45 protein-coding genes and 4 pseudogenes (1 of these 49 cut by a window edge) are annotated in these 57,529 nt (G+C 70.5%); 24 read left to right on the top strand and 25 right to left on the bottom strand.

Features of this window, described 5'->3' with window-relative positions; genetic code table 11:
• From ACFYOY_RS12440 to ACFYOY_RS12430, 3 genes and pseudogenes are all read left to right on the top strand, one after another.
• A protein-coding gene (locus tag ACFYOY_RS12440) for a lamin tail domain-containing protein (RefSeq protein WP_351884400.1) crosses the window boundary here: on the top strand, positions 1-451 show its 3' portion. Its footprint begins 5 nt before the window's first position; the window shows 451 of its 456 coding nt (coding positions 6-456); its start codon lies off the left edge, out of view; the stop codon is at positions 449-451.
• Positions 452-949: 498 nt separating this feature from the next.
• Positions 950-1,069, top strand: a pseudogene (locus tag ACFYOY_RS12435) (ATP-binding protein); the annotation flags it as partial.
• Between the two features lie 413 nt (positions 1,070-1,482).
• Positions 1,483-2,475 (top strand): aldo/keto reductase, encoded by a 993-nt coding sequence (locus ACFYOY_RS12430; RefSeq protein ID WP_388586431.1) that lies wholly within the window; start codon positions 1,483-1,485, stop codon positions 2,473-2,475.
• A gap of 34 nt (positions 2,476-2,509) precedes the next feature.
• Here ACFYOY_RS12430 and ACFYOY_RS12425 read toward each other — a convergent pair.
• Positions 2,510-2,638 (bottom strand): annotated as a pseudogene (locus tag ACFYOY_RS12425) (GrpB family protein); the annotation flags it as partial.
• Between the two features lie 264 nt (positions 2,639-2,902).
• A complete protein-coding gene (locus tag ACFYOY_RS12420) occupies positions 2,903-3,388 on the bottom strand; it encodes a hypothetical protein (protein ID WP_351884746.1) in 486 nt (161 codons plus the stop codon).
• A gap of 216 nt (positions 3,389-3,604) precedes the next feature.
• Here ACFYOY_RS12420 and ACFYOY_RS12415 point away from each other — a divergent pair, with 216 nt between their 5' ends.
• Positions 3,605-6,019, top strand: coding sequence for a glycosyl hydrolase family 65 protein (locus ACFYOY_RS12415; protein WP_351884749.1), 2,415 nt, complete (start codon positions 3,605-3,607; stop codon positions 6,017-6,019).
• Positions 6,020-6,061: 42 nt separating this feature from the next.
• Here ACFYOY_RS12415 and ACFYOY_RS12410 read toward each other — a convergent pair whose 3' ends face one another.
• The gene (locus ACFYOY_RS12410) at positions 6,062-7,333 is read right to left on the bottom strand and encodes an SLC13 family permease (RefSeq protein ID WP_351884406.1); all 1,272 of its coding nucleotides are present in this window, start codon (positions 7,331-7,333) and stop codon (positions 6,062-6,064) included.
• 233 nt (positions 7,334-7,566) lie between these two features.
• Here ACFYOY_RS12410 and ACFYOY_RS12405 point away from each other — a divergent pair, with 233 nt between their 5' ends.
• Entirely contained in the window at positions 7,567-8,277 is a 711-nt protein-coding gene (locus tag ACFYOY_RS12405) for a FadR/GntR family transcriptional regulator (protein WP_351884409.1), read from the top strand.
• A gap of 131 nt (positions 8,278-8,408) precedes the next feature.
• Complete coding sequence (locus ACFYOY_RS12400; protein WP_351884412.1) at positions 8,409-9,602, top strand: S1 family peptidase; 1,194 nt, start codon at positions 8,409-8,411, stop codon at positions 9,600-9,602.
• Between the two features lie 68 nt (positions 9,603-9,670).
• On the opposite strand, the gene ACFYOY_RS12395 is transcribed toward ACFYOY_RS12400, so the two are convergent.
• Entirely contained in the window at positions 9,671-10,675 is a 1,005-nt protein-coding gene (locus ACFYOY_RS12395) for a multicopper oxidase domain-containing protein (RefSeq protein WP_351884415.1), read from the bottom strand.
• A gap of 224 nt (positions 10,676-10,899) precedes the next feature.
• Here ACFYOY_RS12395 and ACFYOY_RS12390 point away from each other — a divergent pair, with 224 nt between their 5' ends.
• Together ACFYOY_RS12390 and ACFYOY_RS12385 are read left to right on the top strand one after the other, a co-directional pair.
• Complete coding sequence (locus ACFYOY_RS12390) at positions 10,900-13,377, top strand: ThuA domain-containing protein (RefSeq protein WP_351884417.1); 2,478 nt, start codon at positions 10,900-10,902, stop codon at positions 13,375-13,377.
• 62 nt (positions 13,378-13,439) lie between these two features.
• Positions 13,440-15,593 carry an OmpL47-type beta-barrel domain-containing protein gene (locus ACFYOY_RS12385; RefSeq protein ID WP_351884752.1) on the top strand — a complete coding sequence of 718 codons (2,154 nt, stop codon included), beginning with the start codon at positions 13,440-13,442 and terminating at the stop codon, positions 15,591-15,593.
• A 145-nt stretch (positions 15,594-15,738) separates the two neighbouring features.
• Here the strand turns inward: ACFYOY_RS12385 and recQ are convergent, their stop codons facing one another.
• On the bottom strand, positions 15,739-17,610 hold the full coding sequence (recQ, locus tag ACFYOY_RS12380) for a DNA helicase RecQ (RefSeq protein WP_388586426.1): 1,872 nt from the start codon (positions 17,608-17,610) through the stop codon (positions 15,739-15,741).
• Positions 17,611-17,769: 159 nt separating this feature from the next.
• On the opposite strand from recQ, the gene ACFYOY_RS12375 reads away from it, so the two are divergent.
• Positions 17,770-18,330 (top strand): snapalysin family zinc-dependent metalloprotease, encoded by a 561-nt coding sequence (locus ACFYOY_RS12375; protein ID WP_351884422.1) that lies wholly within the window; start codon positions 17,770-17,772, stop codon positions 18,328-18,330.
• Between the two features lie 58 nt (positions 18,331-18,388).
• On the opposite strand, the gene ACFYOY_RS12370 is transcribed toward ACFYOY_RS12375, so the two are convergent.
• A complete protein-coding gene (locus tag ACFYOY_RS12370) occupies positions 18,389-19,186 on the bottom strand; it encodes a DeoR/GlpR family DNA-binding transcription regulator (protein WP_351884425.1) in 798 nt (265 codons plus the stop codon).
• Between the two features lie 167 nt (positions 19,187-19,353).
• On the opposite strand from ACFYOY_RS12370, the gene ACFYOY_RS12365 reads away from it, so the two are divergent.
• From ACFYOY_RS12365 to ACFYOY_RS12355, 3 genes are all read left to right on the top strand, one after another.
• Positions 19,354-20,787 (top strand): Nramp family divalent metal transporter, encoded by a 1,434-nt coding sequence (locus ACFYOY_RS12365; RefSeq protein WP_351884427.1) that lies wholly within the window; start codon positions 19,354-19,356, stop codon positions 20,785-20,787.
• Positions 20,784-21,773: a phosphoglycerate dehydrogenase gene (locus tag ACFYOY_RS12360; RefSeq protein WP_388586421.1), complete on the top strand. Its 990-nt coding sequence runs from the start codon at positions 20,784-20,786 to the stop codon at positions 21,771-21,773. The genes ACFYOY_RS12365 and ACFYOY_RS12360 overlap by 4 nt, the downstream gene beginning before the upstream one ends.
• Before the next feature lie 79 nt (positions 21,774-21,852).
• Complete coding sequence (locus ACFYOY_RS12355) at positions 21,853-22,620, top strand: aldolase/citrate lyase family protein (RefSeq protein ID WP_351884433.1); 768 nt, start codon at positions 21,853-21,855, stop codon at positions 22,618-22,620.
• A gap of 87 nt (positions 22,621-22,707) precedes the next feature.
• On the opposite strand, the gene ACFYOY_RS12350 is transcribed toward ACFYOY_RS12355, so the two are convergent.
• From ACFYOY_RS12350 to ACFYOY_RS12315, 8 genes are all read right to left on the bottom strand, one after another.
• Complete coding sequence (locus ACFYOY_RS12350) at positions 22,708-24,078, bottom strand: NAD(P)/FAD-dependent oxidoreductase (protein ID WP_388586418.1); 1,371 nt, start codon at positions 24,076-24,078, stop codon at positions 22,708-22,710.
• A 78-nt stretch (positions 24,079-24,156) separates the two neighbouring features.
• Positions 24,157-25,146: a zinc-dependent alcohol dehydrogenase family protein gene (locus ACFYOY_RS12345; RefSeq protein WP_351884439.1), complete on the bottom strand. Its 990-nt coding sequence runs from the start codon at positions 25,144-25,146 to the stop codon at positions 24,157-24,159.
• Positions 25,143-26,021: a carbohydrate ABC transporter permease gene (locus ACFYOY_RS12340; protein ID WP_078639161.1), complete on the bottom strand. Its 879-nt coding sequence runs from the start codon at positions 26,019-26,021 to the stop codon at positions 25,143-25,145. Before ACFYOY_RS12340 ends, ACFYOY_RS12345 begins: the two co-directional genes overlap by 4 nt.
• A complete protein-coding gene (locus ACFYOY_RS12335; RefSeq protein ID WP_388586414.1) occupies positions 26,018-26,983 on the bottom strand; it encodes a carbohydrate ABC transporter permease in 966 nt (321 codons plus the stop codon). Before ACFYOY_RS12335 ends, ACFYOY_RS12340 begins: the two co-directional genes overlap by 4 nt.
• Positions 26,980-28,329: a sugar ABC transporter substrate-binding protein gene (locus ACFYOY_RS12330; protein WP_351884445.1), complete on the bottom strand. Its 1,350-nt coding sequence runs from the start codon at positions 28,327-28,329 to the stop codon at positions 26,980-26,982. Before ACFYOY_RS12330 ends, ACFYOY_RS12335 begins: the two co-directional genes overlap by 4 nt.
• 53 nt (positions 28,330-28,382) lie before the next feature.
• Positions 28,383-29,144, bottom strand: coding sequence for a DeoR/GlpR family DNA-binding transcription regulator (locus ACFYOY_RS12325; protein ID WP_351884448.1), 762 nt, complete (start codon positions 29,142-29,144; stop codon positions 28,383-28,385).
• A 277-nt stretch (positions 29,145-29,421) separates the two neighbouring features.
• The gene (locus tag ACFYOY_RS12320; RefSeq protein WP_388586410.1) at positions 29,422-30,774 is read right to left on the bottom strand and encodes a 6-phospho-beta-glucosidase; all 1,353 of its coding nucleotides are present in this window, start codon (positions 30,772-30,774) and stop codon (positions 29,422-29,424) included.
• Positions 30,771-31,532 (bottom strand): DeoR/GlpR family DNA-binding transcription regulator, encoded by a 762-nt coding sequence (locus ACFYOY_RS12315; protein ID WP_351884453.1) that lies wholly within the window; start codon positions 31,530-31,532, stop codon positions 30,771-30,773. Before ACFYOY_RS12315 ends, ACFYOY_RS12320 begins: the two co-directional genes overlap by 4 nt.
• A 297-nt stretch (positions 31,533-31,829) precedes the next feature.
• Between ACFYOY_RS12315 and ACFYOY_RS12310 the strand changes: the two genes are divergently transcribed.
• Genes ACFYOY_RS12310 through ACFYOY_RS12295 form a run of 4 tightly spaced genes read left to right on the top strand, consistent with a single transcriptional unit; the run spans position 31,830 to position 36,145 of the window.
• Complete coding sequence (locus ACFYOY_RS12310) at positions 31,830-32,957, top strand: PfkB family carbohydrate kinase (RefSeq protein WP_351884456.1); 1,128 nt, start codon at positions 31,830-31,832, stop codon at positions 32,955-32,957.
• Positions 32,958-32,988: 31 nt separating this feature from the next.
• The gene (locus tag ACFYOY_RS12305) at positions 32,989-34,419 is read left to right on the top strand and encodes an extracellular solute-binding protein (RefSeq protein ID WP_351884459.1); all 1,431 of its coding nucleotides are present in this window, start codon (positions 32,989-32,991) and stop codon (positions 34,417-34,419) included.
• On the top strand, positions 34,416-35,324 hold the full coding sequence (locus ACFYOY_RS12300) for a carbohydrate ABC transporter permease (RefSeq protein WP_388586406.1): 909 nt from the start codon (positions 34,416-34,418) through the stop codon (positions 35,322-35,324). The genes ACFYOY_RS12305 and ACFYOY_RS12300 overlap by 4 nt, the downstream gene beginning before the upstream one ends.
• Positions 35,321-36,145: a carbohydrate ABC transporter permease gene (locus ACFYOY_RS12295; RefSeq protein WP_237512058.1), complete on the top strand. Its 825-nt coding sequence runs from the start codon at positions 35,321-35,323 to the stop codon at positions 36,143-36,145. Before ACFYOY_RS12300 ends, ACFYOY_RS12295 begins: the two co-directional genes overlap by 4 nt.
• Before the next feature lie 51 nt (positions 36,146-36,196).
• Here the strand turns inward: ACFYOY_RS12295 and ACFYOY_RS12290 are convergent, their stop codons facing one another.
• On the bottom strand, positions 36,197-36,955 hold the full coding sequence (locus tag ACFYOY_RS12290) for a DUF72 domain-containing protein (RefSeq protein WP_059146203.1): 759 nt from the start codon (positions 36,953-36,955) through the stop codon (positions 36,197-36,199).
• Entirely contained in the window at positions 36,952-37,191 is a 240-nt protein-coding gene (locus ACFYOY_RS12285; protein WP_059146070.1) for a hypothetical protein, read from the bottom strand. The genes ACFYOY_RS12290 and ACFYOY_RS12285 overlap by 4 nt, the downstream gene beginning before the upstream one ends.
• A gap of 144 nt (positions 37,192-37,335) precedes the next feature.
• Here ACFYOY_RS12285 and ACFYOY_RS12280 point away from each other — a divergent pair.
• Positions 37,336-37,980, top strand: a pseudogene (locus tag ACFYOY_RS12280) (phosphoribosyltransferase); the annotation flags it as partial.
• A gap of 35 nt (positions 37,981-38,015) precedes the next feature.
• Positions 38,016-38,285: a DUF1876 domain-containing protein gene (locus tag ACFYOY_RS12275; protein WP_059146202.1), complete on the top strand. Its 270-nt coding sequence runs from the start codon at positions 38,016-38,018 to the stop codon at positions 38,283-38,285.
• Between the two features lie 117 nt (positions 38,286-38,402).
• Here ACFYOY_RS12275 and ACFYOY_RS12270 read toward each other — a convergent pair whose 3' ends face one another.
• Together ACFYOY_RS12270 and ACFYOY_RS12265 are read right to left on the bottom strand one after the other, a co-directional pair.
• Positions 38,403-38,822 carry a LysM peptidoglycan-binding domain-containing protein gene (locus ACFYOY_RS12270; RefSeq protein ID WP_351884469.1) on the bottom strand — a complete coding sequence of 140 codons (420 nt, stop codon included), beginning with the start codon at positions 38,820-38,822 and terminating at the stop codon, positions 38,403-38,405.
• Between the two features lie 271 nt (positions 38,823-39,093).
• Positions 39,094-39,309: a hypothetical protein gene (locus ACFYOY_RS12265; RefSeq protein ID WP_388587234.1), complete on the bottom strand. Its 216-nt coding sequence runs from the start codon at positions 39,307-39,309 to the stop codon at positions 39,094-39,096.
• 139 nt (positions 39,310-39,448) lie between these two features.
• On the opposite strand from ACFYOY_RS12265, the pseudogene ACFYOY_RS12260 reads away from it, so the two are divergent.
• The 3 genes and pseudogenes from ACFYOY_RS12260 to ACFYOY_RS12250 all read left to right on the top strand — a co-directional run.
• Positions 39,449-39,838 (top strand): annotated as a pseudogene (locus ACFYOY_RS12260) (DUF4232 domain-containing protein); the annotation flags it as partial.
• A 163-nt stretch (positions 39,839-40,001) separates the two neighbouring features.
• A complete protein-coding gene (locus ACFYOY_RS12255) occupies positions 40,002-40,172 on the top strand; it encodes a hypothetical protein (protein ID WP_165449213.1) in 171 nt (56 codons plus the stop codon).
• Between the two features lie 103 nt (positions 40,173-40,275).
• Positions 40,276-42,006 carry an HEXXH motif domain-containing protein gene (locus tag ACFYOY_RS12250; RefSeq protein ID WP_388586401.1) on the top strand — a complete coding sequence of 577 codons (1,731 nt, stop codon included), beginning with the start codon at positions 40,276-40,278 and terminating at the stop codon, positions 42,004-42,006.
• 47 nt (positions 42,007-42,053) lie between these two features.
• On the opposite strand, the gene fxsT is transcribed toward ACFYOY_RS12250, so the two are convergent.
• The 6 genes from fxsT to ACFYOY_RS12220 all read right to left on the bottom strand — a co-directional run bounded on the left by fxsT (position 42,054) and on the right by ACFYOY_RS12220 (position 53,194).
• Positions 42,054-46,412 (bottom strand): FxSxx-COOH system tetratricopeptide repeat protein, encoded by a 4,359-nt coding sequence (fxsT, locus tag ACFYOY_RS12245; RefSeq protein WP_388586398.1) that lies wholly within the window; start codon positions 46,410-46,412, stop codon positions 42,054-42,056.
• Complete coding sequence (locus ACFYOY_RS12240) at positions 46,409-47,590, bottom strand: MoxR family ATPase (RefSeq protein ID WP_351884481.1); 1,182 nt, start codon at positions 47,588-47,590, stop codon at positions 46,409-46,411. Before ACFYOY_RS12240 ends, fxsT begins: the two co-directional genes overlap by 4 nt.
• Entirely contained in the window at positions 47,587-49,077 is a 1,491-nt protein-coding gene (locus ACFYOY_RS12235) for a hypothetical protein (protein ID WP_351884484.1), read from the bottom strand. Before ACFYOY_RS12235 ends, ACFYOY_RS12240 begins: the two co-directional genes overlap by 4 nt.
• A gap of 392 nt (positions 49,078-49,469) precedes the next feature.
• Positions 49,470-50,693 (bottom strand): hypothetical protein, encoded by a 1,224-nt coding sequence (locus ACFYOY_RS12230; RefSeq protein ID WP_388586395.1) that lies wholly within the window; start codon positions 50,691-50,693, stop codon positions 49,470-49,472.
• A 66-nt stretch (positions 50,694-50,759) separates the two neighbouring features.
• The gene (locus tag ACFYOY_RS12225; protein WP_351884490.1) at positions 50,760-51,317 is read right to left on the bottom strand and encodes a hypothetical protein; all 558 of its coding nucleotides are present in this window, start codon (positions 51,315-51,317) and stop codon (positions 50,760-50,762) included.
• 86 nt (positions 51,318-51,403) lie between these two features.
• The gene (locus ACFYOY_RS12220; RefSeq protein WP_351884493.1) at positions 51,404-53,194 is read right to left on the bottom strand and encodes a helix-turn-helix domain-containing protein; all 1,791 of its coding nucleotides are present in this window, start codon (positions 53,192-53,194) and stop codon (positions 51,404-51,406) included.
• A gap of 204 nt (positions 53,195-53,398) precedes the next feature.
• On the opposite strand from ACFYOY_RS12220, the gene ACFYOY_RS12215 reads away from it, so the two are divergent.
• Positions 53,399-55,147, top strand: a complete 1,749-nt coding sequence (locus ACFYOY_RS12215; RefSeq protein ID WP_351884496.1) for an FAD-dependent monooxygenase — start codon at positions 53,399-53,401, stop codon at positions 55,145-55,147.
• A 90-nt stretch (positions 55,148-55,237) separates the two neighbouring features.
• Positions 55,238-56,152: a YceI family protein gene (locus ACFYOY_RS12210; protein ID WP_351884755.1), complete on the top strand. Its 915-nt coding sequence runs from the start codon at positions 55,238-55,240 to the stop codon at positions 56,150-56,152.
• A gap of 58 nt (positions 56,153-56,210) precedes the next feature.
• Here the strand turns inward: ACFYOY_RS12210 and ACFYOY_RS12205 are convergent, their stop codons facing one another.
• Positions 56,211-56,747 carry a DUF3761 domain-containing protein gene (locus ACFYOY_RS12205; protein ID WP_351884499.1) on the bottom strand — a complete coding sequence of 179 codons (537 nt, stop codon included), beginning with the start codon at positions 56,745-56,747 and terminating at the stop codon, positions 56,211-56,213.
• Positions 56,748-56,907: 160 nt separating this feature from the next.
• Here ACFYOY_RS12205 and ACFYOY_RS12200 point away from each other — a divergent pair, with 160 nt between their 5' ends.
• Positions 56,908-57,396, top strand: coding sequence for a glutathione peroxidase (locus ACFYOY_RS12200; protein ID WP_351884502.1), 489 nt, complete (start codon positions 56,908-56,910; stop codon positions 57,394-57,396).
• Positions 57,397-57,529: the final 133 nt, after the last annotated feature.

The raw sequence follows: 57,529 nt of genomic DNA, 5'->3' as shown, positions 1-57,529 counted from the left end.
CGCATACACCGCCCGCATCGGCGCGGCGCTCGCCGCCGGCTGCGCGATCGCCCTGCTGTACCCGGCGACACCCGCCGGTGCCGCGGGCTCCGTACACCTTTCCAAGATCTACTACGACTCTCCCGGGACGGACAACCGGAGCACCTCCAGCCTCAACGGTGAGTACGTGCAGATCAAGAACTCCACCTCGCGCGGGGTCAGCCTCAAGGGCTGGGTGCTCGTCGACGCGAGCAACCACAAGTACACCTTCCCGACCTACACCCTCGGCGCGGGCAAGACCGTGACCGTCCGGACCGGCATCGGCTCCGACACCTCGGCCACCAAGTACCAGGACCGGCGGGCCTACGTCTGGAACAACGATGCCGACAAGGCCACCCTCCGCAAGACCGGCGGCTCCACGGTCGACACCTGCTCGTACAACAGCAGCCGGGTCGACTACAAGATCTGCTGAGCGCCCGCCGCGCGGGGGCGCGGTTTTGTCGTCCGAATCCGGCACCACTTGTCGCTCGGGGCTGAGAACGCCTGGTTTCGCCGGAGGGCGATGTCTGTGAGTTCTGGCAACGCCTGGGGGCTTGCGGTGGGAGCATTGACGTGCTCTGCAGGATGAGGCTGCGATGGCGCCACCGAAGTCCAAGGTCGACTTGTACGCGGCGATCCGCCGTGACGCTCGGGCAGGGATGTCGTACCGGGCCTTGATGCGTGAGTACGGAGTCGGATTCCGCACGGCCAAGGCCGCGTTGGAGTCGGTCTGGCCGCAGCCGCGGAAGAAGCCGCGGCCGCGCGGGACCCGCCTGGATGCCTACAAGCCGTTGATCGACGAGATGCTCCGGGCGGATCTGGATGCTCCGCGCGAGCAGCGTCACCGCAGTCCCACCGGCCGGGGGCCGAGGCGGAGGTGGACTTCGGCGACGTGAAGGTACGCCTGGCCGGTGAGCAGGTCACCTGCTGCAACGGGAACGTCGACGCTGCGGTCATCCACACTCTGGCGACCTGTGAGTGGGTCAAGAAGGGCTTGCCGCTCTGCCTGATCGGCGACTCGGGCACCGGCAAGTCCCACCTGTTGATCGCGCGGCCCGAGGGCAGGACGCCGCCGCGAACTGATCCCTTCTGGCGCACCGCCGTGACCGGACCTTCTCCCAGGCTTGGGTGTGCAGTCAGACAACTCACCTGGTTTACAGGGGTGTGACCGAGATGCGCGTCGAAGGAGAAAGGGGATGGCCTTAACCCGGCGCCCACCCGACGCGACAGCCGGGCCCTCGCCCTGCCCAGACACCGAAAACCCGCACAACAAGCCGAAGAGGGACTGTCAGCAGGCTGACGGCCCCTCACGAAAGATCGAGGTTAGGCAAGGGGGGTTCTCTCAGTACCTGTATCACGAGGGTCTCCCTGCCGGCCGCGAGCCCTGCTTAACCTGTGGTCGGTTCCCGGCTGAACGCAGGGAAAGCAATGGGCCAGATGGTCTTTTCTGAAGGAGTATCTCTAGTGCAAAAGCGCAAACTTGGACAGCAACTCGAAGTCTCGGCCCTGGGGCTCGGCTGCATGGGCATGAGCTTCTTCTACGGTGCGCCCCCGAACCCAGCCGAGATGACGAAGCTGCTGCGGGCGGCAGTTGACCGCGGCGTGACTTTCTTTGACACCGCCGAAGTCTATGGCCCTTTTATCAATGAGGAGCTAGTCGGTCAGGCGCTGGCGCCGGTGCGCGACCAGGTGGTGATAGCCACCAAGTTCGGTATCAAGCACGGCGAACACGGGCCGACCCCGATATCGGGGGTCGATAGCCGACCCGAGCAGATCCGCCGAGTAACTGAGGCCTCGCTCACGCGTCTTAAAACCGAGTGCATTGACCTGCTCTATCAACACCGCGTCGATCCCGACGTGCCCATTGAAGACGTGGCCGGCACGGTAAAAGAGCTGATTTCCGAAGGTAAGGTCAAGCACTTCGGTTTGTCGGAGGCCGGCGCGACGACGATTAGCCGCGCCCACGCTGTGCAGCCTGTGGCGGCGCTGCAAAGTGAATACTCGCTCTGGATGCGAGAGCACGAGGCCGATATTATTCCGACCTTGGAGAAGCTGGGCATTGGTCTGGTGCCCTACAGTCCGCTCGGGAAGGGCTATCTGACCGGCAAAATCGATTCCAGCACGTCGCTGGCCGACGGCGATCTGCGCCGCTCCCTGCCGCGCTTTACGCCTGAAGCACGACAGGCTAATCAGGCACTGGTCGAGTTGCTCCAGCAGATTGCCGACGACAAGGGAGCTACGCCGGCTCAGATCGCCCTCGCCTGGGTGCTGGCGCAGAAGCCGTGGTTCGTGCCGATCCCCGGCACCACCAAGCTGCACCGCCTAGAAGAGAACCTAGGTGCACTCGACGTCGAGCTGACGCCCGGTGACCTGCAGCGTATCGAGGAGACCGCGGCCCAAATTCATATCCAGGGCGGGCGCGTTCCCGAGCAGTTGAAGTCACTGTTCGGCCGCTAACCCGCTCGAATTCTGCACCGCCCTCCGGGATCGAGGTCGAACCGGCATGGTCGACGCGCACTGCCTTGACGCCAAGCACTGCGACGATCAGCGTGCGCTCACCGGCGAATCTCTGCGGCCAAGCCGGGTCGGAGGCTACGACCTTGATTTCGCGCTTCTCCACTCCACCGATCAGCTCCACGGTTGCGATCGAATCGATCGGGCATCCGGAAGGGTTTAGACACAGACCCGCGACCTGAATAGAGGGTAATAACCTTCTTCAACGAAAGATGCGGCCACGGAACCGTTCAGCTGGCCGCCGTGTTCTTCTGGTTTCGGGTGTGAGCGAGGCGGTAGGAGTGGGTGCTGTACCGATGTTCCCCGAGGCCGGACGTAAGCACTCAAGATCATCCCGTTGCCCCTTTGACGCGTATCTCGGTCACACCCCCTACAGGTCGGCCACGACAAGCCGGTAGCCGACATCGAGTTCTTCGCGATCGAGCAGGTCGTCATGGCGTTGGTGCCACCGGCCGGAGGACAGGTCCTCGGACAGCCGGGCCAAGCCCGGCTGGAGGACTTCGTCCCGGGCCTGGGCGAACAACGAGATACCGGCCCGGACCTGCGGATCGAGGTACGCCTCGGGTCGGCGCCAGAAGGCAGCGAGAAATCCGTCGGTGCAGTCGTACGGGATAGGGATCGACTCCGCGGATGCCTCCAGAGCCCGCGCGGATCCGGCCGGACGCTGAGCGATCATCACCGAGCTGGGTTCAACAGCCACCACCGTGTGTGACGGTTGGTAGGAGCCGGTGCCGGCTCCCACGTTGATCACAGTGCCGGCACCACCGAGGGCTTGATAGATCCTGTCGGCGATTCGGGGGTCCGGTCGCCGGGTGTCAGCGTAGGTCGCACCGATGCTGTTGTAAGTCGCCCACACCGCACAGTATGCGCTTCCTGCCGGCACCGGGAAGCGCTCGCAGCGTTGTCGGTTCTCATCGACATTTTCGAGCTGTTTGATCGCCAACTGCTACCCGAAACCGTCGACAAACGTTGCTCGCTTCCACTGACAAAACCAGGGGCGCGGCGCAGCCGGTGAAGTCCCGCGGCCCGGACGACAATGGGGGTGTCGAGGGAGGAGAGCCGGTGAGTGGCCGTGGCGGACTGGGTATGGGAGTACGAGGGCTATGAGCCCGGCGAGGAGCGGCTGCGCGAGTCGCTGTGCACGCTCGGCAACGGCTATCTCGCCACCCGGGGCGCGGCCTCCGAGGCGGCCGCCGATGAGACGCACTACCCGGGCACCTATGTGGCGGGCTGCTACAACCGGCTGACGTCGGTGATCGGCGGACGGCAGGTCCAGAACGAGGACCTGGTCAACCTGCCGAACTGGCTCCCGCTGCGCTACCGCGTCCACGACCCGGAGCGGCCCGCCGGCACCGGCGGCTGGCTCACACCCGACGGGGCCGAGCTGACCGGCTACCTGCAGACCCTCGACCTCCGGCACGGCACCCTCCTGCGGCGGCTGCGGTACACCGACCGGCACGGCCGGGTGCTCCACGTCGAGCAGGAGCGGCTCGTCCACATGGGCGATCCGCACCTGGCGGCGATGCGCATCACCTTCCGGGCCGAGGGCTGGTCCGGCACCGTCGACCTGGAGTCGGGGCTCGACGGTGCCGTGGCCAACACCGGTGTGGCCCGCTACGCCGCGCTGTCCGGCCGCCATCTCATCGACCGGCGCACCGGCGCCGCGGGCCCCGACACCGTATGGCTGAGCTGCCGCACCACCACCTCCGAGGTGCGCGTGGCCATGGCCGCGCGCACCCGGACCGTCCGTGGCGCGCCCACCGGCAGCGGGCAGCGGCTCACCGAGAGCGCGGTGATGCGCACCCTGACCGTGCCGGTCGCGCCGGACGCCCCGGTCATCGTCGAGAAGACCGTGGCGGTGTACACCTCCAAGGACCCCGCGATGAGCGATCCGACCCAGGCCGCCCTCGACGCAGTGGCCCAAGCGCCGGAGTTCGGCAAGCTGCTCGCCTCCCACCACACCGCATGGGAACACCTGTGGCGCGAGGCGGCGTTGGAGGTCCCCGGCGAGGCGGGCCACATCCTGCGGCTGCACCTGTTCCACATCCTGCAGACGCTCTCGCCGCACACCGCGGAACTGGACGTGGGCGTCCCGGCCCGCGGCCTCCACGGTGAGGCGTACCGCGGCCATGTCTTCTGGGACGAGCTGTTCGTGCTGTCGTATCTGAACCTGCACTTCCCCGAGGTGTCCCGGGCCCTGCTGCACTACCGCCACCGGCGGCTGCCCCAGGCGTGCCGCGCCGCCGCGGACACCGGTCGGGCGGGGGCGATGTACCCGTGGCAGAGCGGCGGCGACGGGCGTGAGGAGACCCAGACGCTGCATCTGAACCCGCGCTCCGGCCGCTGGCTGCCGGACCACTCCCGGCTGCAGCACCATGTGGGCTCGGCGGTGGCGTACAACGTGTGGCAGTACTGCCAGGCCAGCGGCGACACCGACTTCCTGTACACCAAGGGCGCCGAGATGCTGGTGCAGATCGCCCGCTTCTGGGCGGACACCGCCGTTCTGGATCCGGACCACGGGCGGTACCGCATCCGCGGGGTGGTCGGGCCCGATGAGTACCACGACGGCTATCCCGGCACCGACCGCCCCGGGATCGACGACAACGCGTACACCAACGTCACCGCCGCCTGGGTGCTCGACCGGGCCCTGGAACTGGCCCGCACCCTGCCCGAGCCGCGCCGCCGCGAGCTGTTCGAGCGGGTGGGCCTGGACCGCGCGGAGCCGGAGCGCTGGGAGGACGTCTCACGGCGGCTGCTGGTCCCCTTCCACCGGGGCGTCATCAGCCAGTTCGAGGGCTACGGGGAGCTGGCCGAACTCGACTGGGACGGCTACCGCGCCCGCTACGGCGACATCCGCCGGCTGGACCGGATTTTGGAGTCCGAGGGCGACTCGGTCAACCGCTATCAGGTCTCCAAGCAGGCCGACGCGCTGATGCTCGGCTACCTCTTCGCCCCCGCCGAGCTGTCGGGTGTCTTCCGGCGGCTCGGATACGCCCTGGACGACGACGTCTGGCGGGCCACCGTGGCGTACTACCTGCCCCGGACCAGCCACGGCTCGACCCTCAGCGAGTTGGTGCACGGCTGGGTGCTGGTGCGGGCGCGCCGGGCCGAGGCGTGGCGGCACTGCCAGGAGGCGCTGCTCGGCGACGTGGCGGACGTCCAGGGCGGCACCACCGGCGAGGGCATCCACCTCGGCGCCATGGGCGGCACCCTCGATCTGGTGCAGCGCGGCCTGACCGGGCTGGAGACCCGCGAGGACGCGCTGTGGCTGGACCCGGTGCCGCTCCCCGAACTGTCCGGGCTGTCGGAGTACCGATTCTCGGTGCGCTATCGCGGCCACTGGGGCGTCGCCCTGCGGGTGCGGGGCGGGAGGCTGTGGATCAGCGTGCCGGACTCGGAGGAGTCCCCGATCGAGGTGCGGCTCGCCGACCGCTCGCTGACCGTCGCCCCGGGGGAATCCCGCTGGGTTCCGCTGCCGCCCGGCTGAACCGGCGGGCTGAACCCCGGATGGGATTCCCCGTCGGCCCGCTCAGCCGAGGCCGGGGACCACCAACGCCAGCCAGACGACCGGGGGCACCGCGACCACCATGATCCCGCCGTAGACCATCAGCTGCCGGAAGAACCGGTCCCGGTCCACATCCGGCGCATTGGCCAGCACCAGCGCCCCGTTGGTCGAGAAGGGGCTGACATCGACGACGGTCGCCGACACGGCGAGGGCCGCGATCATCCCCACCGCGCCGATGTCGCCCTGGGCGAGGAAGGGAACGGCGAGCGGGATCAGCGCGCCCATGATGCCCACCGAGGAGGCGAAGGCGGAGACGATCGCGCCGATGTAGCAGAGAAGCAGGGCGGCGAGCAGCGGAATCCCGATGTCGCTGACCGCCTTGCCCGCGTAGTCGATGGTGCCCATCTCGTCCAGCACCCCGACATAGGTGAGCACACCGCAGATCAGCAGCACGGTGGGCCAGGTGACCTCGTTCACGGCCTTCTTGCCGTGGTCCGGCCAGAAGACGCTCAGGGCCACGGCGAGCGTGATCGAGGTGAGCCCGGCGTCCAGATCGAAGGCGAGCACCGCGACCACCAGCACCACCAGCGCGCTCAGCGTGGCGATACGGGCCGGGGTGAGATGGCCCTCCGCGTCGGCCGGTGCCTCCCCGGCCCCGTCCGCCCGCTCCTCCCCGGCGGCGACGGCGGTCCTGGGGAGCTTCAGCCCGCCGCAGACGACGAAGACGACGGCGGCGATGATCAGGTTGACCACCAGGCTCGCGAGGAACAGCGTGACCTCGTTGCCGGGCAGCTTCTCCCGGTCCACGATGCCGTTGACGATCGAGCCGTAGATGCTGATGGGGGAGAAGCCGCCGCCCTGGGCGCCGTGCACCACCATGGCACCCATCAGCAGCGGGCTGATGCGGTACCGCGCGGCGAAGGAGAGCGCGAGAGGGGCGACGATCGCGACCGCCGCCGGGCTCACCGCCCCGATCGCGGTCAGCACCCCGCTGATCGCGAACATCACCCAGGGGATCAGCGCGACCCGTCCGCCCACCAGCCGGATCGAGGCGTGCACCAGCCAGTCGGTGGTGCCATTGGCGCGGGCGAGGGCGAACAGATAGGTCACCCCCACCAGGACCACGAACAGATCGCCCGGGAACCCGGCGAAGATATGGTCCGCGCTGAAGTCGGCGACCAGCTCGCCCACGCCGAAGGCGGCGGCGAAGGACAGGGCGCCCATGTTGATCGAACGAGTGGTGGCGATGACGAAGACCACCACCAGCACGAGTATCGAGATCAATTCGTCGGACATCGAGCGCTCCCGTCACGGGGACCCGGTCGGCGGACCGGGGACGGTCGGGCCAAGTGGCCTGCTGGCTGACTCACGTTGGGGGCCGGGTGGTTCAGCAGTCAAGACATCGGTGGCACATTGGCTCAGCCAATTGACCAGTGCTCCACCGGTCCGGCAGGACCACCGCACCATCCCTCCACCCGGTGCTACGCTGCGAATCGGGGCCATCACAAACCGCGATGGGGGGAGCCCGTATGGCCGGGGACGCGCTGCGCCCGATGCACCGTCAACGCCTGTACGAGCAGGTGCTGGAGAGGCTGCGCGCCTACGTCGAGGAGGCCGGGCTGCGCGCGGGCGACCGGCTGCCGACCGAGCGCGAGCTGGCCCAGCGCCTCGGCATCAGCCGCGCCTCCGTCAAACAGGCCATCGTCGTCCTCGAGGTGCAGGGGCTCGTCGAGGTGCGCCAGGGCGGCGGTATGTGCCTGCTGCGCGACAGCCTCGACACCGAGCCCGTCGAGCGGCTGGTGGAGCGCCGCCGGAGGCTGCCCGATGTGCTCGACGCCCGCGAGGCGTTGGAGACCAAGCTGGCCGAACTCGCCGCCGAGCGCCGCACCGACGACGACCTCATGGCCCTCCAGCAGGCCCTGATCTGGATGGAGGACGAGATCGAGTCGGGGCGCTACGGCATCGAGGGCGACCGCCGCTTCCACGCCGCCGTCACCGCGGCCGCGCACAGCCCGCTGCTCGGCGAGTTCATGCGCTCGATCGCCGACCAGATCGCCGAGAGCCGTGAGGAGTCGCTGCGCCAGCCCGGCCGCCCCCGGCGTTCGCTCGGCCAGCACCAGAGCATCCTGGACGCCATCGCCGAGCGCCGCCCCAAGGCCGCCGCCGCGGCCATGCGCCGCCATGTCCGTACCGTCGCCCAGGTGCGGCTGCTCAACTGGGACCCGGACGACGCCCCGTGAACCCGCCGCGGCATCCGTTTCCGAGTGTGACCGTTCACGGTCTTGGTCTGGACTTTCCCCCCTGGCTCGCTAGGCTCGGCGCGATCGACACGTGAAAGCGCTCTCACCTGCCGAACCGAAGGGAAACTTCCATGAGACGGAAGCCCGTTGTCCGTGCCGGACTGTCCGCACTCCTCGTCCTCGGTGCCCTCTCGGGCGCCGGCGGGGCCTTCTCGACCGCCGCCGCGGCATCCGGCGCCGACGCTCCCGCGGCGAAGCCCGCCGCCGCGTCGGCGCCGTCCGCCACCCTCGTCCGCGCGCTCGGCCGGGACCTCGGCCTGACCGCGGACCAGGCGCGCGAGCGGCTGACCCAGGAGGCCGCCGCCATGAAGTTGGAGCCCAAGGCCGAGCGCGCCGCGGGTGCCTCCTACGGCGGCTCCTGGTTCGACACGAGCAGCGGAAAGCTGGTCGTCGGCGTCACCAGCGCCGAGCGGGCCGCGTCCGTACGGGCCACGGGCGCCAGCACCCGGATCGTGAAGCACAGCGCCGACGCGCTCGACGCGGCCAAGGCACGCCTCGATGACAAGGCCCGGAAGAAGGCCGCCCCGGCCGGGGTGAGCAGCTGGAGCGCCGACCCCCGCGCGGGCGGCGTCGTGGTCCAGGTCCGCGAGGGCAGCGAGGGCGACGCCGCCGTCCGCGCCTTCCTCCGCGAGGCCAAGCGCTCGTCCTCGGTCCCGGTCACCGTCGAGAAGGCCCCCGCCCAGGCGCCGACGACCTTCGCCGCCGGTACGGTCGGCGGCGACCCGTACTACACCGGCAACGTCCGCTGCTCCATAGGCTTCTCGGTCCAGGGCGGTTTCGTCACCGCCGGACACTGCGGCCAGGCCGGGGGCTCCGTCAGCGGCTGGGACGGCTCGTACATCGGCAACTTCCAGGGCTCCTCCTTCCCCGGCAACGACTACGCCTACGTCAGCGTCGGCAGCGGCTGGTGGACCGTGCCGGTGGTGCTCGGCTGGGGCACCGTTCCCGACCAGCTGGTCCGCGGCTCCGCCGAGGCTCCGATCGGCGCCTCCATCTGCCGTTCCGGCTCCACCACCCACTGGCACTGCGGCACGGTGCTGGCCAAGAACGAGACCGTGAACTACAGCCAGGGCGCCGTGTACCAGATGACCAAGACCAGTGTGTGCGCCGAGGGCGGTGACTCCGGAGGCTCGTTCATCAGCGGCGACCAGGCCCAGGGCGTGACCTCGGGCGGCTGGGGCAACTGCTCCAGCGGCGGCGAGACCTGGTATCAGCCGATCAACGAGATCCTCTCGGTGTACGGCCTGCGGCTGCACACCGCCTGACGCGGCGATACGGCGACAAGACGACGGGGCGGGCCCGGCGGCCCGCCCCGTCGCAATCGTTTCGGCGCCTATCCGTGCTGGTGCGCGGACAGCCGGTGCGGGTCGTGGCCGGGGATGGTGCCATCGGCCTTGGCGACCAGGAACAGCCCGGCCATGCCCATGTCGGAGTGGCTCTGGACATGGCAGTGATACATCCAGGCACCGGCGCCGACGTTCTCCCCGGCGATCACCTGGAAGCCGAAGGAGTCGGCGGGCCCGGTGATCTTGTTGTCGATGATCCGGCTCACATCGTCCGGGCCTGCCAGGAGCCCGGTGCGGTTGTCCGCCCAGCGGTGCCCGTGCATATGGAAGGTGTGGTAGTACTCGCCGTGCGTGATCATGATGATCTCGACGCGGTCGCCCACCGTCGCCCGGAACTCGGGGGCTTCATGCCCCGCCTTGTTATTGATCGTCATGTCGTTGAAGACGATGGTGAACTGCTTGTCCGGCAGGATGTCGCCCGCCCGCCGCACCACCACGGGGCCGTACAGCCCCTTCCGGAGGCCGCCGGTGCCGTGCGGGGTGCCCACCGCGTGGTCGTGGTAGTGCCAGTAGCCCGCGCTGCCCGGCCGCCAGGTGCCGTCGGCGCGCTTGCCCGGGGCGTGGGTGCGCCAGGTGTAGGTGCGGGTGCCGCCCGGCTCCACGGCGCTGCGGTTGAGCTGGGTGCCGTCGCTGGCGACGTCGTAGTCCAGGCCGTGCACATGGAGGCTGGCCGTGACGTCCATGGTGTTCTCGAACTCGATGTGCAGGGTGTCGCCCTCGGTCAGCTCGATCAGCGGACCGGGGATGGTGGCCTTGCCCTTCTCGAGCCCATAGCCCATCTGACCGTCCGGCAGCTTCTCTGCGTAGAGCTTGAGATGGCGGACCGCCCCGCCCGCGGCCGCCGTCCGGACCGCGCCGGACGGGGCCTTCGGCGCCTTCGCGGCGGCGGAGGTGGTGAGGGCCAGCGGTCCGACGGCCGCGGCGGCCGCGCCGCCGGTGAAGAGCCGTCTGCTGAGACCGCGTCTGGAGGTGATGCCGGGTGCGTCGCTCATCGTTCTCCCAAATCGCTGTGGATCCCCTGCCGTTGACGATGCGCAGATGCCCCGGGGTGCTTTCACGGTAGCCGGGGGCGGCCCGTTCATCCACACTCAGGACAAAGTTCGTTGAGTTGCGGTCATAGCTATTGGCGGGTTGCGAAAAGCCGTCTAGCTTCCTTCAGCGGTGGTTTCCGTGATGTGAGAGGGATGGGTGACCCATGCGGGACAAACCGTACCAAATGCCCTCAAAATGGAGAGGGCTGACAGTCGGTCGGCTGCGGAAGAGACGCGCGGGGGTGGCGGCGCTGCTCTTCGGCGCGCTCACCGCGACCCTGCTGGGCGGGAGCCCCGCCAGCGCCCGGCCCGAGGATCGTGCGCCACTCACGCTGCCGTCCCCGCCCGGCGGGGACAACGTCCGGGTGCTGGTGTTCCACGGCTCGGCGGGGGACGAGCCGGCCACGGTGAACGCGGGCATCGAGGCCATCGAGAAGATCGGCAACCAGGGCCCCGCGGCGACCCGGTTCACCGTCGACGCCACCGCCGACGCCTCGGTCTTCACCAAGGCCAAGCTCGGCAAGTACAACGCCGTGGTCTTCCTGACCGGCTCCGGCGATGTGCTCGACCCCGAGCAGGAAGCGGGGCTCGAGGCGTACATGAAGGCAGGCGGTGGCTTCCTCGGCATCCATGACGCGGCCCGCAACGAGCCGTACTCCGACTGGTACAGCGGGCTGATCGGCGCCCGCCCGGCGGCCACGAGCCCGGGCAACGCGCAGCGGGCCGTGGTGGAGGTCGGCGACCGCGTCCACCCGGCCACCAAGGAGCTGCCGCTGGAGTGGAAGCGCACGGACACCTGGCTCAACTGGAAGGACAACCCCTCCGGCACGGTGCACACCGTGGCCCGGGTCCGCGAGTCCAGCTACCAGCCGGGCACCGGCGCAAACGGCTGGGACCACCCGATCTCCTGGTGCCGTGACTACGACGGCGGCCGCTCCTTCTACACCGGAATGGGCGGTACCGTCGCCACCTTCCAGGAGACCGACTTCCGCGCCCATCTGCGGGGCGCGCTGCTGTGGACCACCCGTCTCTCGCGCGGCGACTGCAAGGCCACCATCAACGCGAACTACAAGGCCGAGCGGGTCACCAAGCCCAATCAGCCGGGTCAGTCGGACCAGATCGGCGAGCCGCACGGCCTCGTCGTCGCCAAGGACGGCCGGGTGCTGTACATCGGCCGCGGCGGCGGTGACAACAGCGCGCCCGTGGTCACCGACTGGAACGACCCGGAGATCGGCAAGGGCCAGGGCCAGATCCATGTCTACGACCCGGCCACCGGAAAGGTGACGCTCGCGGGCGCCCTGACCGTCTTCGGCAACAAGGGCGGCGGCGATGAGCTGATCAAGGTCGAGGAGGGGCTGCTCGGCATCGAGCTGGACCCGGACTTCCTCACCAACGGCTGGGTCTATCTCCACTACACCCCGCACTCCCGGATCAACCGGGACACCCAGATGGCCGAGCGCCGCGTCTCCCGGTTCACCCTGGACCTGAAGACCAACAAGCTGGACCTGGGCTCGGAGAAGGTCCTGCTCTCCTGGCCGGTTCAGATCCACAGCTGCTGCCATGCGGGCGGCGGGATGTCCTGGGACTCCAAGGGCAATCTCTACATCGCCACCGGGGACAACAACTCCTCGCAGTTCAGCGACGGCTACTCCGGCAACAACCCGCAGCCGAACTACAAGGGCGTCTCCTTCTCCGACGCCCGCCGCACCGCGGGCAACACCAACAACCTCAACGGCAAGATCCTGCGGATCCACCCCGAGGACGACGGCACCTACACCCTCCCCGAGGGCAATCTCTTCACCGGTGAGGAGCCCGACGAGGGCGGGGGCAAGACCCGTGGCGAGATCTATGTGATGGGGGTGCGCAACCCGGCCCGGATCTTCGTGGACCAGAAGACCGACATCCTCTACGCGGGATGGGTCGGCCCCGACGCGGGCGAGCCCAGCACCACCTGGGGCCCGGCCAAGTACGACACCTTCGCCGCCATCACCAAGGCGGGCAACCACGGCTGGCCGTTCTGCATGGGCAACAAGCAGCCCTACCGGGACCGCAATCTGCCCGATCCCAGCAAGCCCCTGGGCTGGTACGACTGCGACCACCCCAAGAACGAGTCGCCCAACAACAACGGTCTGGTGAACCTGCCGCCCATCACCGGGAACACCATCTGGTACTCGCCCCAGGGCGGCGCCCCCGACTATCCGCGGGACGCGGGCGGCATCCCCAGCTACAAGGTGTCGGAGGCCAAGTACCTGCTGCCGTGGCTCAAGGGCGGCGGCCAGGCCACCATGAACGGCCCGGTCTACCGCTACGACGCCGACAGCAAATCGACCACCAAGTGGCCCGCCTACTGGGACGGCAAGTGGTTCGTCGGCGACTTCTACGACGCCGACCAGCCGCGCCACGCGGTGGTGACCGACCCGAAGACCGTCGGCAAGGGCGGGCTGCCGGTGCACGCCGAAACCCTCAAGAAGATCATCCCGGTGGGCGCCGATGGCATCCGCAACCTCATGGACTGGAAGTTCGCCCCGGACGGCTCGCTCTACGTCCTCGACTACGGGCGCGGCTTCTTCACCTCCGACTCCAAGTCGGCGCTGTGGCACATCACCTACACCGGCGGCGAGCCCACTCCGCTCGCCCAGGATCTGGTCAGGAAGGCGGAGTGACCGTGAAACGAAGGCGCCCCAAACCCAGCAGACCCTGGCTGCCCCTCCTCGCCGCGCTGCTCATGATCCTCGGGCTGAGCTCGGCGACGGCCACGGCGGCCCACGGGCAGGACGACACCCGGCAGGCCGCACAGCAGACACTCACCTGGACCGCGGGTGACGACATCACCAAGTACGCCTCGGCGCCCACCACCGCGGTCGCCGGGAAGACCACCATCGTCTTCGAGAACAGCACCGCCACCGGCAACACCATGGGGATGCCGCACACCCTGACGTTCGACGTCTCCGACCCCGAGTACAACAACGACGTCCCGCTGAACATCCTCGCCAACCCCTCGGACGACAGCGGCGGCAAGCACACCGCCGAGGTCACCCTCAGCCCCGGCCGCTACCGCTACCACTGCACCATCCCCGGCCACGGCCAGATGCAGGGCATCCTGGTGGTCACCGACGGCGGCGGTGGCGAGGACTCCACCGCGCCCGACGCCTCGGCGAAGGTCGAGGGCGAGAAGAACGCGGACGGCGCCTACATCGGGATGGCCACCGTCACGGTGTCCGCCACCGACGAGGGCTCGGGCGTGGACCGGATCGAGTTCGCGGAGGGAGACGGGGCGTTCCAGCCGTACACCGCCCCGGTGATGGTCCACCAGGTCGGCCAGCACACCATCCGCTACCGGGCCGTGGACAAGGCCGGGAACGTATCGGAGGTGAAGTCGGTGGACTTCACCGTGGTGGCGCCGCCGACGGACGACACCACGGCGCCCGAGACCTCCGCCACCGTCTCCGGTGAGAAGGACCCCTCCGGTGCGTACATCGGCATGGCCACCGTGACCATCACCGCCTCCGACACCGGCTCCGGGGTCAACCGGATCGACTACGCCCTGGGCCAGGGGGAGTTCCAGCCCTACACCGGTCCGGTCATGGTCCATGACGCGGGCTCCCACACGGTGCGCTACCGGGCGGCGGACAAGGCCGGGAACGTATCGGAGGTGAAGTCGGTGGACTTCACCGTGGTGGCCCCGCCGGCCGAGGACACCACACCCCCGGCGGTCTCCGCGGCGGTCGACGGAACGAAGAACTCCGACGGTGCCTATGTGGGCAGCGCCAAGGTCACGCTCACCGCGACCGACGACGACTCCGGAGTGGAGAAGGTCGAGTACTCCCTGGACAGTGGTCCGTATCTCGCCTACACCACCCCCGTGGCGGTGGACCGGGTGGGCCGCCACACCGTCGCGTACCGCGCCACCGACAAGGCGGGCAACACCTCCGAGGCGCGGCAACTGGCGTTCACCGTGGCCGAGGGCGGCGGGGTGCCCGCACCCGCGTGCCCGGAGTGGGACGAGCGTCTTACGGTGATCGTCGGCACGGTGGACACCGGCGTCCCCAACCGCATCACCCGTAGCCGCTGCACCATCAATGAGCTGATCGAGGACGAGAAGGACTGGTCCTCCCACGCCCTCTTCCTCAAGCACGTCACCTCCGTCACCGACAAGCTGCTCACCGACGGCGTCATCGACCAGCGCGAGTACCGGGCGATCAACAAGGCGGCCAAGCAGTCCGGGATCGGCAAGCCCGGTCAGGACGAGGGCTACCGCCCGCTGTTCGACGGCACCAAGAAGTCCTACGACAAGTGGCAGCACGTGGGCGGCGGGGCCTTCGGTCTCAATGACGACGGCAGCATCACCAGCAGCACGTCGGTCGAGGGCATGGGCATGCTGTGGTTCCCGCAGCGGACATACGACGACTTCTCGCTGAAGCTCCAGTTCCGCGATGACGCACCCGGGACGGGCAATGCCAACGGCGGTGTCTTCGTGCGCTTCCCCTATGTGCACGACCACCCCGAGGAGTCCCGTCCGGAGTGGGTCGCCATCAAGTACGGGCACGAGGTGCAGATCCTCGACCGCCCCGACGGCGACATGTACAAGACCGGATCGATCTACGGTTTCGACCGGGTCGGGCTCAGCGGCGCCGGGGTCACCCCCAAGGGCAGCTGGAACGACTACGAGATCCGGGTGGTCGGTCAGCACTACTCGATCTATCGCAACGGTGTGCTGCTCAATGAGTTCGAGAACACCGGCGGCCAGGAGTTCACCCCGCCGCGCGGGGACGACCCCGGCACGGACGGCCGTCGGTACTCCTCCGGGTACATCGGTCTCCAGGTCCACAGCACCGATGATGTGATCTCGTACCGCGACATCCGTATCAAGGAGCTGTAGGACAGCCCGCGTACGGAGTGAGGAACGGCGCGAGGAGATGAGTGGCCGCCGGAGCACCCCAGCCCCCGGCGGCCACCGTCTTGTGGCACGGATCGACGTTACCTCAGGTAACACCCCTCGGTAACCCATTTGGATTGACGTATCGTCAGGAAGCCAGGGCGTCCAGAATCCCCTGTCCGTACTTCACCAGCTTGTTCTCGCCGACCCCGCTCACCGTGCCGAGCTCTTCGAGCGTGGTGGGGGAGAGGGTCGCGATCTCGCGCAAGGTGGCGTCGTGGAAGACCACATACGCGGGGACGCCCTGCTCCTTCGCGGTCGCCGCACGCCAGGCGCGCAGCCGCTCGAAGACCGGCACGGCCTCCTCCGGCAGGTCCACCGGGGCCTTCTTGGACTTCCCCGAAGCCCCCGTCTTCGCCTTGACGGCGCGCGGCGCCTTCTCCGGCTCGCGCCGCAGCCTGACCTCGCGCCGCTGGCCCAGCACCTCCGAGCTCGTGTCGGAGAGCACCAGCGTGCCGTAATCCCCCTCGACGCCGATCAGCCCCTGTGCCAGCAACTGCCGTACCACGCCGCGCCATTCGGCCTCGCGCAGCTCCGTGCCGATGCCGAACACCGAGAGGGCGTCATGGTCGAACTGGATGACCTTGGCCGTCTTCTTGCCGAGCAGGATGTCGATGATCTGCCCCGCGCCGAACTTCTGGTTGCGCTCCCGCTTGAGCCGCACCACCGTGGACAGCAGCTTCTGCGCGGGGATGGTGCCGTCCCAGGACTCCGGTGGCGTGAGGCAGGTGTCGCAGTTGCCGCAGGGGGTGGATTCCTGGCCGAAGTAGGCCAGCAGCCCCACCCGGCGGCACTCCACCGTCTCGCACAGCGCCAGCATCGCGTCGAGATGGGCGCCGAGGCGGCGTCGGTGGGTGTCGTCGCCCTCGGAGGTGTCGATCATCTTCCGCTGCTGGACGACGTCCTGGAGCCCGTACGCCAGCCATGCGGTGGAGGGCTGCCCGTCCCGCCCGGCGCGACCGGTCTCCTGGTAGTAGCCCTCGACGGACTTGGGCAGGTCCAGATGGGCCACGAACCGCACATCGGGCTTGTCGATGCCCATGCCGAACGCGATCGTGGCCACCACGACCAGACCGTCCTCCCGCAGGAAGCGCGCCTGGTGCTCGGCGCGCATCCGCGCGTCCAGCCCCGCGTGGTAGGGCACCGCGTCGATGCCCTGGGCGACCAGGAACTCGGCCGTCTTCTCCACCGAGGAGCGGGACAGGCAGTAGACGATCCCCGCGTCGCCCGCGTGCTCGGTGCGCAGCAGCTCCAGCAGTTGCTTTTTGGGCTCGTTCTTGGGAGCGATCCGGTACTGGATGTTCGGACGGTCGAAGCTGGCCACGAAGTGCAGCGCGTCCTGCAGCTTCAGCCGGGACGCGATCTCCGAGTGGGTGGCCTCGGTGGCGGTCGCGGTCAGCGCGATCCGGGGCACGGTGGGCCAGCGCTCATGCAGCTCGGACAGGGCCAGATAGTCGGGCCGGAAGTCGTGGCCCCACTGGGCCACACAGTGCGCCTCGTCGATGGCGAACAGCGAGATCGTGCCCCGGTCCAGCAGCCGCAGCGTGGACTCGACCCGCAGCCGCTCCGGCGCGAGATACAGCAGGTCCAGCTCGCCCGCGAGGAACTCGGCCTCGACCATCCGCCGCTCGTCAAGATCCTGGGTGGAGTTGAGGAACCCGGCCCGCACCCCGAGGTTCCGCAGGGCGTCGACCTGGTCCTGCATCAGCGCGATCAGGGGGGAGACGACGACGCCGACACCCTTCCGCACGAGCGCCGGGATCTGGTAGCACAGCGATTTGCCACCGCCGGTCGGCATGAGGACGAGCGCGTCACCACCGGCCACGACATGGTCGATGATCTCCTGCTGACCTCCCCGGAACGAGTCGTAACCGAAGACGCGGTGCAGCACGCCGAGCGCCTCGCTCGCATCGGTGCCGAGCGCGGCGCTCGTATCGGGGCCGGTGTCGGGAAGAGCCATCCGCCGATTCTAGGGGGCCCGCCGGAACCCGCGGTGACCACCTGTGGACAACCGGCCGGATGAGGCAAGGTGTGTGGGCACAGTGGCCGATGAGATGGGCGGCGTGCCATGCTCATGCCCACTTGCTCTGTCCGTCCTTCCCCCACAAGGAGGCCGATCGTGAGATCCAGCAAGTTCGTCCGTGCCTTACCCGCCGCGGTGACGGCGGTGCTCGCCCTGACGGCCGGACAGGCCGTGGCCGCTCCCTCCTCCGCCGCCCCGGCGGAGCACACGGCCGCCGCGCGGGTCGTGACGTACGACGCCAGCGGGGCGGCCGAGTTCAAGGACGCCGTCTCCAAGGGTGCGGCGATCTGGAACGAGAGCGTGGCCAACGTGGAGCTGAAGCCGGCCGCGTCCGGGCAGCAGGCCAACGTCCGCATCATCGCGGACAACGGCTGGCCCCGGACCCTCTCCACCGGGCTGGGCCGCGGCACGATCTACTTCGGCCGCCAGGCCGTCGACGAGGGCTACAACACGGTGCGGATCTCCTCGCATGAGCTCGGCCATATCCTCGGCCTGCCGGACATGAAGCCCGGGCCGTGTTCAAGCCTGATGTCCGGCTCCACCGCCGGGATCTCCTGCACCAACCCCTACCCGAACACCGCCGAGAAGGCCGAGGTCGAGGACAGCTTCGGCCTGGTGGGCGCGACGACGGCCGCGCCGCGGATGTACCGGGACTGACCCGAGCGGGCCGGGAGCCAGGCTCCCGGCCCCTCACTCGGACCGGAGCGGTCCGTCGTCAGACGGTGATCACCTCGATGTCGGGCAGTGCCCGGAAGGGACCGAGCTGGTCATCGGTGGCCCCGCTGTCGGTGACCAGCGTCCACGGCCGGTCCAGCGGCGCCCAGGCGCTGAACGGTGACTCGCCCAGCTTGCTGCTGTCGGCGAGGACGTACAGCTCCTTGCCGCGGTCGGCCATCATCTCCTTGAGCGAGGTCTGCTGGAGGCTCGCCTCGCAGATGCCCCGCCGCGCGTCCAGCCCGTCGGCGCCGAGGAAGACCTTGTCCGCGGTCAGCCGGGACAGGGTCAGCTCGGCGAGCGGCCCGACGAAGCCCTGGCTGACATGGCGCAGGGTCCCGGCGAGGGTGATCAGCTCGACGCCGTCCGCCTCGGCCAGCTCGCGCAGCGCGGTGAGCCCGCTGGTGATCACGGTCAGATCGGTGCGGGCGCGCAGATGGTGGGCGAGCCGTCCGGTCGTGGTGCCGGCGTCGAGGATGACGGTGTCGCCCGGCCCGATCCGGGCGGCAGCCCAGCGCCCGATGCGGTCCTTCTCGGCGACCGCGAGCCCGCTGCGCTGCCCGAGGGTGGGCTCTGCGGTGTGACCGGCGCTCATCGCGCCGCCGTAGGTGCGGGCGATGACGCCCTGTTCGGTGAGGAGCGCGAGATCCCGGCGGATGGTGGAGGGGGTCACCTCCAGCGAGCGGGCCAGCTCCTCCACGACGACCGTGCCATCGGTCTGGATCATTCGGGCGATCAGCTCCCGGCGGTCCCCGGCGCGCAGCCGTCTGCGCTCCTCCACACCGGCCTCCTGGCTCATGGTGGCCCCCATCCTTCCCTCACCCTGCGCGACTCCGCGCAGCCTGAGCAACATTATCAGTCTGCGCATTCCGCGCTGTTTCCTCGCGGACACTGCGCAGAGTCTTGCGTGTTACGTGCAATCGTGCGAGCGTTCCGCTCACAACACGCATGGAGCGGGGAGGTCGCATGACGGCGGACAGTGTGCCGGCGCAGGTCGGAACGGGGGGCGAGGCGCGGTCCGACGATCCGTACGCACCGCGGGCGGGCGACATCAAGGAGCCGCCGCGCGATCTACGCGGGACGGTGCGCCGGCTGGGCCCCGGGATGATCCTCTCCGCCGCCGTGGTCGGATCCGGTGAGCTGATCACCACCACCTCCCTGGGCGCCAAGGCGGGCTTCGTCCTGCTGTGGCTGGTCATCGCCAGCGCGCTGGTCAAGGTGTGGGTGCAGATGGAGCTGGCCCGCTGGACCATCCTCACCGGCAAGACGGCCCTGGCCGGCTACGGCCAGGTCCCACCCAAGGTGGGCCGGATCGGCTGGATCAATGTGCTGTGGATCCTCATGGACTTCGCCAAGATGCTCCAGCGCGGAGGCATGATCGGCGGTGCCGCCGCCGCGTTCAGCATCCTCGCCCCGATCGGCGGCGCACCGCTGGGCCGCACCTCGCTCACCGTCTGGACCGTGGTCGTGGTCGCCTCCGTCGTCGCGCTGATGTACACGGGCCGCTACGGGCTGGTGGAGAAGGCCGGGTTCATCACCGTCGTCTTCTTCACCCTCTCCACCGTCGCCCTCGCGGTCGGCCTGCCCTGGACCGATTTTGGTTACGGCGGCTCCGATCTGGCCTCCGGGCTGACCCTGTCCATCCCCGCCGGGACGCTCGGCTTCGCCGTCGCCATGTTCGGCATCACCGGTGTCGGCGCGGATGAGATGACCACCTACACCTACTGGTGTCTGGAGAAGGGCTACGCCCGCTGGACCGGCCCCGACGATGGCACCGAGGCCCGGGCCCGGCGCGCCGAGGGCTGGATCCGGGTGATGCGGATCGACGCGCTCACCTCATGGGTCGTCTGCACCCTGTGCACGCTCTCCTTCTACATCATCGGCGCGGCCATCCTGCACCGGCAGAAGCTGGTGCCCGAGGGCAACGACATGATCACCACGCTGTCCCGGATGTACACCGACACCCTCGGCCCCGCGGGAAAGTACCTCTTCCTCGTCGGCGCCATCGCCGTCCTCTACTCCACGATCATCGCCTCCACCGCGAGCGTGCCGCGGCTGTGGACCAACACCCTCGGACTGCTCGGCGTGTTCGACTGGCGGAACGTCAAGGCCCGGCAGCGCGTCATCCGCCTGCTCACCGTCGTCCTGCCGCCCCTGTGGGCCGCCTTCTACCTCTATCTGCAGGAACCGGTGCTGATGGTGCAGGTCGGGGGCATCGCGGGCGGGATCTTCCTGCTCGCGGTCGTGATCGCGGTCTGGCGGCTGCGCGCCACGGAGGTCGATCCGCGGTTCCGCCGCAACCCGGTGCTGAACGGCGCGCTGGTGCTCAGCAGCACGGCCATCGGCGCCCTGGGAATCTATTCGGTCCTCGATGTCCTCGGGTTCGGGGTGGGGAGTTGAGCGCGTTGAACGAGGCGAACGAGGCCGGCGGAGCCACCGGCCACGACGTCCTGGTGACCACACCCAGCTTCGGACAGCATGCGAGCGAGCCCTGGGAGGTGTTCGAGGCCGCCGGGGTGCGGGCGCGCACCGCGCGCGCGGCGCATCCGCTCACCGAGCGGCAGCTGATCGAGGAGGCCGAGGGCGTCAAGGCGCTGGTCGTCGGTCTTGACCCGGTGACGGCGGCCGTCCTGGACGCGGCCCCGGGACTTACGGTCGTCGCCAAACACGGCGTCGGCACCGACAACATCGACCTGGCCGCGGCCGCCGCCCACGGGGTCCGCGTGGTCAATGCCCCCGGGAGCAACACCACCGCGGTCGCCGATATGACGATGGCCCTGCTGCTGGCCGCCGTACGGCGTATCGTGCCCGCCCACGCCTCGGTCACCGGCGGCCGCTGGGACCGCTTCTTCGGGCCCGAACTGGCCGGGCGCACCCTCGGCATCGTCGGCTTCGGCCGGATCGGCCAGGCGGTCGCCCGCCGCGCCCGGGGCTTCGACATGGACCTCATCGCCTACGATCCGCACCTCCCCGCCGCCGTCTTCGCCGAGCAGGGGGTGCCGGCCGTGACCTTCGAGGAGCTGATCGCGGCCGCCGATGTGATCACCCTGCATCTGCCGATGCCCTCGGGCGGACCGCTGCTCGGCCACGCCGAACTGGCGGCCATGAAGCCGGGCTCCTGCGTCATCAATACGGCACGGGGCGGGCTCGTCGACGAGGGCGCCCTGGCCGAGCTGCTGCACAGCGGGCATATCGCGGCGGCCGGTATCGATGTGTTCGCCACCGAGCCCCCCGCGGGGAATCCGCTGCTCACCGCCCCCAACGCGGTGCTGACCCCGCACTGCGCCGCGTTCACCCAGCAGGCCAACGCGGCGATGGGCACCACCGTGGCCGCCGATGTGGCGCGCGTCCTGCGGGGAGAGGAACCGGTCAACGCCGTGGTGTGAACGCGCCATGGCCCACCCCGTAGCCGCCTGCGGGAAAGCTCCTGAGCCAGCACGAGAGAGAACGAGAGAAGCTGACAGCATGAACACTTCCCCCGCCGACTTCGCCGCCCGGCTGCGCGCCCGCCAGCGGATCATCGGCTACTGGGTCGTCCTCGACAACCCCGTGGGCACCGAGCGCCTGGCCGGGCTCGGCTACGACTACATCTGCGTCGACGCCCAGCACGGTCTCCTCGACTACAAGGGCACCCTCGGCGCGATGACCGCCATCGACGCCCGCGGCACCGCCGCCGGTATGGTGCGCGTCCCGGCCAACGACGGCTTCTGGATCGGCCAGGCCCTCGACGCCGGGGCCCGCGGGGTCATCGTCCCGCTGGTCAACACGGCCGAGGAGGCGGCCGCCGCGGTCGCCGCCTGCCGCTACCCCCCGCTCGGGGTGCGCTCGTACGGCCCGATGCGCTCGGGCCTGCGCGTGGGCCCCGCCCCGGCCGAGTCCAATCAGCAGGTCGCCTGCATCGTGATGATCGAGACGGCCCAGGCACTGGCCAACACCGCGGAGATCTGTGCCACGGACGGGCTCGACGGCGTCTACATCGGCCCCTCCGACCTCACCATCGCGCTCGGCGGCCGCACCTCGACCGACACCTCGGTGGCGGAGAAGTTCGACGCGGCGCTGGCGAAGGTCGCCGAGGAGGCACGGGCCGCGGGCATCGCCGCCGGTATCCACTGCCCGGACGGGGCGACGGCCGCGCGGCGCCTGGCCCAGGGCTTCACCTTCGCCACCGTCAGCAGCGACCTGGTCCACCTGGAGCAGGCGGCAGCCGCGCATTTGCGCGACGCGACCGCCTGAGCACCCGCCCCGGACCCGGGCGGGTCCGGCGGCGGAGCCCACGGGACGGGGGTCCGGGGGCTCCGCCCCGGCAAAAGCCCCGGCGGGTCAGTCCTCCACGCGCAGCGGCGGGTCCGTCAGGCCCCGGGCCCTCGGCAGCAGCACCGTCCGCAGGGCGACCCCGGGGGACAGCAGACGGGACGGGCCCGCCGCCAGATAGGTGACATCACGGAACGCCGCCCCGACCACCGGGTCGATCGCGGCCCGGTCCGCCAGCCGCCCGAAGTACCAGCTCCGCAGCCGCTCGGCCGCCCCCGGCGGCGTGGTGCCCGCGTCCGCGGCGTACGGGCGGTCCGCGCCGACGGCGGTCAGCCAGGCGGTGTCGCTCGCCCGGGCCACGGCGCGCTGTGCCGTGGCCGCGAAACCGGGCCGCAGACCCGACTCGGCCAGGCAGCGGCGCAGGGCCAGCCCGCTGAGGGCGGCCACGGCCATGCCCTGACCGTAGATCGGGTTGAAGGTGCAGGCGGCGTCCGAGACCGCGAGAAACCCCTCGGGCAGCGCGCCCGGGGCGTCGTAGTGGCGGCGGCGGTTGGAGGTGTCGCGGAATCCGTACGGCGGGGACACCGGCTCACAGGTCCGCAGATGCTCGTACAGGGTCGGCTCGTTGAGGGACTTGACGAAGTCGAGCACCTCCGAGCCCTCGGTCGGCGGATGCTGACCGCGCACCCCCGACAGCGTCAGCAGCCAGTTGCCGCCCTCGACCGGGGACCATGCCGCACCGCGCGGACAGTCCGGGCGCGGCTGGATGACCATCACCATGTCCAGCGGTTCGGTGGGCCGGAACATCTGGGTGCAGTAGCCGATTCCGGCGTCGACGATCTCCTCGCGCGGCGCCGGAGCGCCCAGTTCCGCCAGCCACTTGGGGGCGCGCGAGCCGCGCCCCGAGGCGTCGACGACCAGATCGGCGGGCAGCTCCCGGCCGGCCCGTCCGGCATCGCGCGCCCGCACCCGTACGCCGGTCACCCGGTCCGCGCCGCCGAGCAGCCCGATCGCCTCGGTGCCCTGGAGCACCTCCACCCGGGTCCCGGACCCTTCGGCCTCGGCCAGCACCCGCGCCCGCACGGTGGCGTCGAACAGCGCCCGGGTGCAGCTGGTCGTGGCGTGCCGGCCCTCGTGGAAGCGGCGCTGCCAGCCGTTGGGGGCCTTGGTGATCACATCGCGCGGCGCCTCCAGGCGATGCGCGCCCGCCGCCTCCAGCTCGCCGTTCAGCCCGGGTAACAGCTCTTCCAGGGCGCGCCGCCCGCCGCTGAGGAAGACATGCAGATGACGGCCCTGGGGCACGCCCTTGCGGAAGGCGGGCTGCTCCGGGTACCGGTCGCGCTCCACCAGGGTGACCGTGTCGACGTGGCCGAGGAGCGCCCCCGCGGCCAGTGTGCCCGCGAGCCCTCCGCCCACCACCACCGCGTCGCCCTTGCCCATCTGCCCGCCCTCTCGCCGACCGTGATCATTGACGGCCCAAGCCTGGTGCCCCCGGCCCGGGCCGTCAACCACGTACGGTTACGGGACGACCACGATCTTCCGGCCCTGTCCCGCCTTGAACTGGTCGAGCGCCTGGGGGTACTCCTCCAGCGGCAGCCGGTGGCTGATGAAGATCTTCGGGTCCAGCACCCCGGTCGCGAACAGCCCGGCGGCACGCTCATAGCTGTGCAGCACGGCCATCGAGCCGGTGATGGTGATCTCCTGGTTGTAGATCTTGTACGGCTCGATGGTGGCCCGCGTCGCGTAGTCGGAGACACCGAACTGCAGGAACGTTCCGGCCTTGGCCACCCGGCCCAGGCCGTCCTGAATGGCGGCCTGGTTGCCGGTGGCGTCGATGACCACGTCCCAGCCGCGCGGCTGCTCCAGCTCGTCCGCAGAGGCGGCGGACCGGGTGCAGCCGAGGGTGCCGGCGGTGGCCAGTCGCTCGGAGTTGACGTCGAGCATGTCCACGCTGGCGGCGCCGGTGCGCTTGGCCAGCTCCAGCATCATCAGCCCCATGGTGCCGGAGCCGTAGATGAGCACCTCGGCGCCCAGGTTGCCGTTGAGCACGTCATAGCCGCGCACCGCGCAGGACAGCGGCTCGATCAGGGCCGCGTCGGCCACGTCCACATGCTCGGGCAGCTTGACGCAGTTGGCCACCGGGGCCACCGCGAACTCGGCGGCCCCGCCGGCGACGCTGACTCCGATCGCGTTCCAGTTGTCGCACAGATTGCCCCGGCCGATCCGGCAGTAACGGCACTCGTGGCAGTGCAGGGAGGGGTCGACCGCGACCCGGTCGCCCACCTCCAGCTCGGTCACACCGCTGCCGATGCCCACGACCACACCGGCGAACTCATGCCCGGGGACGATCGGCAGCGTGGGCGCGAACTCGCCCTGCAGAATGTGCAGATCGGTGCCGCACAGCCCGCAGGCCGCCACGTCCACCACGACCTCACGGGGGCCCGGGGTGGGGTCCTCGACGGTGGCGACGGTGACCTTGCCCGGGGCTTCGATGACTGCGGCCCTCATTTGACTGCTCCTAGCGACAGGCCCTGGACCAGCTTGTCCTGGGCGGCGAAACCGGCGGCGAGCACCGGCAGAGAAATGACCATCGACGCCGCGCACACCTTGGCCAGGAACAGCCCCTGGCTGGTGACGAACGTGGTCAGGAACGCCGGGGCGGTTTGGGCGACCACACCGGTGAGCACTTGGGCGAAGAGCATCTCGTTCCAGCTGAAGATGAAGCAGATCAGCGAGGTGGCGGCGATGCCCGGGCCCGCGATCGGGGCGACGACCCGCCACAGGATGGTGGGCAGCCGCGCCCCGTCCATCTGGGCGGCCTCGATGATGGATACCGGGATGTCGGCGAGGAAGGACTGCATCATCCACACCGCGATCGGCAGGTTCATCGAGGTGTAGAGGATCACCAACAACCAGACGTTGTCCAGGAAGTTGATGTCCCTGGCGAACAGGAACACCGGCAGCAGTCCGGCCACCACCGGCAGCATCTTGGTGGACAGGAAGAAGAACATCACATCCGTCCACTTGCGCACCGGCCGGATCGACAGCGCGAACGCCGCCGGAAGCGCCAGCACCAGCACGAAGCAGGTGGAGAAGAGGGAGGTGCCCACCGAGTTGAGCAGCGCGGGCCAGGGGCTCGCCCCGCCGCCCACGCCGAAGAAGTCCTTGTACCCGTCGAGGGTCAGCGGAGCGGCCAGCGACGGCGGGTTGGTGGCGGCGTCGGCCTCGGAGTGGAACGAGGTCAGCAGCATCCACAGCACGGGCAGGACGAAGACGATGCCGATGAACCAGGCCAGTACGCCGAGCGCGGCACCGCGCCGCTTGGCCCGACGGGTGGCTTCCGGAACGGATGTGATGGGCACCGGGGTGCTCACGGCGGTCATGCGCGGGACGCCTCCTCACGGAAGAGGGACGACACCACGCGCAGCGCGAAGGTGGCGATGATGATCGTGCCGATCACCACCACGACCCCCGCGGCCGATGCCAGCCCGTACTCGTGGGCGTTGTAGAAGGTTTCGTAAATGGTGTACGGCAGGTTGGCGGTGTCCAGGCCACCGCGGGTCATGGTGAAGACGGCGTCGAAGTTCTGCACGATGTAGATGGACCCGAGCAGGGTGCCGAGCTCCAGATAGCGGCGAAGGTGGGGAAGCGTCAGGAAGCGGAAGATCTGCCAGTTGCCCGCCCCGTCCAGCCGGGCCGCCTCGATCATGTCCAGCGGGCGGCTCTGCAGCCCGGCCAGCAGGATGAGCATCATGAACGGCGTCCACTGCCAGATCAGCGACGCCTCCACCGCGATCAGCGGCGTATCGGTCAGCCACTCCGGCTGGGGCCCGCCCAGCCAGTTGAGCACGCCGTTGAACAGGCCGTACTCGGGGTTGTACAGCGCGTGCTTCCACAGCAGCGCCGAGGCCACCGGCACCAGCAGGAACGGTGCGATGAGCATGGTGCGGACCAGGCCCCGGCCGCGGAACTTGCGGTCCAGCAGCAGCGCCAGCAGCAGCCCCAGCACCACGCTGACGATCACCACGGAGGCGGTCAGCAGCACAGTGGTGACGATGGACTCGCGCAGCGCATCGTCGCTGAGCACCGTCTTGTAGTTCTCCAGCCCCGCGAACGCACGGCGATCGGGCCGGAACGAGTTCCAGTCGAAGAGCGAGATCACCAGCGTGGCCACGAACGGAAGCTGGGTGACCACGATCAGGAAGACCAGTGCGGGCAGCAGCGGCGCCCGGGTGGCCCACTCCCGGGCCCGGTTCCGCTGCGCCACGGGGCGCCGTGCGGAGGCGGGCGCCGCGGTCGGTGGCCGCTCGCCGCTTACGGATACTGCCGTCGTCGGATTACTCATCGGTACTCCTCGCCGACCTTCTCGGCCAGCTGCTGCGACTTCTTCAATGCCGACTCGACGGATTGCTTTCCGGCGATGGCGGCGCTGATCTCCTGGGCGACCTTGGTGCCCAGGTCGGCGAATTCGGGGATATCGACGAACTGGATGCCGATGGTCGGCCGCGGCTGCACTCCCGGATCACGCGGCTTGGCGCTGAGGATCGCCTTGCGGGTCTCTTCGGAGAAGGAGCCGGCGGTGTCGCGGTAGTCCGGATTGGAATAGGTGGACGACCGCTTGCCCGCGGGTACGTTGGCCCAGCCGAAGTTCTTGCCGACCAGGTCCTCGTACTTCTTGCTGGATGCCCAGGAGATGAACTTCCACGCGTTGTCGGGGTGGCGCGACGCCTTCTGGACACCCCAGGCCCAGGTGTAGAGCCAGCCCGAGCTGTCGGTCTTCTCCACCGGCGCCTGGACATATCCGATCTTGCCCTTGACCGGGGACTTCGCGGCCTCCAGCGATCCGGCGGCCGAGGTGGCGTCGTACCACATGGCGCTCTTGCCCTGGGTGAGGTTGTTCAGGCACTCGGCGAAGCCCGACTGGGCCGCACCGGCCTCACCGTGCTTGCGCACGAGGTCGACATAGAACTTGGTCGCCTTGGTGAACTCGGGCGAGTCCAGCTGCGCCTTCCAGTCCTTGGTGAACCAGGTGCCGCCGAAGGTGTTGACCACCGTGGTCAGCGGGGCCATCAGCTCGCCCCAGCCGGGCAGTCCGCGCAGGCAGATGCCGTTCATGCCCTTGCGGGAGCCGTCGACCTTGGCCGCGATGTCCGCGACCTGCTGCCAGGTGGGCCGCTCGGGCATCTTCAGATGCTTCTCGGCGAGGACGTCCTTGCGGTACATCAGGAACGACGACTCGCCGTAGAAGGGCTCGGCGTAGAGCTTGCCGTCCTCGGCGGTCAGCGACTGCCGCATCGAGGGGAGGACGTCCTTCTGATCGAAGGCCTTGTCCTTGGCGGCATAGCGGTCCAGCGGCATCAGCCAGCCGTTCTTCGCGTAGAAGGGCACCTCGAAATTGCTGATGGTCGCCACGTCGTACTGGCGCGCCTGATTGGCGAAGTCCTGGCTGATCTTGTCGCGGACCTCGTTCTCGGGCATCATCGTGAATTTGACCGTGATGCCCGTTTCCTTGGTGAAATACTTCTTGGTGAGCTTCTGCAAGTCCACCATCTGCGGGTTGTTCACCATCAGAACGCGGATGGTCTTGTCGCCTGAGCTGCCGCCCCCCATACCGGCGCAACCGGTCAGGAGCGCGCCCGCGGTCAGGGCCACCACCGGTATCCGGGCAGCACGAAGAGTCAGGACTGGCATAACGGGTCCAATCGAAGGGACGTGGGGAAGGTGAAAACAGCGGAGGAAGGGCGTCAGACCCTGACGATCTGGGGGCCCAGCAGCGAATAGCGATGTGCCTCGGTCAGCGGTAGACCGGTGTCGGTCACGATCGTTTCGAAGTCCGAGACATCTGCGAACCGGCAGAAGCTGACGGCTCCGAATTTGGTGTGCACCCCGGAGAAGATCTTCCGCCGGGAGACCCGCACCACCTGCGCCTTGATCTCGCTGACCGCCGGATCCGGGGTGGTCAGGCCGTACTGGCGGGAGATGCCGTTGGCGCCGATGAACGCCAGGTCGATGACGAAGCCCGAAAGCATATGCGTCGCCCAGTGGTCGACGGTGGCCATCGTGCCGCCGCGCACCCGGCCGCCGAGGAGCAGCACGGTGGTGTTGTCACGGGTGGCCAGGCCGGTGGCGGTCGTGAGGGAAGCGGTGATCACGGTGAGCGGCCGGTCCCGGGGCAGGGCCTCCGCGATCAGCTGCGGGGTGAATCCCTCGTCGACGAAGACCGTCTCGGCATCGCCCAGCAGATCGGCGGCCGCGGTCGCGATCCGCGACTTCTCCGGCACATGCATGGTGGTGCGGAAGGCCAGGGTGGTCTCGAAACCGGCGCTCTCCACGGGGTAGGCGCCGCCATGGGTGCGCCGCACCAGTCCGTGCTGTTCCAGAACCCGCAGATCGCGGCGCACCGTCTCCTTGGACACCCCGAGGTCGGCGGCGAGCTTGCCCACATCGACGACGCCGGCACGGCGAGCCGTGTCGAGGATCTCCCGACGGCGTTCCTCGGCGTCCACGCCGCACCTCCTGCCTTGTCTTTCGGCTTGCGTGGCAGTTTTACAAGCGTGCAACAGGAGTGGCCAGCCTTGGCACCGCAGAGATCGTGACTGTATGCGCCCGTTTCACAACCGTTATCTCAGCAGGTCAGGACGGATGAGGCAACGGACGGTGAGGAACCCGGATGGCTGATTGTCCCCCCGACGGGCCCGATTCTCGCCCGTTTGCCGAAAGAGGGCGTGAACGGAGCCCGACCGGGCGCCTCCAGATACTGGGGAATGCCCGAACGGACATGTGCTATGAGCGGGCGAGCGCCCCGGAGGCGTCCAGAATCCGGCCCGCGACCTTGACCGAGTCCACCAAGGGGTGGAGCGCCAGGGCCCGCAGGGCCGCGCCGCGGGCGATGCCCGAATCGCTGCCCGCTTCGGTCGTGGCCGCCTCGATGGCCGAGCGCTCCACGGCCTTGAGCGACAGCATCAGGCCGAGCTGGTCCGGCGCCACCGCGCCGGTCGCCAGCGGCCGCGCCCCGCCCGCGTCCACCAGGCAGGGGACCTCCACCACGGCGTCCTCGTCCAGCCCGGGGACCGCCGTACGGTTGCGCACGTTGAGGATCAGCGTGGCGCGCTCATCGCGGGCGATGGCCCGCATGATGGCGAGCGCGATCCGGTCATAGCCGCCGCCGTCCAGATCGCAGGTGTCGCGCTCCCAGCCGCCGGTGGCCTCGCGGCTCTCGGCCATATACGTGGCCTCGCGCTCCAGCCGGGTGCGCTCCCACGCCGTGAGCGCCCCGGGCGTGCCGGAGCCGGCCGTCTCGTAGAACCGAGCCTGCTGCTCGCGGAGGAACTCCCCACGGGTGGCCGGGGATTGGCGGATCGAGGCCACCGCCTCCCGGTTGAAGTAGTAGTAGTGCAGATACTCGTTCGGCAGCGCGCCGAGCGCCCGCAGCCACTCGGCGCCGAAGAGCTTGCCCTCCTCGAACGACTCCAGGGCGGCGGTGTCGCCGAGCAGCTGAGGCAGCCGGTCCCGGCCGTCCACCACCACCCGCCGCAGCCAGCCCAGATGGTTGAGGCCCACGTAGTCGTAGACGGCACGGTCCGGATCGGCCCCGACCGCCCGCGCGGCGCGGCGGCACAGACCGACCGGGGAGTCGCAGATGCCGATCACCCGGTCGCCGAGCACCCGCTGCATCGCCTCGGTGACCATGCCCGCCGGATTGGTGAAGTTGATGACCCACGCGTCCGGGGCCACGGTGGCGATCCGCTCCGCGATCCGCAGCGCCACCGGGAGCGTGCGCAGCCCGTAGAGCACCCCGCCCGCGCCCACGGTCTCCTGCCCGAGCACCCCTTCGCCGAGCGGAATCCGCTCATCGCTCGCCCGGCCTTCCAGGCCGCCCACCCGGATGGCCGAGAAGACGAAGTCGGCGCCGCGCAGCGCCTCGTCCAGATGGGTGGTGGCCCGGACCGCGGGGGCGGTGGGGCGGCCCCCGGCCTGTTCGGCCAGGACCGCGCGGATCGCGTCCAGCCGGTGCGGGTCGGTGTCGTACAGCACCAGCTCGGTGCAGCGCCCGGCCTCGTCCCCGGTGTCATCGAGCAGGGCCCGGTACACCAGGGGCATACGGAACCCGCCGCCGCCCAGCACAGTCAGCCTCATACGGTCACTACCTCCACATCGGCCTCGCGGAATACGGCGAGCGTCGCCGGGTCGGATGTCTTGTTGGTGATCAGAGTGTCGATCCGCTCCGGTCCGCAGATCCGGGCGAGGCCGGTGTCACCCGGGAACTTCTTCGCGGTGGCGAGCAGCACGACCTCCCGGGTCGCGCCGAGCATGGCCCGTTTGACCGGCACCTCCACATGGGTGCTGTCCAGCACGCTGCCGTCGGGGAGGACCCCGCTCGCGCCGAGGAAGAGCCGCCCCACTCGCAGCTGGCGGAGGTTGGACTCGGTGAGAAAGCCGACCAGGGACCGGTAGTTGGCGCGCACCTGCCCGCCCAGCAGGATCAGGGTCACCTTCGGGTCGTCGCGCAGCTCGTCGTAGACCGCGAGATTGCTGGTCACCACGGTGACCGGCCGGCCGCGCAGCAGCTTGGCGAGCTGGAGGGTGGTGGTGCCGATGTCCAGCAGCAGTACATCGCCGTCCGCGACCAGTTCCGCGGCGGCGCGGGCGACGGCCTCCTTGTCGGTCAGGTCGTCGACCGCCACCTCGCCGAACGGGCGCTCCTCGTCCTCGGTGGGTGCCGCCACCGCGCCGCCATAGACCCGGGTGAGCCGGCCCGCCCGGCCCAGCTCGGTGAGGTCCCGGCGGGCGGTGGCCTCGCTGATGCCCAGACGCGTGGCGATCTCCCCGATGGGCAGCACGCCCTCCTCGCCGAGGATGCTCAGCAGCTTCTCGTGGCGGGTCTCTCGCAGCATGGTGGCAACGTACTCCAGATGAGCGAGTGTGCGCGACTCTGATCGACCTCTTGCATTCACCCGGAGTGCGGTGCAAGGTGTCGCTCACGCCATCAGGGTCCTTCTGACGGATCTCCGTGGGCGAAGAAGCGGCGTCCGGTTCGTGCTCCCGGCGTGTCGCGCGGAGGCCCTCGTAGCGGAGCTACTTGGGTTTTCGCGCGGTGCGGCGAGAGGGCGTGCCGGGCGTCGCGACGCCGCGGAGATCCGCCAGAAACCCTGGGCGCGAACACGCCATGCCGCACAAGGAAAGGCACGTCGGTGAGCACCACGGCCGCAACACCCGATCCGATCCAGCCGATCGACCCGCTCGCGGCGCTGCGCGCCTCCGCGGACCCCGAGCACGACGTCTACCTCACCGGCACCGTGTTCCTGGACATCATCTTCACCGGGCTCGACCACGCCCCCATCCGCGGCACCGAGTCCTGGGCGCGCGGCATGGGATCGAGCCCCGGCGGCATCGCCAACATGGCCACCGCCCTGGCCCGGCTCGGACTGCACACCACGCTCGCCGCGGCCTTCGGCACCGATGTCTACGGCGACTACTGCTGGGAGAGCCTCGCCCTCGGCGAGAGGGTGGACCTCACCCACTCCCGGCGCGTCCCCGGCTGGCACTCCCCGGTCACCGTCTCCATGGCGTACGAGGGCGAGCGCACCATGGTCACCCATGAGCACCCGGCCCCGCCGCCCGCCGTCCAGGGCGCGCCGCCCCGCTCCCGCGCCTGTGTGACCGCCTTCGAGCCGGGGAGCCAGGAGGACTGGGTGCGCCAGGCGCACGCCCAGGGCAGCAAGATCTTCGCCGATGTCGGCTGGGACGAGTCCGGCCGCTGGGACCCCGCCGCGCTCCCCGATCTGCCCTACGCCCACGCCTTCCTGCCCAACGCGGCCGAGGCCCAGCGCTACACCCGCACCGACAGCCCCGAGCGCGCGGTGCGCGCCCTGGCGGGGCTGGTGCCGATCGCGGTCGTCACCCGGGGCGCCGAGGGCGCCGTGGCCATCGACTCGCTCACCGGGGAGAGCGCCGAGGTGCCCGGGCTGCCCGTGGACGCGCTGGATCCGACCGGGGCGGGCGATGTCTTCGTGGCCGGATTCATGACCGGAACGCTCGCGGGCTGGCCGCTCGCCGACCGGCTCGCCTTCGCCAACCTCACCGCCGCCCTCTCCGTCCAGCACTTCGGCGGCTCCCTGGCCGCGCCCGGCTGGTCGGAGGTGGCCGCCTGGTGGAACCGCGCGCGGCGGTCGGCCGACGGCGGGGTGGACGCGGCCGAACTCGCCCGCCGCTACGCCTTCCTGGGCGATCTGATCCCGGACCGGGTGCGCGACTGCCCACGGCTGCGGGCCCTGCCCACCATCGGCTTCCGGCTGCATGACAGTGCCCAACGGTCCTGACGCTCCTGACCACCGCATCGAGGAGAACCCCATGGAACTCGCCCGTACCCGGGCGCGCCGGCCACGTGGCAGAGCCGTCCCGGCCGCGCTCGCCGTCGGCGTCGTCCTGCTCGCCGCGGGGTGTGTCCCCGGCACCGACGGCTCGGGAGCCGCCGGTGCCGGGTCCGGCGCGGCCACCGCGATACCCGATCCGGCCAAGGCCGGAAAGACCACGCTGACCGTGTGGGACCAGGAGATACGTGGCGGGACCAACGGCGAGATACAGGAGCTGAACCGGGAGTTCGAGAAGAAGTACCCCAATGTGCGGATCAAGCGGGTCGCCCGGAGCTTCACCGATCTGAAGACCACCCTGAAGCTGGCCGTCTCCGGCAACAATCCGCCCGATGTCATCCAGGCCAACCAGGGCTACCCGGACATGGTGGCCTTCGTCCGGGCCGGGCTGCTCGCCCCGCTCGACAACTACGCCGGGATCTACGACTGGAACACCCGCTACCCCGGCACCCTGCTCAATCTCAACCGGATCTCCGCCGATGGCAACGACTTCGGCAGGGGGCGGCTCTACGGCATCTCCCAGACCGGCGAGTACATCGGCCTCTACTACAACAAGGACCTGCTGCGGCGAGCCGGGCTCCAACCCCCGCGCACCTGGGGCGAGTTCACCGACGGCCTGGCCCGGCTCAAGGACCGTGGCGAGCTGCCGGTCCAGTTCGGCAACCTCGACAAGTACCCGGCCATCCACACCTTCGGGGTGCTGCACGACCAGCTCGACGCCACCGACGCCCGCGACACCGTCCTCGGCCGCGGCGACGGCTTCGACAACGCCGCCACCAAGGACGCCGCGGCGACCCTCGCCGACTGGATGAAGCGCGGCTATCTGCCGGGCGGCGCCAACGGCCTCGGCTACGACGACGCGGCCAAGAAGTTCGCCTCCGGTGACGGTGCCTATCTGCTGACCGGCACCTGGCAGCTGGCCGACCTCAAGAAGTCCATGGGCGGCAAGCTGGGCATCATGCCGCCCCCGCCCGCCGAGGCCGGCGGCGACCCCGTCACCACCGGTGGCCAGGGCCTCGCCTGGTCCATCACCTCCCGCTCCCGCCACCCCGAGGTGGCCGCCGCCTATCTGGACTTCCTCACCGACGCGCACGCCGCCGACGTCATGACCCGGCACGGAGTGCTGCCCGCCGTACCGGCCAAGGCCGCGGCCAAGGTGAGCCCGGACAGCGCCGACGGCCAGATGATCGCCGGCTGGAAGCGGCTGAGCGCCGCCGACGGACTCGTCCCGTATCTGGACTACTCCACCCCCAGCTTCTACGACACGCTCTCGGCCGCCCTCCAGGGCGTGATCAGCCGCAAGACCTCCCCGGACACCTTCGCCGCGACCCTGCAGAAGGACTACGGCGCGTTCATGAAGAAGCAGCGCGAGCAGCACGAGGCCACGCCCGCACCGGCGGGGACCCGATGAAGGCCACCGCTTTGACCAGGGCCTACCGCCGCCGGGCGCCCGGAGAGCCGCGCGCCATCGGCTATGTGTACATCCTGCCCGCGCTGATCGTGTACGCCGCCTTCCTGCTCTACCCCTTCGGGCAGTCGGTGTGGTTGTCGTTCGTACACTGGGACGGGCTGACGGTCGCCACCCCCGCCGGATTCGACAACTACCGCGCGCTGTTCAGCGATGCGAGCCTGCGCGCCCCCTTCCTCCACGCGCTGCTGCTGCTCGTCTTCTACGCGGCCCTGCCGGTGGCCATCGGGCTGCTGCTGGCCGCCCTGATGTCCCGGGTCCGGATCCGGGGGATGACCTTCTTCCGTACGGTTCTGTTCCTGCCGCAGGTCCTGGCGCTGATCGTGGTCGGCGTGGCCTGGCGCTCGATCCTCGCCCCCGACGGGCTGCTCAACGACGCCCTCCGCGCGGTCGGCCTCGGCGGTCTCGCCCGCCCCTGGCTCGGCGACTACACCTGGGCGCTGCCCGCCGTCGGCGTCGTCGGCACCTGGGTCGGCACCGGGCTGTGCATGGTCCTCTTCCTCGCCGGGGCCCAGCGCATCCCGCGCGAACTGTACGAGGCGGCGCGGATGGACGGCGCCGGGCCGGTGCGCGAATTCCTCACCGTCACCCTGCCCGGGCTGCGACCGCAGATAGCGGTGGCGCTGACCCTGACCATCGTGGCGGGGCTGCGCAACTTCGACCTGATCTACATCACCACCAGCGGCGGCCCCGGAAACGCCACCTCCGTACCCGCCTACGAGGTCTACCACCGGGCCTTCGAAACCAACCAGGTCGGCTCGGCCGCCGCCGTCGGCGTGGCCCTCACGGTCCTGATCTTCGTCCTGACCGTCACGGTCTCCCGGCTCGTGGAAGGGCGGCGGGCATGACGACACGCCTGGAACGCACCGTCACCTACGGCATCCTCGCCCTGTTCACCGTCATCGCGCTCACCCCCGTGATCGGCATCCTCTCCACGGCCTTCGGCTCGCAGAACTCCCTGGACACCGGCTTCTCGCTGCCGAAGGGCGGTCTGCACTGGAGCAACTTCGCCGACGCCTGGAGCCGTGGCCACTTCGGCACCTATCTGGGGAACTCGGTCCTGGTCACCGCGGTCGTGGTGGCCGCCACCACCGTGCTGGCCGTCCTCGCCGCGTACGCCTTCGGGGTGATGCGCTTCCCCGGCTCCACGGTGCTGTTCCACCTCTTCGTGATCGGGCTGACCCTGCCCCAGGAGGCGTTGGTCGTCCCGCTCTACTTCGATCTGCGCTACGCCGAACTCACCGACAGCTACTGGGCGTTGATCCTGCCGCAGACCGCGCAGTCGCTGGCCTTCGGGGTCTTCTGGATGCGCACGTACTTCCGCGGCAGCGCACGGTCGGTGATCGAGGCCGCCCGGATCGACGGGGCGAACACCTGGACCACGCTGTGGCGCGTTCTGGTCCCGATGGGCCGCCCGGCGATCTCCACCATGGTCGTGATCACCTTCATGTGGACCTGGAACGAGTTCCTGATGGCCCTGGTGATGGTCAGCGACGAGGCCCATCGCACGGTCCCCCTCGGCCTCGCCTTCTTCCAGGGCCAGCACAGCTCCGACGCGGCGCTCCTCGCGGCGGCCTCGGTGCTCATCGCCCTGCCGGTGGTCGTGGTCTACGTGGCGCTGCAGCGCCGGTTCATCGAGGGCATGCTGGGCGGGGCGGTGAAGGAGTGAGCCCGGCGGGCAGCGGGCCTACGGAGTGCGGTGCCGCCGACCGGGCGGTCGCTACCGCGCGGGGGCGGCGCTGACCGGGCGCCCGGCTCGGGCGACGGCGCGAGCGAAGACGGCCGCGTCGTGCACCGCCGCCCCGCCCGTGTCGTTGTTGAAGTACGCGTAGACCCGCGCCTCGGCCGGCCAGGTGTCCCGGATCCGCCGCGCCCAGGTGTCCAGCGCCTGGCGCCCGTAGTGCGGGGCCGGCCGGGCGAGGCCGCCATGGAAGCGCACATACCCCCACCCGGTGGTCCGCCACAGCGGGGTGACCGGGCGGGAGCCGGAGTCGGCCCAGCACAGCGCGGCCGCGCGGCGCTCCAGCACCGCGCGGATCTCCTCGGTCCACCAGGAGGTGTGCCGCGGCTCGACGGCCACCCGTGTGCCGGAGGGGAAGCAGCGCAGGCAGCGGTCCAGCAGCTCGCCGTCGGCCCGCAGGGTGGGCGGCAGCTGCAGCAGCACCGGGCCCAGCCGGTCGCCGAGCCCGGCCGCATGGGACATCAGGCGCGCCACCGGCTCGTCCGGATCGCGCAGCCGCTTGATGTGGGTGAGGTACCGGCTCGCCTTGAGCGCCATCACAAAGCCCTCGGGGAGGCGCTCCCGCCAGGTGGCGAACTGGTCGTACGAGGGCAGCCGGTAGAAGGCGTTGTTGCTCTCCACCGTGTCGAAGGCATGGGTGTACTCCTCGAGCCACAACCGCTGCGGACAGCCCTCCGGGTAGAGATCGCCGCGCCAGTCCCGGTACTGCCATCCCGAGGTGCCGACCAGGACGGTCATGCCTCGCCCGGATGCCAGGGCGGCCACTGCCCGGGCCGGTCCTCCCAGTGGACCTGGGCCGGGTCGTCGAGGTCGATATCGGGGAAGACCTGCCGGACGCGCGGCTCGAACTCCTCCGGTTCGAGTGGTTCGCAGCCCAGGCCGCGCAGCCGCACCCGCCGGTAGCGGCTGTCGGCGTCGAATGACTCGACGAAGACGGGGTATCCGGACTCGCCCGGGCCGGTGGCGTTCTCCATACCTCCAGGGTGCCGGAGTCCGCGGCATTCGCGCGCCCTGGCCATCGGCCGGGGGCCGCCGGTTTGCGAAGGGGCGAATCGTCGGCTTGATTCGTAACCGTCGGCTTGATGCGGAGAAGAGTCCTGAGCAGCGGGGGTGAGTCCATGATCTTCACCGACCGGGTGGACGCCGGGCAGCGCCTCGGCGAGGCGCTGCGCCCTTTGGGTGACGCTGAACCGGTCGTGCTCGGGCTGCCGCGGGGCGGGGTGCCGGTGGCCTTCGAAGTGGCCCGGACGCTCCACGCGCCCCTGGACGTGATCATCGTCCGTAAGCTCGGCGTCCCCTTCCACCGGGAGCTTGGGTTCGGCGCCATCGGCGAGGGCGGCGTACGGGTCGTCCATGAGGCGATCGTCCGGATGAGCCGGGCCGACCAGGAGGACCTCGCCGAGGTGGAGCGGACCGAGCGGGAGGAGCTGGCCCGCAAGGCGCGGCGGTTCCGCCAGGGCCGCTCGCGGGTCCCGGTCGAGGGCCGGACCGTGATCGTCGTGGACGACGGCATCGCGACCGGCGCCACGGCCCAGGCCGCCTGCCGGGTCGCACGGGTCCAGGGCGCCGCCCGGGTGGTCCTCGCCGTGCCGGTGGCGCCGCCGGACGCGGTCACCACGCTGCGCGAGGACGCGGACGAGGTGGTGGCCCTCTCCACCCCCTCGGACTTCGCGGCGGTGGGGGAGTGGTACGAGGACTTTTCCCAGACCGCGGACGACGAGGTGGTGGACTTGCTGTCCCGGTCGACTGGAGAGACGGGTGAGGCGCATCCTGGAAGGTGACGCAGGAGGTGATCGCGATGGAGACGATCGTGGGATGCGACATTCAGATGGAATTCCGTGAGATCGGTCCGCTGACCGAAGCGGTCGTCCGGCTGAGGATGCACGACGGCACCGAGATGCTGGCTCAGGGCCGTGCCAACCGCAACCCGGAGGACCCGTCACAGCCGAGGGTCGGCGAGGAGATCGCGGCGGCGCGGGCACTGACCAATCTCGCGCACCGGCTGATCGGCAAGGCAGGTGGCGACATCGAGGAAGTCACCCACTCCAAGGCACATTTGTTGATCTGAGGCCCGTTGAGGCGGAGGGCCGTCCGCCGCGGTGGTCCACCGCGGTCCACGGCGGAGGCGTGCATGCGTATGTGCGCGCGTGTCCGTATGCCCGCCGCTGTCCGGACGCCCGGCCGTTCAGGGGCGCCCGAGGGTGAGTCGCTGGCCGGGGCGGATCACATCCGGGTCGGCGCCGATCACCTGGCGATTGATCTCGTAGAGCCGCTCCCAGCCGCCCGCCACGTTCTCCGTGTCCGCGATCGCGGAGAGGGTGTCACCGTGGACGACCGTGTACGAGCCGGCCTGAGGGTGCGCCTTGGCCGGGGGCTCGGGCACGGCCTTCGGGACGATGAGGAGCGGCTGCGCCTTCGAGGCCGGGACGGCCTTGACGGTCTTGACGGCCGGGGCGGGCGAGGTGGGTGTGGCGGCTGAGGCGGCGTTCGCCTGGCTGATGCCGATGAGCGGCAGGGCGACGCCGGCGCCGCCCGCGGTGATCGCGAGCGAGGCGCGGGAGACACGGTGGGGCCGGGGCCGGCGATGACGTCCTCGAGCGGCCATGGAGTCCTTCTTCCTGTCCTGGTACGGCAGTTGGCAACTGCGATGGCTGCCGAACAGTAATCCCACGGTTCTGGCTGGGACAAGACGTTCCGATGTTTGCGGTGGAGAATCCCATGTGAGGAATTGGCGCGCTGATGCGCTCAATGTGCCCGGACATAAGAGCCTTCAGGAGGGGAAGGGAGACCGAAGGGGGACGCACGGGAGGCATCGGGGCACCCGACCTCGCGGCCGGTCCCCGGCAGATGGCTGACCTCGGGAGGTCGCTCATGAGTCAACGAAACGGCTCGGCTGCTCGGCGTACGACGACATCGCGGTCCCGCTCGCTCCGGCCACCGGTCTTATGCGCGCTGCTGGTCGGCGCGCTGGCCACGGTCACCGCGTGCGGCAGCGACACCGGGGACGGGGACTCCGCACAGCGCGCCTCGTCCGTCAGCTCCGCCTCCTCGGCCGCACCACCCTCCTCCCCTTCGGCCGACTCCGCCGGCACATCCGAAGGCTCACGGAACGAGCGACCCGCCTCGCACACCGCGCAGTCCCCTCCGCCCTCGGCGCACCCCGCCCCCTCGCACGCGTCCTCCTCGCAGCCCGCCGCCGCTTCCGGTGCGCGCCGTGTCTGCTCCAGGACGCAGTTGACGCTGGCGGCCGGCCGGGTGGATGTGGGCGCCGGCAATGTGTATCTGCCTCTGGTGTTCACCAACAAGTCCTCCACGACCTGCACTCTCACCGGATATCCCGGTGTCTCGCTGCTCGACTCCACCGACGCGGCGATCGGCGCCCCGGCCACCCGGCGCGGCCCCACGCACTCGCCGATCTCGCTGCCGCCCGGCGGCAGCGCCTCCGCCGCCCTGCACACGCTGAACGAAGGCATGACCGACACCCCGTGCCGGCGCGCCGCCGCGCGGATTCGCGTCTATCCGCCGGATTCCTTCGACGCGATGAAGGTCTCGGCGCGGTCGTTCCGGGCGTGCGGAGGCGTCTTCGAGGTCGAGGCGGTGCGGTCCGGAACGGGTGGATGACACCGGCATATCGGGGCGTTCCCCGGCGCGCCGACGTGTCCGAAAATCTTGACAAGGCGGGCGCCGACTGGCCGTGTTCACCCTTTCGCAATCAATAGGGGGTAGGCCACCATAGGGATGCCGCAAATGAGCCGGTAGGGAGCGTCCGGAGGGGGACCGTGTCATGGAGCGAGTCGCGACCGAGGTCGAGACGGAGCTACTGGACCTTTCGGGGGCGACACTCGAGGACCTCGAGCGGCACGAGGGGCTTTCCGCGGTGACGGAGCGGCTGCTGGACATCGTCCAGTTCCCGCCGACGGTCGCCGGTAACTCCTCGTCTACGAACCAGTGCTGAGTTGAAGGTCACTATGACGTCCTCCGGCGTTCGGGGTGGCGCCCATCGTTTATCGGCGGAGTGTTTCGCCGAGTTGGCGCGGGGTTCGGGCGGCCCCTCGGCCGTGGCCGAGCTGAGGTCGGGACAGCGCAGCCGGGCCATGCTGCTGCTGCGCGCCTTGGCGGACATCGCCTCCGAGCACCCCGCCCTGCCCGGCCCCCTTCCTCCATCCCGGGACGCCTGGCAACTGCTGATCCGGGCCGAGCGCCGCTCCCCGGCCGCTGTGGAGACCCTGCTGCTGCACCCTCCGGTAGGGGTGTGGCTCAATCGCTGTCTGCGCAGGCTGCGCGGTCTGGAATCGGGGGATGGCCCGCTGTGGAGCGCGGTGGGCTATCTGCATGCCACAGCCGCCTCGGCCGCTCTTCTCTCCGGAATCGACTTCCGCATCACCGTCCCGGTAGGCGACGGCGGGGTGATGCTGCCCGCTCTGGGAATCGCCCGCATTCCGGACGGGGCCGAAATCGCCGAAGTCGTCGTGGCCGAGGGAAAGGCGGCAGTGTTATGCGGCCCGCATTCGGTGACACTGCCCGCCGATTTCTCTGCGGAGGCCCCCGGTTGGCACGGTCTGCGGCGGCTGAGCGGAGAACACCGGGGGATTGTCTGCTCACCCTTTGTCGACGACATTGATCCCTATCGCGACTTTTTCCGCATCAGACCCCCGGAGCGCCTCACCGACGAGGAGCGGGAGGACTGGCAGGAACGATTCGACGGCGCCTGGCGGCTGGTCTGCCAACAGTCCAATGTGGATCCGAGGGGAATCGGTGCTTCCCTGTCCTCCGTCGTGCCTGTGCCGTACCTCTCCTGGCCCGAACCGTTCAGCGCCTCATCGCCCGAGGCGTACGGCTGTGTGCTGCTCAACGGGGCCACGGACCCGCTGACCCTCGCCGCGGCGCTGGTGCACGAGGCCCAGCACATCAAACTCAGCGCACTGATGGACCTGGTGCCCCTCATCGAAGGGGGCCTGGAGGAGATCCACTACGCGCCCTGGCGGCTGGACCCGCGACCGCTGCGCGGGCTCCTCCAGGGGGTGTACGCGTTCCTGGGCGTGACCGGATTCTGGTGGGACCGGGTGCGGCGCGCCGAGCCCGGACCGGCTCGGGACAGCGCCGCGTTCGAGTTCGCGCTGCGGCGGGCACAGACCGCCTCGGGGGTGCGCACGCTCCTCGCTCACGCCGAACTGACCCCCAGGGGCGAGGAGTTCCTCCACCGGCTGGAGGGCCGGCTGGCCTTGTGGCTCGCCCAGCGGGTGCCCTCCGTACCGAAGCGCCTGGCGTCCGATCTGCTCGACGACCACCGGCTCGTCCACCGCATGCGCCACCTGTCGACGGACCCGGAGCGGACCGCCCAGTGGTCGTTGGCCTGGCGGGAGCGGACCGACCCTCCGCGGGAGCTGCCCGCGACCTCGGTCCGGCCGACCCGCCCCGGGGCACTGGCGCGCCCGGCGCTCGCCCGGCACCGGCTGAGGGACCCGGCGGGGTTCGCCCGGCTGTGCGAGGGTGCGGAAGCGGGGATTCCACAGGGCGACGAGGCCCCGGACCAGGCCGACCTCGATTGGGCCGCGGGGGACACCGCGGCCGCGCTGCGCGGCTTCCGGGACCGGCTGGAAGCGGACCCGGAGGACATCGAGGCGTGGGCAGGGCTCGCGCTCGGCCTACCGGACGGCCCGGCCAGGACGACGCTGCTGAGCCGCCCCGAGCTGGTTCTGGCCGTGCACCGGGGGGTGCGCACCGCGCACGGCGAGGGCCCCGATCCGTTGGCTCTCGCACGATGGATCGGGACGCGCACGCACCGATGAACGGCCGGTGGGGCGGACCGTCCGCGCGGCGGGACGGCCGCCGGAGGTCAGACGGCCGTAGCCTCCACATCGCAGTCCGCCCGGATGCCCCGGGCTGCCGCGACCGTCGCCGGATGGCTGGCCGTCAACACCCGGCGCATCCGGCTGAGCGCGTCCTGGTGCAACTCCTCCGCCTGCCTGCCCTCGCCCAGCGCACGCAGATCCCCCGACAGATTGACCGCACACGCGAGGGTGGTGGGGTGGTCCTCACCGAGCTTGGACCGGCAGGTCGCCAGGGTCTCGGTGTCCAGGTCGTGGGCCTCCTGGTAGTCCGCGAGCGTGTAGTGGTCGCTGGCCATGTTGATGGCGCAGGTCAGCGCCACGGGATGGTCGGCCCCCAGCTGCTCGACGAGCACCGGCAGCGTTTCCTTGTTCAGCACGAGCGCCTCATCGGTCTCGCCCAGCAGCCTCAGGGTCACCGCGAGGTCGACCGCGGCGCTCAGGGTCGCCGGATGCCGTTCCCCCAGGGCGACGCGCATGTCGTCAAGGCACTTCCGGCCGAGCTCACGGGCGCCTTCCAGATCGGCGGTCTGCCGTAGATCCATCGACAGGTTCAGGGCCGTCGTGGTGATGTTGATGTTCGGTTCGGTATAGCGCAGCCGATAGCGCTCCAGCACCTCTCGGCTGAGGTCCAGGGCGCCCTCGTGGTCGCCCGCCTTGCGGCGTGCCACGGCGAGATTGCGCAGGGCGTAGACACCGACGGGCGCGTTCTGCGGCAGCACCCGGCGGACGCGGGCACAGGTCTGCTCCAGCATGTCGCGGGCGGCCAGGTACTCCCCGCTCTCGCGGACATCGATGCTGAGATTGGCCTCCACCAGAATGGTGAGCAAGGCGTCCTCGCCGAGCACCAGACCGGCGGTGCGCCGTGCCTCCTCGTCCATCTGCCGGGCCTGCGCGTAGTTCCCCGCCGCGCGCAGCGCCACGGCGTAGTCGTTCGCCGCGCCGATGGAGTACGGGTCCTCGTCCCCGAAGAGCCGCAGGGTCCTGGTCCAGCGGTTCTTCTCCAGCTCCACGTATCGTGGGTAGTCGCCCTGGTAGCGGGTGTCGACGGCGACCGCGCCCTGAGTCACCAGGGTGTTCTCGTGGTCGTCGCCCTCGCTGGCGCGCTGCAGCTCCAGCGTCCGGCTGTTGAGTTCCCTGGCCTCCTTGAAGTGGCCGAGCACGGTCAGGACGTGGCCCAGGGTCCGGGAGACGGCCAGCGTCTCCGGACTGTCCTCACCGAGTGTCTCGACCCAATTGCGGCGCACCTGGTTACCGAGTTCCAGCGCACCCTCGTGGTCCCCCCAGATAAAGAGGAAACGCACCAGATTCCGCACCATCTGCCGCACCCATTTGTCATCGCACTCCATCGCGCGCGACGCCCGGACATGGGAGAGGAGGTCGGCGTACCGCCCCCAGTTCGGGGGAGCGACGTCGTTGGGGTCGCCGAAGGCCAGCAGCACATGGGCGCTGTGCCGCATGTCCGCCTGCTGCTGCGTGGACATCTGGCCGATCAGCACGGCCTGCACCAGCCGGTGCATTTCGATCGTGTTGCTGCGGTGATTGATTTTGATCAGGGCGTACCGGTTGATCTCACGGATCGCGTGGCCGAGCTTGATGGGGTCCTGCAGCACCTCCGACAGCTCGGGGGAGAGGGAGACCCCGCGCACGCCGGAGAAGAGCCGCCGGGAGATCGGCTCGGGCGCGAAGAACGAGCACATCTGCAGCAGTTGGAGCGCACCGGGATGGGTTTCGGCCAGCCGGCGCAGCGACATGTTCCAGGCGGCGGCGACCGGTTCGGGGTAGTCCACCGGAACGCCCGCCGCCAGCAGCTCGTTGCGGCGGGTGGAGACATCGGCCCGCTCGTCCTCGAACACCTGAAGGTATTCGTCGACCGGCATACCCGTTTCGGTGAGCCAGGCTGCCGCCTGCTCGATGGCCAGCGGAAGGTCTCCCAGGGCGTCGGCGACCCGGTCGGCCTGATCGCGCGGCAGCTCCGGCCCCCGGCGGCGCAGCAGCTCGATGCTCTCCTCCCGCTCGAAGACGTCCACTTCGACGGTGCGGGCGGCGCGCGACCACTGTGCGTTCCTCGAGGTGACCAGGATCCGGCCCGGCCCGCCCGCGGGGAAGAACGGCCGCACCGTCTCCAGTTCCTCGGCGTTGTCGAAGACCAGAAGCCAGTTGCGGCACGGGCGTCCGGTGCGCAGCGCGTCGAGCACGCTCGGCACGGCCGTGTTGGCCTCCATGCCCGCGCGCAGCCCGAGCCGGTCGGCGAGCTGCACCAGCGCCTGCCGGATCTGCTCGGGGCGCTCCGCCGGGATCCACCACACCGCGTCGTAGTCGGCGGCGTGCTGATGGACGTACTCCAGTGCGATCTGTGACTTGCCCACCCCGCCCAGCCCGTGCAGGGCCTCGGGCAGCACTGCGGCGGTGCCCTCGCTCCTCAGCCGCTCGTGGAGAGTGTCGAGCAACGTCTGCCGCCCGGTGAAGTTGTTGTTCCGGGGCGGTACATTTCCCCAAATGGACGGGGGTTCCCCGGCCTGGCGCTCCTCCACGGCGGGCAGGGACCGGGCAGCGGTCACGGACACGAATGTTCCTCTCAGATGCTCCCCCGCCGGGCCCGGCGTGCCGTGCGCCGGCGGGGATGGTGAATCGTCGGCCTCGGGTTGCGGATCAGGTCGGGGAGTCGTGGAGTACGTCATGTCAACCGCCTCAGAGTCCACATATTTTCCCCTGCGTAATGCGTCTTCAACTGGATCGGGTCGGCTTTCCCTCGAGCGGGCGAGCGCCTGATGGGCCAGGACCAGGGCGCGAAAGGAGCGCGCGCCCTCCAGGTACGGACCGGAAAGCGCTTGGTAGACCTGCTCCTGGAGGCGGATGTACGGCAGCAGGCGCTCCGTCTTGGGAAGGTCGCGCACGGACCCGGAGGGGTGGTTGAGCAGATCGCGGAGCATCAGCAGCGGTTTCCAGCGGCGGCCGAGCCGATCGAGGACGCTCCCGAGGATGTACAGCGACTCGTCCCGCATCCCGGCGGACAGCAGCAGTTCCCGTACCCCGTCGTGGAACTCGTAGCCGATGCCCGTCTCGTCCAGCGGGTCGGCGGTTCCCACCTTGCGCAGCAGTCCGCCCAGCAGGACCTCGGCCAGATCGCCCGGGCTGCCCTCCGGCTGGTGGATCCCCTGCACGAACTCCATCACGGGAATGTTCAACGGCGCGGCGGCCAGCCGGGCCGCCAGCCGGAAGGCGCTCGGCGAGGCGGTGGCGCGGAACCGGAAGACACGGTCCCAGGCGCTCGGTTCGGGTTCGGGGTCCCAGCGCTCGGCCGGCGCCCCGGGCAGCAGCGCCATCGTGTCCTCGCCGCGCGCCGACGGGCGGGCCACCAGCCGCGCCCAGTTGGCCATCCACCGCGCGTCCAGCTCCAGCACCGGGACCGGTGGTGCGCCGCCCGGCCAGGAACCGCCGTCCGCCCGCCGCCAGGTGCCATTGGGGGCGCCCGGTTCGGGGACCCGCACCCGCACCCGCTCCGGCGCCACACCGGTGTGGTGCCAGCGGCCCTGGTGCAAGACATGCAGCACGGCGACCGAGGCGTGCCGCGCCCAGTGGGCCAGCGCGCGCTGGGCGCTCTCATCGGCCCAGGCCGCGCCGATGCCGTCGGTCAGCACCAGCACCGTCCGCTTGCCGCGCGGCGGCATCCCCTCGACCGGCGACCGGTCCTCGGGTAACGGATGGTCGGTGTTCAGCCGGTGCACCCGCACATCCCGGAAGGCGCCGGTGCGTCGCAGCACGGTGACCAGATGCTCGGCCGTCCGCCGCCACACCACCATCGAACTGCCGCAGTCCACCACCAGAACGGCGTCCATCCAGCGCTCGCGCACCGGCACACAGGCGGGCACCCACAGCCCCTCGCGCGCCGCGCACTCGGCCGTGGCCTCCTCGTCGATCTCCATCTCGACCAGCGAGGGCGAGGTGCGCTTGAGCGGCCGCAGCGCCCGGGACAGGGCGCGCTCGGGCAGCGGCGGCTCGGAGACGGACGCCCGGCGCGCGGGCACGAAGGCTTCCGCGACGGTCACCGGCTCCGCCTCACCGGGCGGTGCGGGGACACCGAGCAGCTCCGCGGGGAGCAGCGGCTCCGCGACCGTGGGCCCGGCCTCGGGCTCGGACGCGGGGCGCTCCCCTTCGCGGTCCTGCCGCGGCTCGTCGGACGGCTCGTCACCGGGCGGCGGGGCGTCCGCCTCCGGTGTCCCCGGGAGGGGTCCCGGGCCCGGCCGTCCGGGGCCGGGGTCCGTCTCGGCCTTGCAGACCGCCAGCCACAGGGCGTCGGCCAGCTGCCGCCAGTCGAGGTCCCGAGGGGCGGGCCCGGCGGACCGGCCGCCTGGGTCATGTGTCATGTCGAGCCTGCTGCACTGTCCAGCCGGTGCCAGACGGCCTGCAGTAGCTCCTCCCACTCGGGCCCCGGTACATGGGACTGGGCCGTCACCAGATACACCGCGTTGAGCAACTGGTCGGCGGCGAGGCCGCCTTCGCGCTCGCTGCGCTCGAGGAACATCTGGATCAGCTCCCGCGCGCGTGGATCGTCGGCCCGTCCCAGATGCGCGGCCACGATCGCGGCGAGCCGGTCCGCGTCCGGGTCGGGCAGCCGAAGCTGGAGACAGCGCCGCAGGAACGCGGGCGGGAAATCCCGTTCGCCGTTGCTGGTGATGATGACGACGGGGAAGGCGCTGCAGCGCACCCGACCCGAGGCGATGACGGTACTGCGCTCCGGATCGTCGGTGAGGACCGATACGGCCGGGCGGCGTCGGCGGATGCGCACCAGCTCGGGAATGGAGTACTCGCCGGCCTCGAAGATGTCGAGCAGGTCATTGGGCAGATCGATGTCGCTCTTGTCGAATTCGTCGATGAGCAGGACGCGCGGCAGACGGTGCGGGAGCATCGCCGTGCCCAGCGGGCCTAGTTGGAGGAAGTCGCCGATGTCCTCCGGTCCGGGTTCGTGCGTGTCCCCCTCCGACGCCTGTCCCGCCGCGGCGGCGTGCACACGGCCGACGGCATCGTAGCCGTAAAGCCCGGCCCGCAGGGTGGATCGCGTCGTGATCGGCCAGCGCAGCACCCGGCCCAGGCCCAGCTCCCGGCTGATGCGGTACGCCAGCGTCGACTTGCCGGTGCCCGGGCGGCCCGTCACCAGAAGGGGACGCCTGAGGATCAGCGCCGCGTTGACGAGATCGGCCTCCTCGGGGTCGGAGCGCACGCCCAGGGGGGCCGCGCCCAGCCGCCGGGCGGTGTCCTGCTCGTCCTCCGGCGGCGCCGGGGGCTCGGTCGGGGTGTCGTCCCGATCGGATAACGCGCCGGGCCGGCCGTCGCCCTCGGGCGGGCAGGCCGAGACCCCGCCGAAGGTGCGCCACGGGGGCGGCGGCGGAAGGATCTCCTCCAGGCTTACGTCGTGGAGCGGGCGCCCGGTGCCCTGGTAGATCCACCAGGGGCGCGGTATCCCGGACGGCAGGGCACCGGAGGCGGACCCCGAGTCCTGGGGGACCCGTCCGTTGTGGCGCCGCGCAGGCTCTCCGTCGCTCATCGACCACCTACCCCGTCGTCCGGCCCCGAAATGCGCCCAAAAGGTTCCACCGGTCGGGTTGGGTCGTCCCAAACGAGCACCACATGTTGCCCGAGGTGATGCTCCCCCTCCGCGGAGCCGATCGTATGGGCGTCCAGACGTAACTCTGTCATGGCTTCACGGAGCCGTGCCAGGTTCCCGCTTGGCTCGGCCTGTTTTTGTCTCAGTTGCTGGACGAAGGCAGGGTCACGGGGCGTCCGGCCGTCCCAGGCGACCACCGGGATCCCGGCCCGCCACGCGGTCAGCACCTCCGAGTTTCCCTCGGGGGTGGCCCCCGGGGGCGAGCTCAGGACCAGGGCGACCACCTGGGGGTCGGCCTTGAGCCGGGCGAGCAGGGCGGTGGTGTCGCCGGAGCGCGGGCTGTCCGGGTCCTCGCCGTCCACGACGAGCTGCTTGGCGCGCTCGGGCTGCTGGTCGAAGACGTTCCAGCGCTGCTTCCACTCGCGGTGCCAGCGCTTGGTACGGCTTCGCTCCAGGCTCCGTACCACCACCGGATAGCCTCCCATGTACAACGGGATGGGGGACTCGCTGTCGAGCTCCAGACGCCACCGGTGGACCGGCAGATTCAGGTCATCCGTGTCGAGCATGAACTCGATGTGGATCGCGCCGGCGTCGTCCCACTCCTCGGCGGCCTCGAACACCAGCGTCTGGACCGCCCGTTCCGCGGTCTGCGAGGTGACCTGGGTGATCGGGCCGCGGGCCGGATGCCAGCCGGTCGGGTCGTACTGGTGCCAGGACGAGAGCTCGTAGCACCCGGCCTCCTCCTGCGGCAGCAGCCGGATCACCAGATAGGCGTCCACCGGCCCGGCCGGGGCGGCATGCCCCACCTGCTGCCGCAGCGACCGCAGCTGCGGCGTCAGGCCCAGCTCCCGGGCCTGCTCATCGGCCCATTCGCGCAGCGCGTCGGCCCGCTGCAGCGGACGCGCCGCCGCCGCGAGGTACTCCACGAGGGCCAGCCCCGGGGGCAGCCCGCCCGGCTGCGCGTTCATCCGGCTCAGCACCTCGAAGGCGTGCCAGGGGCTCGTGACCGCGGGGATGTCCTGCAGCGGGCCCGCAGCCGTACGGCACAACTGGCCCAACTGCTCGATCTCCAGCTCCTCCAGCAGCGACCGCAGCTTCGCGGCGGCGGTCTCGGGCAGTGCCGGACGCGCCGTCATCTGCTCCATGACCGAGTCGAGCCGCATCATGGCGTCCTCGTCGGCCGCCGCCATCACCGCGAGGGACGCGCGTAGCGCGTGCATGATCCGCACGTTTTCCAGGCATTCGCGGGCCAGCTCCACCAGGAAGTAGTCGGTCACCCGGTGGACGCGCACGGGAACGCTGGTCATCTCCAGCTCCATGGCGACCAGATCCAGACACAACGTGCGCAGATCCGGATCCGTCAGACAGCGGAACTCCTTCAGCGCCGTGACGAGGCTGCCGACCGATTTCAGGCCACCTTCCCCCATGGCCGCCATGCTGTGCCCTCCCCCGAGGCCGCATCACCGGTCCCCGCCGCCGATGATCCCGCCGGAGACCCTGCCACACGCGGGCGCCAATCGCTCGGACTCCGGGACAAGTTGTTTTCCCCGCAAGTTCCGCCTGACACCCCCTGGGTGAGTATGTCCAGGGCACCGTCCCCGCCCCCGGCGGGCCCCGCCGAGGCGGGGACACATCCCGGTGGTGGACCGGGGGAGCATGTGCGCGTGAGGCGGAGGGCGGTCCTCCCCAGGGGGCCACCTGGACGATTCCGGTGACGTGGTGTGCAGGACGCCCTTCCGTCGTGGCCCGGGGAACGTGCGGACCCCGCGCGCGGGCGCCCCGGGGTTCGGCACCCGCCGGGTCGGGAGGGTGAGGAGGGTCACTCCAATCCGAGCTCCTCGACCCGCCGGGCGAGTTCGGCGGCCGCCGGATCGTCCGGGGCGAGCACCGCGACCACCTCCACCAGCTCGCCCATCGCACGCCGCGCCTCGCACGTGCGCAGCAGGGACAGGGCCTCCGCGCGGCTCCCCGACTGACGGCCCACCGCCGTGCCCACGGTGGGCAGCTCGTCGAGCAGCTGCTGCCAGCGCGCGGGGGAGGTCATCCCGGACACGGCCAGCAGCGTGTCCGCGAGAACGCCGAGGTCACGGATCATCAGCTTGCGCCGCCGGGGGGATTCGGGTTGGGTTTCGGCGGCGGGGGACCGCGTGCCGGTGGCGAGCGGCGGCGTTTCGGCCGTAAGGGACGGCGTATCGGTGGCGAGGGACCGCGTCTCGGCGGCGAGCGGATGCCTCGCCAGGACGTCCGCCACCGCCGGGGCATCCGCCGCCACCGGGATACGGCCGATCAGTTCGAAGGCGAAGGCGGCCGCGTGCCGGGAGGCCACGGGCTGCCAGCGCTCGTCGTGCGCCTCGCCCTTGTCTCCGAGCAGATCCGAGATGCCGCGGATCACCAGCGCGTCCAGCTGCTGGTTGACATACGCGCCCGCGAGGAAGCCGAAGCCCTCCATGTCCACCGCGAGCGCGTCACCCGCGCCGGCCGCGAGTCTGAGCCCGACGTCCGAGCGGTGGTGCGCCACCACCCGTCCGCCCGCCGCGAGGGGTTTCACATGGGCACGGGGCCGTGGCGCGTCGTCCCCCGGGCGGATCCGCCCCTGCCACGCGTCGCCCGCCGCCACCAGCCGGGCCAGCTGCACCAGACCATAAGCGGACTGATAGGTCTTCTGCCGGGGCAGGAACCCCGACTCGGTGTCCTTCCCGGTCTCGTAGTCGTACACCGCGTCGGCGGCCACCACGTCGCCCAGCGCGACGTCCTTGACGCCGCCCGCAACCCCCACGAACAGCACCGCCCGGGGCGCGAAGAGCGCCGCGCCCCGCTCGACCGAGGCCGCGGCGCCCGGATTCCCCGGACCCGTCATATGGATGGCGACGCTCCGCTCGCCGGATCCGTCGCGAAACACGCCCAGTTCGAACAGGGCGCCCCGCTCCGCCTTGACCGGGCGCGGATCCTCCAGATGGGCGCGCACCGCCCGGTACTCGACCTCCAGCGCGGTCAGGACCACCACATCGGCCCGCGCCGTCCCGCCCTTGCCCTCAGCGCCCATGGATCCCCCCTAGGACAGCTTCCGCCGACACCTTACGGATGCGACGCACCCTATGGTTCTCATGCGTCAGGGCCGGTGCAGATCCGCGTACAGCACGATCTGCACCCCCAGGACGGTGATCAGCGCCACCTCCGCCACCGACACCGCCAGCAGCACCGCCCGCACCGGCTCCGAGGCCCAGTACACGACGAGGGCGGCGATCGGCGCCACCGTGAACAGCAACAGATCGGCCGCCAGTTGCAGCCGCTTGCGGGAGATCCGGCGGCCGTCGTCGCGGTGGGCCCGCTCCCAGCCGAACACCGGTGGCCGGCCCGGGACGAGCGTCGCCAGCCGGGGCCCCAGATCCTCCCGGACATACCGCCCGATGGCCGATATCTTCTCGTCGTTGACCAGATACGCCCAGCCCAGCAGGGCCGACGCCGGGGGCAGCAGCAACAGCAGCTCCGGACGTCCATGGCTCTGGAGGGAGAAGGTGATGATGGCCGCCATCGCGGCGAGTGTCGCGTAGAGCAGATTGTCACGGAACCCGATCCGCGCCCGCTGCTCCTCCTTCACCTGCTCGTACTCCAGAATCAGCAGCCTGCCCGTGACCGCCTCGCCCTCGGCGCTGTTGTCTCGCGTCACCGTTGCCCCCTCCGCGACCGATGACCGGCTCCCCTGCGACCGGCCCCCCTGGTGACTGTTTCCGTTCCTACGCCTGGTCCATTCCCCTACGCCTGGTCCATTCCGTACGCCCGCAACTTCCGGTACAACGTGGCCCGGCCGATGCCCAGGGACTCGGCGGCCCGCACCTTGTTGTCCCCGTGGCGGCGCAGCGCCTCCAGGATCGCCGTGCGCTCCGCCCGTTCTATGCCACTCAGCCGACGGGTGGCCGGTGGCACCCGCAGTCCGTACGGCAGCTCCTCGCGCCGCACCGGCCCGGTGGCGCGGCGGCGCTCGGCCACCTCCCGTACGACATGGGCGAGTTCGGTGACATTGCCCGGCCAGGTGTGCTGCTCCAGCGCCCGGCGCGCGTCCAGGCTCCAGGTCAGCGGGGGACGTCCGGGGGAGGGGCGCCGGGCGAGGCCCGCCAGCAGCGCCGGGATGTCCTCGAGGCGTTCGCGCAGCGGTGGCAGCGTCACCGACCGGGCCGAGAGGATGTCCAGCAGCCGGCTCAGACACGGACCGGTCGGCGCGCCCGGGGTATGCGTCGCCACCAAGGCCACCGCGGGCCGCTCCTCCAGCAGCGAGAGCAGCGCGGCCACGTCGGACTGGCCCAGCCGCTCGGCGTGGCGCAGGAGCAGCGGCGGCGCGCCGCCGTCCCCCTGCGCGAGCGCGCGGCACCAGCGCGGGACCTCACCGGCCACCTGCTCGGCGGCGTCGACCAGACGCGGTGCGGCCGTGCCCCGGCGGCCGAGCAGGGCACGGGCCAGCGCGGTCTTCCCCACGCCGGCCTCGCCGATCAACAGCAGCGGCTCCGCGGCCCGCGCCAGCTCCGTCGCCCGGGAGACGGTCACCCGCCAGGGCGGGGACGTGCCCACGAGCCCCGGGAGCCGGTCGTGGCCCGGCCGCTCCGCCGCCCGCGCCCGCGCGGCCGCCGGGCACACCGTGGCGACGGCCCCGATGACCTCGCCCCCGTGCACCACGCGCGTCATCCTTACGGTGAGCCCGGCGCCGTCCGGTACTTCGATCTCCTCCGGTGTCCCGGAGTGCGCGCCCTCCGGTCCGGCGTCCGCGTCCCTGAGGAGGGCTGTGGCACGCCGTTCCAGCCGCGCCAGCGTCTCGTGCGACAGCAGTCGCGCGGCCTCCGGGCTGACGAGGCGGCTGCTGCCGTCGAGCGCCACCACGGCCGCTCCGTCGGCCCGCTGACGCAGATACGCGTCGAGCAACACCCGCTCCGGCGGGCGCGCCCGGCCCAGCAGCTCCGTCTCGACGGCGTGCGCGGTGGCCTCGGCGATGGCCGTGCCCGGGTGGCCGGTGCGGCCCTCGCCCAGCGGGGCCACCACGGTGATGGTGCCGGCCGGGCGGCCCGCCGTCGGCTCGTACAGCGGCACGCTGACCGCCGACACCTCCTGCCACAGGTCGAGGAAGTGCTCCGGGCCGTGGACCTCGGCCCGGCGCCCCGTGCGCAGCGCGAGCGCGGCGCTGTTGTGCCCGACCGCCTTCTCCGACAGATCGAGGCCGGCCACATCGGCGGACGTGCCGGTGTAACGGCCGCCGCCCGACCACAGCGCGCGGCAGCGGGAGTCGACCAGCACCAGCCTCATCTCACCGCTCAGCGTGGACGCCACCCGGTCCAGCGCGGGGCGCGCCGCGGCCAGCAACGGTGAGTCCTCGGGCGGCCGGACCCTGGGCGGGGCCACCAGATCGCGCGGTACGCCGAAGAACCGCGCCCGCCGCCAGGCTTCGGCGAGGTCCTCGGGGACCCCGTCGCCCGGAGGCCGTCCGCTGAGGAACCGGTCGCGCGCCCGGCGCAGCGATGAGAGGGCCGAGTCGGCGGGGGTGTCGTCGATGGTCGTCACAGCCCCTCCACCGTATACGCCGCCGGTGTTTCGAAATGAGACACCTCGGGGCCCGGGTTCTGGAACAAGATCACCAATGGTCGATCGCCGGTCGTGAGGAGGTCGCCGATCGTCATGACCGATCGCTGAGCGCCGGTCGCCGGTCGCCGGGAGACCGCCGATCGTCAGGAGATCGCCCATCACCCGGAGAGGAGCCCTTCAGCAGTGGAGACCGTCGAGACCGACGTACTGGTCGTGGGCAGTGGCCCCGCCGGAGCCGCGACGGCGCTCGCCTTGAGCACCTACGGGGTGCCCAACCTCATGGTCACCCGGTACGGAAGCCTGGCGGACACACCCCGCGCGCACATCACCAACCAGCGCACCATGGAGGTGCTGCGCGACCTCGGCGTCGAGGACCAGGTCACCGCCCAGGCCACGCCGCAGCCACTGATGGGGAACACCGTCTTCTGCACCAGCCTCGCGGGCGAGGAGCTGGGACGGCTGCGCTCCTGGGGCAACGACCCGCTCGTCCAGGCCGCGCATGAACTGGCCAGCCCCAGCCGGATGTGCGACATGCCCCAGCACCTGATGGAGCCGGTGCTGGTGAACGCCGCGGTCTCCCGGGGCACCGCGCTGCGCTTCCACACCGAGTACCTCTCCCACGAGCAGTCGGACGACGGCGTGACCGCGCTGGTCGAGGACCGGCTGCGCGGGGACACCTACCGCGTCCGGGCCCGCTATCTGGTCGGCGCGGACGGCGGACGCAGCCGTGTCGTGGAGAACTCCGGGCTGCCCACGGTCGGCCGGATGGGCGTCGCCGGCAGCCTCAACATCGTCTTCGAGGCGGATCTCACCGATCTGACCGCCCATCGCCCCTCCACGCTCTACTGGGTGCTGGCCCCCGGCGCGACGGTGGGCGGCATCGGCGCGGGCCTGGTGCGCTGTGTGCGCCCCTGGACCGAGTGGATGGTGGTGTGGGGTTACGACCTCGAGGCGGGCCCGCCGGACCTCACCGAGGAGTTCGCGCGGTCCGTGGTACACCGGCTGCTCGGCGACGACACGATCCCCGTGCGCATCACCTCGACCTCCGCGTGGACCGTCAACCATCTGTACGCCGAGACCTACGCCGACCGGCGGGTGCTGTGCGCGGGCGACGCCGTCCACCGTCATCCGCCGTCCAACGGCCTGGGCTCCAACACCTCCATCCAGGACGCGTACAACCTCGCCTGGAAGCTCAAGCTGGTCCTCGACGGCACCGCCGCCCCTGCCCTTCTGGACACCTACTCCGCCGAACGGGCGCCGGTGGGGCGGCAGATCGTCGAGCGGGCCAATCGGAGCATCGGTGAGACCGCGCCGGTTTTCGAGGCGCTGGGTGTGCTCGCCACCTCCGACACCGAGCAGATGTGGCGCAATGTCGACGCCCGTAAGGCCGCCACGCCCGAGGGCGCGAAGCAGCGGCGGGAGCTGCGCGAGGCCATCGCGGCCAAGGTGTACGAGTTCAACGCGCACGGCGTGGAGATGAACCAGCGGTATGTCTCGGACGCCATCGTCCCCGACGGCACCCCCGACCCCGGTTTCGGCCGCGACCCTGAGCTGTACCACCAGCCCAGCACCCGCCCCGGCGCCAAGCTGCCGCACGCGTGGGTCGTCCGGGGCCGTGAGCGGCTGTCCACCCTCGACCTCGGCGGCCACGGCCGGTTCACCCTCTTCACCGGCATCGGCGGCGACTGCTGGGAGGAGGCCGCCGAGGCGGCCCGTAAGGCGCTGGGCGTCGAACTCGTCACGGTTTCCATCGGCCCCGGCCAGGAGTACGAGGACCCGTACGGCGACTGGGCCCGGCTGCGCGAGATCGGCGACTGCGGAGCCCTGCTGACCCGCCCCGACAACCACATCGGCTTCCGGCACCCCGAAATGTCCCCGCACGCGGGGGAGTTGCTGATCGGGGCGCTACAAAAGATCCTCGGCCGCGGCTGACACCTACCCCCCCGGTGCAGGGAGCCCAACCTGGGGCTCCATCATGGACACGCCCACATCCCCAGAGAAACCGTTAGTGAGATGACTGCAATGCCCCTCGCACTGCTCCGGCGCATGCGCACCAAGCGTCCGGACCGCGGATCAGGACTCAGGATCCCCCTGCCCGTGGGTGCCGGAGCCTTCAGCTGCGAGGTCCTGGACCCCGTCGGCCAGGCCCTGGGCGGCGTGGAGGTCACCGTCACCGAGACGCGTGGCGCCGCCCGCACGGTGGCCAAGGCCACCACCGATCCACACGGCCTGTTCTTCGCCACGCTCGAGCCGGGGCAGTACACCGTGCTGCTCACCGGAAGCGGGCTGCAGCCCAACCGCCTCACCGTCGACATCGCCTACGGCCAGAGCGAACCGCCCCGCCGGGTGCAGATGGAACCCTCCCAGCAGCTGGAACTCCCCCCGCCGGGCACCTGGCTCTTCGACCCGCCGCACACCGCGATCCGCTTCATCGCCCGCCACGTCGGCATGGCCAATGTGCACGGCCGCTTCACCCGCTTCCGGGGTGGCATCCACATCGCCGAGCGGATGGAGGACTCCCGCGTCGAGGTCGTCATCGACGCCTCCAGCATCAACACCGGCAACAACACCCGCGACAACCACTTGCGCTCGGCGGACTTCCTCGACGTCGAGAACTTCCCGGAGATCCACTTCGCCAGCAACCGCTTCACCTGGCGCAGCGGACCCAAGTGGACCCTCCAGGGTCCCCTCACCATGCACGGCGTCAGCCGCTCGGTGACCCTGGACACCACCTACCTCGGTGCCGTGAACGGCGGCTACGACCAGGAACTGCGCTGCGCCGCCCTCGCCACGGCGGAACTGCACCGCGAGGACTACACTCTGAACTGGCGCAATATGCTCGCCCGCGGCATCGCCGTGGTCGGCCCCACGGTCAAGCTGGAGCTCGACATCCAGGCGATGTACCGCAGCCACGACACGCCGACGCCGCCCGAATAGGCCGCTACCCGGCAGGCGATGGGGCGGGCTCTGCGGCCCGCCCCATCGCCGTGTCAGATCACCTGTAGAAGACGGCGACGCCACCGTGATGCGAGCACGCGCCCTGGTGGTGGGCGGCGTAGGAGTAGGTGCCGTCGTTGCAGAGCGCCGTGGCACCGCTGCTCGATCCGCCCGTGCCGCTGGACGATCCGCCGGACGAGGAGCCGGACGACCCGCCGGATGACGACCCGCCGCCCGACGAGGACGAGCCGCCGGATGACGAGCTGACACCACCGGTGGAGGAGGACGAGTCGTCCTCAGCACTCTTCGTCGCCTTGGGCGCGGGCCTCGGCTTCGGCTTCGCCGTGACGGTCTTGGTGACCGTCACGGTGGGTGTCGGCTCGGCGGTGTCCTTCACCCGGGCGGGCTTTGCCGTGACGGTGACCGTCACCTTGGGCGTGGGCTTGTCGCCGTCGGCCGCCTTCGCGTCCTCGCCCTGGGCCGACCCTATGCCGACTCCGGCGAAGAGCAGGATGGCCGCGACGGGGACGGCGACACGCTTGCGTGCCCATCTGGGGCCCCTCGGTGCCGGTGATGGCTGGTTATTCCAGGACATGGTCCCCCCTTGAGTGATACGTGAGGAACCGACCTTAGCCACGCCGGTTGAAAAGTGAAGAGGTTGTGTGTGCTTGGTGTTCATATCGTGATCGGGCGTCACGAGCTCGTGAGCGCATAGATTTGGGCTCACCCACCGAACGACGAAGGCGGTTGATCCCATGAGCCTGTACGACATTCCCCTGCACACCCTTACCGGCGAGCCGACCTCACTCGGTGAGCATCGGGGCGCGGCGCTGCTGGTGGTCAATGTGGCGTCCAAGTGCGGTCTCACCCCGCAGTACGAGGGGCTCGAGCGGCTGCAGCAGCGTTACGCCGGGCGCGGGTTCACCGTGCTGGGGGTTCCGTGCAATCAGTTCGCCGGGCAGGAGCCGGGGACGAGCGAAGAGATCCAGACGTTCTGCTCGACGACCTACGGCGTGTCCTTTCCGCTGCTGGAGAAGGCCGATGTCAACGGCGATCAGCGGCATCCGCTCTACGCCGAGCTGACGCGGACGCCGGACGCGCAGGGCGAGGCGGGGGATGTGCAGTGGAACTTCGAGAAGTTCCTGATCTCGCCGGACGGCGAGGTCGTGGGCCGGTTCCGGCCGCGCACCGAGCCGGAGGCGGACGACGTCGTCGCCGCCATCGAGGCGCAACTGCCTCGGTGAGGCGACGGCGGGGGGGGGGGGCCCCCCCCCCCCCCCCCCCCCGGCGGCGCCGCCCCCCCCCCCCCCCCCCGACCCCCCCCCCCCCCCCCCCCCCCCCCCCCCCCCCGGGCCAGATATAGCACACCCAAAAGGG

Origin of the sequence: Streptomyces sp. NPDC007875, assembly GCF_042868035.1 — a bacterium.
Lineage (GTDB): Bacteria > Actinomycetota > Actinomycetes > Streptomycetales > Streptomycetaceae > Streptomyces > Streptomyces antimycoticus.
The sequence above is the reverse complement of the archived record's forward strand: the minus strand, read 5'-3'. Positions and strand labels throughout refer to the sequence as shown.

Excerpts from the sequence above, each read along its gene's own strand:
- ACFYOY_RS12410 (WP_351884406.1), bottom strand. The coding sequence starts at position 7,333 with ATGTCCGACGAATTGATCTCGATACTCGTGCTGGTGGTGGTCTTCGTC.
- ACFYOY_RS12405 (WP_351884409.1), top strand. The coding sequence starts at position 7,567 with ATGGCCGGGGACGCGCTGCGCCCGATGCACCGTCAACGCCTGTACGAG.
- ACFYOY_RS12400 (WP_351884412.1), top strand. The coding sequence starts at position 8,409 with ATGAGACGGAAGCCCGTTGTCCGTGCCGGACTGTCCGCACTCCTCGTC.
- ACFYOY_RS12395 (WP_351884415.1), bottom strand. The coding sequence starts at position 10,675 with ATGAGCGACGCACCCGGCATCACCTCCAGACGCGGTCTCAGCAGACGG.
- ACFYOY_RS12390 (WP_351884417.1), top strand. The coding sequence starts at position 10,900 with ATGCCCTCAAAATGGAGAGGGCTGACAGTCGGTCGGCTGCGGAAGAGA.
- ACFYOY_RS12385 (WP_351884752.1), top strand. The coding sequence starts at position 13,440 with ATGATCCTCGGGCTGAGCTCGGCGACGGCCACGGCGGCCCACGGGCAG.
- recQ (WP_388586426.1), bottom strand. The coding sequence starts at position 17,610 with ATGGCTCTTCCCGACACCGGCCCCGATACGAGCGCCGCGCTCGGCACC.
- ACFYOY_RS12370 (WP_351884425.1), bottom strand. The coding sequence starts at position 19,186 with ATGAGCCAGGAGGCCGGTGTGGAGGAGCGCAGACGGCTGCGCGCCGGG.
- ACFYOY_RS12365 (WP_351884427.1), top strand. The coding sequence starts at position 19,354 with ATGACGGCGGACAGTGTGCCGGCGCAGGTCGGAACGGGGGGCGAGGCG.
- ACFYOY_RS12355 (WP_351884433.1), top strand. The coding sequence starts at position 21,853 with ATGAACACTTCCCCCGCCGACTTCGCCGCCCGGCTGCGCGCCCGCCAG.
- ACFYOY_RS12350 (WP_388586418.1), bottom strand. The coding sequence starts at position 24,078 with ATGGGCAAGGGCGACGCGGTGGTGGTGGGCGGAGGGCTCGCGGGCACA.
- ACFYOY_RS12345 (WP_351884439.1), bottom strand. The coding sequence starts at position 25,146 with ATGAGGGCCGCAGTCATCGAAGCCCCGGGCAAGGTCACCGTCGCCACC.
- ACFYOY_RS12340 (WP_078639161.1), bottom strand. The coding sequence starts at position 26,021 with ATGACCGCCGTGAGCACCCCGGTGCCCATCACATCCGTTCCGGAAGCC.
- ACFYOY_RS12335 (WP_388586414.1), bottom strand. The coding sequence starts at position 26,983 with ATGAGTAATCCGACGACGGCAGTATCCGTAAGCGGCGAGCGGCCACCG.
- ACFYOY_RS12330 (WP_351884445.1), bottom strand. The coding sequence starts at position 28,329 with ATGCCAGTCCTGACTCTTCGTGCTGCCCGGATACCGGTGGTGGCCCTG.
- ACFYOY_RS12320 (WP_388586410.1), bottom strand. The coding sequence starts at position 30,774 with ATGAGGCTGACTGTGCTGGGCGGCGGCGGGTTCCGTATGCCCCTGGTG.
- ACFYOY_RS12315 (WP_351884453.1), bottom strand. The coding sequence starts at position 31,532 with ATGCTGCGAGAGACCCGCCACGAGAAGCTGCTGAGCATCCTCGGCGAG.
- ACFYOY_RS12305 (WP_351884459.1), top strand. The coding sequence starts at position 32,989 with ATGGAACTCGCCCGTACCCGGGCGCGCCGGCCACGTGGCAGAGCCGTC.
- ACFYOY_RS12300 (WP_388586406.1), top strand. The coding sequence starts at position 34,416 with ATGAAGGCCACCGCTTTGACCAGGGCCTACCGCCGCCGGGCGCCCGGA.
- ACFYOY_RS12295 (WP_237512058.1), top strand. The coding sequence starts at position 35,321 with ATGACGACACGCCTGGAACGCACCGTCACCTACGGCATCCTCGCCCTG.
- ACFYOY_RS12290 (WP_059146203.1), bottom strand. The coding sequence starts at position 36,955 with ATGACCGTCCTGGTCGGCACCTCGGGATGGCAGTACCGGGACTGGCGC.
- ACFYOY_RS12285 (WP_059146070.1), bottom strand. The coding sequence starts at position 37,191 with ATGGAGAACGCCACCGGCCCGGGCGAGTCCGGATACCCCGTCTTCGTC.
- ACFYOY_RS12275 (WP_059146202.1), top strand. The coding sequence starts at position 38,016 with ATGGAGACGATCGTGGGATGCGACATTCAGATGGAATTCCGTGAGATC.
- ACFYOY_RS12270 (WP_351884469.1), bottom strand. The coding sequence starts at position 38,822 with ATGGCCGCTCGAGGACGTCATCGCCGGCCCCGGCCCCACCGTGTCTCC.
- ACFYOY_RS12255 (WP_165449213.1), top strand. The coding sequence starts at position 40,002 with ATGGAGCGAGTCGCGACCGAGGTCGAGACGGAGCTACTGGACCTTTCG.
- fxsT (WP_388586398.1), bottom strand. The coding sequence starts at position 46,412 with ATGACACATGACCCAGGCGGCCGGTCCGCCGGGCCCGCCCCTCGGGAC.
- ACFYOY_RS12240 (WP_351884481.1), bottom strand. The coding sequence starts at position 47,590 with ATGAGCGACGGAGAGCCTGCGCGGCGCCACAACGGACGGGTCCCCCAG.
- ACFYOY_RS12235 (WP_351884484.1), bottom strand. The coding sequence starts at position 49,077 with ATGGGGGAAGGTGGCCTGAAATCGGTCGGCAGCCTCGTCACGGCGCTG.
- ACFYOY_RS12230 (WP_388586395.1), bottom strand. The coding sequence starts at position 50,693 with ATGGGCGCTGAGGGCAAGGGCGGGACGGCGCGGGCCGATGTGGTGGTC.
- ACFYOY_RS12210 (WP_351884755.1), top strand. The coding sequence starts at position 55,238 with ATGCCCCTCGCACTGCTCCGGCGCATGCGCACCAAGCGTCCGGACCGC.
- ACFYOY_RS12205 (WP_351884499.1), bottom strand. The coding sequence starts at position 56,747 with ATGTCCTGGAATAACCAGCCATCACCGGCACCGAGGGGCCCCAGATGG.
- ACFYOY_RS12200 (WP_351884502.1), top strand. The coding sequence starts at position 56,908 with ATGAGCCTGTACGACATTCCCCTGCACACCCTTACCGGCGAGCCGACC.